The following is a 56045-nucleotide window of genomic DNA, read 5'->3' as shown; positions in this document are numbered from 1 at the left end:
GGGAAGGCGGAAGGCGGAAGGCGGAAGGCGGAAGGCGGAAGGCGGAAGGCAGAAGGCAGAAGGCAGAAGGCAGAAGGCGGAAGGCGGAAGGCAGAAGGCAGAAGGCAGAAGGCAGAAGGCGGAAGGCGGAAGGCAGAAGGCAGAAGGCAGAAGGCAGAAGGCAGAAGGCAGAAGGCAGAAGGCAGAAGGCAGAAGGCATAGCCCCGGGACGGCACGACCCGCCGGCCGTCCCGCTGCCCCGACCGTCAGCGCTTGCCCGCGCTCAGCGCGCCGGGCGCCGATGCCGCGTCGCCCTCGTCGTGCTCGCCGCTCGTGTCGCGCGCGCCCCAGCGCTGCGCGAGCGCCGCGCACGCCATGAGCTGGATCTGGTGGAACAGCATCAGCGGCAGCACGATCGCCCCGACCGCGTTCGCCGAGAAGATCACCTTCGCCATCGGCACGCCGGCCGCGAGGCTCTTCTTCGATCCGCAGAAGATGATCGTGATCTGGTCGGCGCGGTTGAAGCCGAGCCGCTTGCTGACGAACGCGGTCAGCAGGAGCGCGATCGCGAGCAGCACGAGGTTGACGACGAGCAGGCCGCCGAGCGCGCGCGGCGGGATCTGGTGCCAGAGGCCTTCGTTGACGGCCTCGCTGAACGCGACGTAGACGACCAGCAGGATCGAGCCCTGGTCGACGAAGCGCAGCACGCCGCGATTGCGGTCGATCCAGCCGCCGATCACGGGCCGCAGCAACTGGCCGGCGATGAACGGCACGAGCAGCTGCATCACGATGCTGCCGACGGTGCTCCACGGCGACGCGGCGGCGGCCGATTGCGACGTGATCATCAGCCCGACGAGCGCCGGCGTGACGAAGATCCCGAGCAGGCTCGACGCGGATGCCGCGCACACGGCGGCAGGCACGTTGCCCTTCGCAATCGACGTGAACGCGATCGACGACTGGACCGTCGACGGCAGCGTGCACAGGAACAGCACGCCCGCATACAGCGTCGGCGTGACGAGCGGCTGCAGCACCGGCTTCAGCGCGAGGCCGAGCAGTGGGAACAGCGCGAACGTGCTGAGCAGCACGACCGCGTGCAGCCGCCAGTGCGTCGCGCCCGCGACGACGGCTTCGCGCGACAGCTTCGCGCCGTGCAGGAAGAACAGCAGGCCGACGGCGATGTTGGTCGCCCAGTTGAACGCATGGGCGGCCGGACCGCGGCAGGGCAGCAGGCTCGCGAGCACGACGGTGCCGACGAGCGCGAGCGTGAAGTTGTCGGGAAGAAAACGGGGACGGGCCATCGGGAACTCGATTCGGAAACGACGGGGCGCGCGTCGCGCGCGCGGATGGCGCCATTGTCCCGGTTGATGATTCACTACACAAATTCATTGTGAGAATCGATTGATGATTCAATCTCATGCGGTGGCGTTCACGGCACCGGCCCGGCCATGCGCAAAACGGCAGAAGAATGTTCTGTCCCGGTTGCGTGCCGAAGTGAAAAAACCTAGCAGTAACATGGTGTTACACCGATGCCGGCGACATAACACTTTTTGGCTCGACACACTTTCGGCACGCTCATAAATTACTGCTGAAAGCCTTGGGTCGGCCGAAAGGAGCCGGCGGCGGGCATGGACAGGCATTGCACGATGACGGAACGGGTGAAACGGAAGATCGGACGATGGGTGGCGGGCGTGCTCGGCGCGTTGCTGATGCCGTTCGCGCTCGCGCAGCCGCCGCACGGCGGTCATGCGTTCGGCGGCCACGGTTTCGGTGGCGGCGACATGCGCGCGTACGGTCAGCCGGCCGGCGGGGCTCCCGTCTGGCGCCACGTTACGCCCCCCGCCGGTGCACGCGCCGGCGGCGTGAGCGGCTACGGTTCCCGCTGGGGGCTGCGGCCGACGCCGTCGTATGGCCATTACGCCGCGCAAAGCCCGTATCGCCCGATCAGCGCCGACGTGCGCCAGATGCCGCGCCCGCCGGGCGGCGGCAACGTGCCGCTGCGCGCCGGTTCGATCCGCGCCGACGTCGCGCGCTACAACGAGGAGCGCGGCGGCCGTCCGATGCCGCCGCCCCGCTCGCAGGAAGAGCCTGCGCACTCGCCGTATTTCTCCCCGTTCTACCGAAACTGAGCGCCCGCACGCTCGTCCCTCCGGCGGCTGATGCGAATTCGCCACAGTCGCGCACAGATTTCCGCTGATTTTCCCGTCGCATTGCGCTATCTTTCGCGCCCGGCTCGCATGTGCCACGCGGCCGTCCGGCCGTGCGACCGCGTCCACGCCGGGCCGTCGGCGGGTACCCGGCCATGTATCAATTCCGCGAAGTTAATGCTGCCGCTATACCCGCAATAAGTGTGCGCAATTTTGACCGGACGAATGATCCGTAAAGATGGCTGCGCCCCATACGACGCAAGCACTCGGCTCCAAAAAACAACGCTCGCGCCACTTATCGACAATTCGACAAAATCTGGAGATCCAATGAAAGCATTCGCTCGCCGTGCGTCGCGCACGTCCGTCAAGCTGATCGCCGCGGCTGCCTGCGTGGCGGCTACCGCTCCCGTCCATGCACAGTCGAGCGTGTCGCTCTACGGTCAGGTCGACGAATGGGTCGGCGCCACCAAGTTCCCGGGCGGCGACCGCGCGTGGAACGTGAGCGGCGGCGGGATGTCGACGTCGTACTGGGGCATGCACGGCGCCGAGGATCTCGGCAACGGCTACAAGGCGATCTTCACGCTGGAAAGCTTCTTCCGCGCGCAGAACGGCCAGTTCGGCCGCTTCCAGGGCGACACGTTCTTCGCACGCAACGCGTACGTCGGCATCGATTCGCCGTACGGCACGGTGACGGCCGGCCGCCTGACGACGCACCTGTTCCTGTCGACGATCCTGTTCAACCCGTTCTACGACTCGTACACGTTCTCGCCGATGGTGTACCACGTGTTCCTCGGCCTCGGCACGTTCCCGACCTACCCGAGCGACCAGGGTGCCGTCGGCGATTCGGGCTGGAACAACGCGCTGTCGTACACGTCGCCTTCGTTCGGTGGCCTGAATTTCGGCGCGATGTACGCGCTCGGCAACCAGGCCGGCGACAACGGCTCGAAGAAGTGGAGCGCGCAGTTCAACTACGCGAACGGCCCGTTCGCGGCGACCGCGGTCTACCAGTACGTGAACTTCAACAACGGCCCGCGTGACCTGAGCGCGCTGGTGGCCGGCATGAAGAGCCAGGGCATCGCGCAAGTCGGCGCGACCTACGACCTGAAGTACGTGAAGCTGTTCGGCCAGTACATGTATACGAAGAACGACCAGGTCGCGGGCAGCTGGCACGTGAATACCGCGCAGGGCGGCGTGTCGGTGCCGCTCGGCGTGGGCAACGCGATGGCGTCGTACGCATACTCGCGCGACGCGGGCGGCCTCGACCAGACGCGCCAGACCTGGGCCGTCGGCTACGACTATCCGCTGTCCAAGCGCACGGACGTCTACGCTGCTTACATGAACGACCACATCAGCGGCCTGTCGACCGGCAACACGTTCGGCGCCGGCATCCGCGCGAAGTTCTGACGCGCACGCGCGACCGCCGCGCCGGACGCGCGCGAAAAGCGCGTCCAGGCTGCATGTTTTCCCGCCAGAACGGCGTCGCCACTCGCGGCGCCGTTTTGCCTTTCTTGACCTTTCTGTTTCCCCGCCTTTGTTACCCTATCTCGTAATTGGACCATTCCCCCGTCATTACGAGCGAGTTCGATGGATACCCTCGTCAGCATGAATGTGTTTCGCTACGTCGTCGAAGTGGGCAGCTTCGTCGGCGCGGCGGAGCGCATGCAGATGTCGGCTGCGATGGCGAGCAAGCACGTGATGCATCTCGAGCAGCAGCTCGGTGCGCGGCTGCTGCATCGCACGACACGACGCGTCGCGCCTACCGAGGCCGGACGCGAATACTACGAGCGCCTCGTGCAGGCGCTGTCGGAACTCGACGAAGCCGGGCAGGCCGTCGGCGCCGCGAGCGTGGTGCCGCAAGGCAGGCTGCGCGTCACGTCGCTGTCCGCGTTCGGGCTGCGGCACGTGATGCAGGCCGTCACCGATTATGCGGGCCGGTTCCCGGACGTGACCGTCGACATGACGCTGTCCGATCGCGTGGTCGACCTGATCGAGGAAGGCTACGACGTCGCGGTGCGCGCGGCGCCGAACGGATTGAAATCGTCGTCGCTGGTCGCGCGGCAGATCGCGACCGCGCACATCCTGCTGGTCGCGTCGCCCGAGTATCTCGAGAAGCACGGCACGCCCCAGACGATCGCCGATCTCGCGCACCACAACTACCTGCGGCGCGATTCGAATTCGACGATGCTCGACGCGCTGGTGATCGACGCGGCCGCCGCGTCGCGCGTGAACCTGAACGGCAACCTGATCGTGAACCATCTCGAAGGGCTGCGTGCGGCCGTGCTCGCGGGCGCGGGCATCGCGCTGCTCGGCACCGAGGTGGTCGGCGACGACATCGAGTCCGGCCGGCTCGTGCCGGTGCTGATCGATGCGGTGCCGCCGCACGAGGCGCCGATCTATGCGGTCTACGCGAGCCGTCGTCACGTGTCCGCGAAGGTGCGTTCGTTCGTCGATTTCCTGGCGGCGCGTTTCGAAGGGCAGTCGCTGTGCCCGTCGATCGAATCGCGCCTGCGCGTGCTGCCGATCACGCGGATGAAGCGCGCGGTGTGAACCGTGCATCCCGCCGCGGCGGGGCGATGAAAACAAAAGCGCGAGCCGTTGCAGCTCGCGCTTTTTTTGTCTGGTCCGACGGGATGCGCGCCGGCGGCGGCCGTCAGCGCGGGATGCCGAGCCGCGCCTTCGCGTCGTCGTACTCGCGCTTCAGGCGCTCGACGAGCGCGCCCACGCTCGGCAGGTCGTCCATCAGGCCGACGCCCTGGCCGGCGCCCCAGATGTCCTTCCACGCCTTCGTCTTGTCGCTGCCGAAATTCATCTTGGTCTTGTCGGACTCCGGCAGCGCGTCCGGATCTAGGCCCGCCTTCTCGATGCTCTCGCGGATGTAGTTGCCGTGCACGCCCGTGAAGAGGTTCGTGTAGATGATGTCCGACGATTTCGCGTTCAGGATCGCGTGCTTGTAGTCGTCGATCGCGTGCGCTTCCTGCGTCGCGATGAAGCGCGTGCCCATGTACGCGAAATCGGCGCCCATTGCCTGCGCGGCGAGGATCGAGCCGCCATTCGCGATCGAGCCGGACAGCACGATCGGGCCGTCGAAGATCTTGCGGACTTCGCCGACGAGCGCGAACGGCGACGTCGTGCCCGCGTGGCCGCCTGCGCCGGCCGCGACGAGGATCAACCCGTCGACACCGGCCTCGAGCGCCTTCTGCGCGTGACGCAGGTTGATCACGTCGTGCAGCACGATGCCGCCGTAGCTGTGCACCGCGTCGACGATCTCGCGCGCCGGCGCGCGCAGGCTCGTGATGAAGATCGGCACCTTGTGCTCGACGCACACGCGCACGTCGTGCTCGAGCCGCGCATTCGACTGATGGACGATCTGGTTGACCGCGATCGGGCCGATCACTGCGTCGGGGTGCTTCGCCTTGTGGTCGGCGAGCTCGGACTGGATCTGCGTGAGCCACTCGTCGAGCAGTTCGGCCGGACGGGCGTTGAGCGCGGGGAACGAACCGACGATGCCCGCCTTGCATTGCGCGAGCACGAGTTCGGGGTAGCTGACGATGAACATCGGCGACGCGATGACGGGCAGCGTCAGGTTCTGCAGGACGGTGGGCAATGCCATGTAATGTCTCCAGTCTCCAGGGGCGGCCGCGCGGTCGCGCCGCCGCCATGCTTTGCGGTCGAACGGTCGTTCGAGTGTAGCTGCGGAACGACGCTGTAAAAACGAAGCGGTAAAACGAAGCTGCAAAAACGAGGTCGTCCTTATTAATACGAACGATCGTGCGATTCTACGCGAGCTTAACAAATCGCGCGGTGTGGCGGCAATCGAGGGAGTGTTCTCTTTCTAGGGATTCTGGTGTTTACCGCGCTGTGAAGACGCGCCGGCGCTCCTAAAATAACCGCCATAACAAACCAACGAGAAACAAACCATGTCGTTTGAGGCGTTTGCACCGTTTCGCGTGACGGTGCAGGACACCGACATTTTCGGTGTCAAAGGAGGCGCGGGTCCGCCGCTCCTGTTGCTGCACGGACATCCGCAAACCCACATGATCTGGCATCGCGTTGCCGCGACGCTCGCGAATCATTTCACGGTGATCGCCACCGACCTGCGCGGTTACGGCGCGTCGGGCAAGCCGCCGAGCGACGCGCAGCACGCGCCGTATTCGAAACGTGCGATGGCGGCCGACCAGGTCGCCGTGATGCGGCATTTCGGTTTCGAGCAATTCCATGTGTGCGCGCACGATCGCGGCGCGCGGGTCGCGCACCGGCTCGCGCTCGATCATGCGGACGCCGTCGAGCGGATGATGCTGCTCGACATCGCGCCGACGCTCGCGATGTACGAGAAAACCGATCGCGCGTTCGCGACCGCGTATTTCCACTGGTTCTTCCTGATTCAGCCGGAGCCGCTGCCCGAGACGCTGGTCGGCGCGCATACCGATGCCTACATCGAGCGCGTGATGGGCAACCGGTCGGCCGGGCTCGCGCCGTTCGCGCCCGAGGCGCTCGCCGCGTACCGGGCGGCGCTCGCGCAGCCGGGCGCCGTGCATGCGATGTGCGAGGACTACCGTGCGTCCGCGACGATCGACCTCGAGCACGACCGTGCGGATCTCGAGCGCGGCAACAAGGTCGCGTGCCCGCTGCGCGTGCTGTGGGGCGAGCACGGGATCGTCGGCCGCTGCTTCGATCCGCTCGACGAATGGCGCCGCGTCGCACGCGACGTCAGCGGCCGCGCGCTCGACTGCGGGCACTACATTCCGGAAGAGGCGCCCGTCGCGCTGATCGACGAACTGCTCGCGTTCTTCGAGGCGCGCGACGCGGCTGCCTGACGGCACGCGGGCGGCGCGTGCCGGTGCTCAGCGGGGCGCGCCGTCGTCCTCGACGAGCGGCGGCAGCCGGCGCGGCACCGGCGTCGATTTCACGATCGCGGTGCTCGTCTCGGCGCGCTCCGTCACTTTCGACAGGATGTCGTCGAGGTGCGCGATCGTGCGCAGGTAGAGCCGGCAGATGAAGCAGTCGTCGCCGGTGACCTTGTCGCACTCCACGAATTCGGGAATCCGGCGCAGCATCTCTTCGACGAGATGCAACTGGCCGGGCAGCGGCTTCACGCGGACGATCGCCTGCAGCGTGTAGCCGAGCGCGCGCGGGTCGAGCTCGACGGTGAACGCGGCGATCACGCCTTGCGCCTCGAGCCGCCGCACACGATCGGCGGTCGCGGGGGCCGACAGCCCGATCTGCCGGGCGAGCTCACTGGTTGCGATACGCGCGTCGTCGGCCAGCGCCGCGAGGATCGCGCGGTCGGTCGCGTCGAGCGACGCGACGGCGGGCGGGGAAAGGCGTTTCGGCATGATCGCTTTGCTTTCGAAGGTCAATCGGCTGATTCGCTTCAGTTTAGCCGTGGTTGCGGCGAAAGCAAGTTTCTAGAATCGAGGTCATCCACTCTCTTTCAATGGAGTTCATGATGGCCTCGAATGAAATTCGCCGCGGTGCCGCCGAGATGGTCGTCGCGATGCTGATGTCCGGCACGATCGGCTGGCTCGTGATGTCGTCGCAGCAGCCGCTGACGAACGTCGTGTTCTTCCGCTGCCTGTTCGGCGCCGCGACGCTCGCGATCGTCTGCGCGGCATTCGGCTTCCTGCGCCGCGCGCTGTTCTCGCCGCGGATGCTCGCGCTCGCGACGCTCGGCAGCATCGCGATCGTCGCGAACTGGCTGCTGCTGTTCGCTGCCTATTCGCGTGCATCGATCTCGATGGCGACCGCCGTCTACAACACGCAGCCGTTCATGCTCGTCGCGCTCGGCGCGATCGTGTTCCGCGAGCGGATCACCGCGTCGACACTCGCGTGGCTCGCGCTCGCGTTCGTGGGGCTCGTCGCCGTGGTGCGCGTCGAGCCGGCCGTGCTCGCGGTGCCGGGCGAATATCTGGAGGGCGTCGCGCTGTCGCTCGGCGCGGCGTTCCTGTATGCGATCTCGTCGATCGTCACGAAGCACCTGAAGGGGACGCCGCCGCACCTGCTCGCGTTGCTGCAGGCCGGTATCGGCATCGTGCTGCTCGCGCCGTTCGCGCACTTCGGCACGCTGCCCGCGACGACCGGGCAGTGGCTCGACCTGATCGTGCTCGGCGTCGTCAACACGGGCCTGATGTACGTGCTGCTGTACGGCGCGATCCAGAAGCTGCCGACCGCGATGACCGGCGCGCTGTCGTTCGTCTATCCGGTCGTCGCGATCGTCGTCGATCACTTCGCGTTCGGGCAGACGCTCGCGTGGACGCAGGTGCTCGGCGCGCTGCTGATCCTGCTCGCAGCGGCCGGCGTGAATCTCGGCTGGCGCATCGTGCCCGCGCGTCGCGCGGCAGTCGGCAACTGAAACGGTCGTACGATTCGGGGTCGCGGCGGGGGTCACGGCGGCGCGTCGAATGCGGTTTTCGGGAACGGGTCTTGCACGCGGATGGCGTGCTCATGGCGAGCAAAAGCGGGGCGCGCGCACGCGTGGAAGGCGCTGTAAGAAGTTGTAGGGAAACACCCGATGCGAGCGGTGCGCGTCGCTCGTATGATGCGGGCTGTGACGTTGATCACGTTCACAGGATTCCGATCTCGATGCCGTTCGCCCGTCAGGCTGAACGGCTTTTTTTTATGCGCCGCTCCTCGCAATCAGGCGCCGCCGCGCATCGAGCCGCGCGAGCAGCACGCGCCTCGCGTCGTCATCCGACGTGCGCCATCCCTTGATCTCGTCGCGCGTACGCAGGCAACCCGCGCACCAGTCGGTGCGCGGATCGATCCGGCATACGTCGGTGCACGGCGAGGCCACCGTGCCGACCGGTACCACGACGTCGCTCATGCGGATTCCCGCAATGCGACGTCCGCGACCGGCGCGCCCGTCAGCGACACCAGTTCGTTCGGCGACAGGTTGAACACCGCGTGCGGATGGCCGGCGGCCGCCCACAGGCTGTCGAGCTCGAGCAGGTCGGCGTCGATCAGCGTGACGGGTTCGACGAGATGGCCGATCGGGCAGACGCCGCCGATCGCGTAGCCGGTGTTGTCGCGCACGAACTTCGCGTCCGCGCGGCCGACCGCGCCGACCTGCGCGGCGACCTTCTTCTCGTCGACACGATTGACGCCGCTCGCGACCACGAGCACTGGCGCGCCGTCCGACTGGCGGCGAAACAGGATCGACTTCGCGATCTGCGCGACCGAGCAGCCGAGCCCGGCCGCGGCCTCGGCCGACGTCTTGCCGGTTTCGGCGAGCATCACGATGCCTTTCGCATGGCCGCGCTCGCGCAGCAGCAGCGCGACGCGTCGCGCGGAATCGGGGAGGGAATCGAATGAAGCGGGTGTCGTCATGTTGAGGAATCCATCGAATACCGGGGTCATACGCAGTTCGCGGCGTCGGCCGCGCTCTGCGCCTTGGCGAGCAGTGCACGACCGGCGCGCGACACGTTCGCGCGGCCGATCGCGTTCGAGATGAAATCGCCGGCGGCGACAACCTGCGCGAGATCGATGCCGGTGTCGATGCCGAGGCCCTGCATCAGGTACAGCACGTCCTCGGTCGCGACGTTGCCGGTCGCGCCCTTCGCGTACGGGCAGCCGCCGAGGCCCGCGACCGACGCGTGGAAGATCTCGATCCCTTCGAACAGCGCCGCGTAGATGTTCGCGAGTGCCTGGCCGTAGGTGTCATGGAAGTGGCCCGACAGGCGTTCGCGCGGGAACACGCGCGTGACGGCCGACAGCACTTCGCGCGTGCGCTTCGGCGTGCCGACGCCGATCGTGTCGGCGATGTCGATCTCGTCGCAGCCGAGCGCCGCGAAACGCTCGACGACGTCGACGACCGATGCGACCGGCACTTCGCCCTGGTACGGGCAGCCGAGCGTGCACGACACGCTGCCGCGCAGCCGCAGGCCTGCGTCTTTCGCGGCCTTCGCGACGGGCTCGAAGCGCGCGATGCTCTCGGCGATGCTGCAGTTGATGTTCCGCTGCGAGAACGCCTCGCTGGCCGCGCCGAAGATCACGACTTCGTCGGCGCGCGCGGCGAGCGCATTCTCGAAGCCCTTCAGGTTCGGCGTGAGCACCGAGTACACGGTGCCCGGGCGGCGCTCGATGCCGGCCATCACGTCGGCACCGTCGGCCATCTGCGGCACCCATTTCGGCGACACGAACGACGCGGCCTCGACGTTGCGGAAGCCGGCGCGCGACAGCCGGTCGACGAGCGCGATCTTCACGTCGGTCGGCACGAAGGTCTTCTCGTTCTGCAGCCCGTCGCGCGGGCCGACTTCGACGATCTTGACGGCGGTGGGGAACGTCATGGTTGTCTCCAGGTTTGCTTGCAGGTTCAGTAGCCGCGCGTGTAGTCGACGATGCCGCCGATGCGCTCACCGCGCTCGAGCGCGCGGATCTTGCCGGCGATCTGCTCGACGGCCTCCGCGCGCAGCGTCTCGGCCGAGCTGTGCGGTGTGATCGTGATGCGCGGCGCGCGCCAGAACGGGTGATCGTCGGGCAGCGGCTCCTGGTGGAACACGTCGAGCGTCGCGGCGGCGATCCGGCCGCTCGCGAGCGCATCGAGCAGGTCGGCCTCGACGAGATGCGCGCCGCGCGCGACGTTGACGACATACGCACTGGGCGCGAGCCGCGCGAATGTGCGGGACGACAGGATGCCGTCGGTGTCGGGCGTGCTCGGCAGCAGGTTGACGAGCACCTTCGCGCCGTCGATGCACGCATCGAACGCACCGTCGCCGGCGAAAGTCGTGACGCCGGCGAGCTGCTTCGCGCTGCGGCTGTAGCCGCGCACGGGCAGGCCGAGCGCGGCGAGCGCGAGCGCGACTTGCGCACCGAGCACGCCGAGGCCGAGCACGGCGACGGTGAAGCTCGCGCGCGCATGCGGCTCGAGCGGCTGCCAGCGGCGCTCGCGCTGCTGCGCGTCGTATTCGTCGAAGCGGCGCAGGTAGCGCAGCACCGCGTGCGTCACGTATTCGACCATCTGCTGCGCCATGCCCGAATCTTCCAGCCGCACGAGCGGCACGTGCGGCGGCAGCGTGCCCGGTTGCGCGCGGTCGAGCGCGAGCAGCGCGTCGACGCCGGCGCCGAGGTTGAAGATCGCGCGCAGGCCGTCGCGCGGGGTGAAGAATTCGCGCGGCGCGCGCCAGACGAGCGCGTAATCGGCGGCGGCCGTGTCGCCCGGCTGCCACGCGCGCAGTTCGGCTTCCGGCAGCGCATGCGCGATCTCGTCGCGCCACGCGCCTGCTTCCTGGTGCGGGGAATGGAACAGGATCTTCATTGGACGACTGCGCGCGCGCCGGCGAGGCGCGTCACGGGAACGGCGAGCGGAGCCGGGCGCGGCGCGCCGGCGGGCGTAGCGGACATCGGGCGTCTCCTGACGACCGGGCGCCCGGCGCGCATCGGCGCCCGGCCCCGGTTCCGTGTGAAGCTGACGGGAAGCCCACATTCTACGGTTTCGCGGCACATCGCGCGCCGGTGCGCGGGGCGGGCGACCGGCGCGGGTAACCGTCGGCGCGGGCGACTCGCGGAGGGCCGCCCCGCGGATGGCCGCCCCGCGCAAAAGCAAATCACAAAATATTGGTTCGGCCGCCGGGCGCGCCGCGCCACAATCGAATCCCGTCTTCAAGCAAGCGAGGGCAATCATGCGCGCATGCAGCAAATCGGCGTGGCCGCCGCGCCTCGTTACCGTTCCGGGCCTGCACGGCAGCGAAGGCGCGCACTGGCAGACCTGGCTCGAACGGCAGTTCCCGCGCTCGCTGCGCGTCGAGCAGGACGACTGGGACGCGCCCGATCTCGCGCGCTGGGCGCAATCGGTGCGCACCTTGCTCGACCGCGAACGCGGCCCGTTCGTGCTGGCCGCGCACAGCTTCGGCTGCCTCGCGACCGCGCATGCGCTCGCGCAGTGGCCGCGTACGGGCGATGTCGCGGGCGTGCTGCTCGTCGCGCCCGCCAGTCCGAAGAAATTCACGTTTGCCGGGCCGTTCGACGCGCGCCGGCTCGCCGTGCCGTCGATCGTGATCGGCAGCGAGACCGATCCGTGGATGCCGCTTGCCGATGCGCGCACGCTTGCGCAGCACCTGGGCAGCGCGTTCGTGAACCTCGGCGACGCCGGGCACATCAACACCGCGGCCGGCTTCGGGCCGTGGCCGCGCGCGAAGTACTTCATCGACACGCTCGTCCACTGCGCGGCGCCGCTGCGCTTTCGCGACGCGGACGACGGCTTCGAGGCCGCGCTCGTCGATCGCGCGCTCGCGCACGCGATCTGATTCCGCCGGGCCGGGCGGGCGACCCGTGCGGCGCGGCGGGTGCCGCGCCACGCCGTGCCGTCGCGCTTATGCCGCGGACACGGGCCGCACCGCCGCCGGATCCGAATAGCTCGGCCGGCCGTTTTCGACGTGGCCCGCGAAACGGCGCGAGAACGTGCCGGCCGCGCCGTCGCTCACCGTCACGTCATACCATTGGTGGCTCGCCGCGAGCGACCACTGCTCGACGCGTTCGTCACCGCCATGCAGCGTCACCTGCCGCGACGGCGCGCCGTACGCGTTGTCGGTCAGCGTCAGCGTGACGTGTGCCCCGCCGGGGTTGCGCAGCTTCAGGTACAGGTTCCCGTTCGCGACGTCGTAGCCGGCCTTCACTTCCGGCTGCGCCGGATTGCGATGGATGGCTGTGGTCGACACGTTGCCCGAGAACACGCGCACGAAGCCGTTCGGCCCGTACACCGAGAACGTGTACGCACCGTTCGTCGTCGTCAGGTCGAAGTCCGCATGCAGCACGCGGCGTGCGCCGACGGTGTAGCGCCACGGGCCGTCGGTGCGGTTCGTCGCGTACACGTGGAAGTGCGCGCCCTGGTTGCCGCGGTTCGCGAATTCGATGCGCAGCCGCGTTCTGCCGTCAAGGCTGGCGTTCACGTGCAGCTCGTACGGCAGCGCACGCGCCGGCCGCACGCCGGGCTCCTGCGGGTCGACCGGCGACGGCGTCGCGGGCACGGTCGGCGCGGGCTGTGACGTGCACTGCTGGTCGGCGATCGAGCGGTACTGGCTCGTGTCGGGCAGCGGCGGAAACGACGCGTCGGACGAGCGGAAATCGAATGCGGCGGTGAGGTCGCCGCAGACCGTGCGGCGCCACGGTGTGATGTTCGGTTCGTCGACGCCGAAACGCTCGCCGATGAAGCGGATCACCGACGTGTGGTCGAACACCTGCGAGCACACGAAGCCGCCCTTCGTCCACGGCGACACGACCGTCATCGGCACGCGCGGCCCGAGGCCGTACGGCAAGCCGTCGGCCGTGTAGCTGCCGCCGCGGCCGGGGTTCACGACCGTGTGCAGCTCGCCGTCGGTCGTCACGGTCGACGCGCCTTGCGCGGCCGACGTCGGCGGCTGAGGCGGCACGATGTGGTCGAAGAAGCCGTCGTTCTCGTCGTACATGATGAACAGCACCGTCTTGCGCCATACGTCCGGGTTCGACGTGAGCGCGTCGAGAATCTGCGACGTGTAGTTCGCGCCGTACGCGGGCGTGTATTTCGGATGCTCGGAGAATGCCGCCGGCGGGCACAGCCACGACACCTGCGGCAGCCGGTCGTTGATCACGTCGTTCTTCAGGTCGTCGAGCGTGCGCACCGTCTGCGCGCGCTGGTACAGCGACGAACCTGGCTTCGCGTTGATGAAATTCGCGAAGTTCTGCAGCACGTTCGTGCCGTAGTTGCCGTTGTACGGGTCGTTGCCCGTCGTGCCCTGCTGGTAGATCTGCCACGACACGCCGCGCGCTTCCAGGCGTTCGGGAAAGGTCGTCCACGACAGCAGCTGGTAGGCGGGCGGCCCGGCGCCGTCGACATAGTCGCTGTTGTCGAGCAGCGGGCCGCCGAACTTCCCGGTCGGGTCGACGGTGCCCGTCATCAGGTACGCGCGGTTCGGGTGCGTCGGGCCCGGCAGCGAGCAGAAATAGTTGTCGCACACGGTGAATGCATCGGCGAGCGCGTAATGGAACGGGATGTCCTCGCGCACGTGATAGCCCATCGTCATGTCGGTCTTGTTCGCGGGCCACTGGTCGTACCGGCCGCCGTCGATCGCCGCGTGCGTCTTGTACCACGAGTGGTCGAGATCGCCGACGCACTGCGCGCTCGTCGTCGGCGTGTTCAGCCGGAACGGCAGCACCGGCTTGCCCGGGTCGGCCTTCGACGGCTGGTACCACACCGGCTTGCCGTTCGGCAGCGGGATCGGGAAGCGGTCGTTGTAGCCGCGCACACCGCGCAGGTGTCCGAAATAATGATCGAACGAGCGGTTCTCCTGCATGAACACGACGATGTGCTCGACATCGCGGATCGTGCCGGTGCCGTGCGCGGCGGGAATCGCAAGCGCGCGTCGGATCGATTCGGGGAAGGCGTTGAGCGCGACGGCGGCGCCCGCGGATTGTGCGACGGTATGCAGGAAACGGCGGCGGCTCGATGACGTCATGTTATTTCACCTCGGTTCTGCGGTCGGGGGACGGAAGCGGCAGGATCAGCCCGGCGACGACGCGGCGGCACTCGACGCGGCCGCATTCGCCGTGGGTTTCGCGTCGTCGTCGTCATCGGGCGGGTAGTGCACGACGGGCGGCGCGAGCGGCGCGGCATCGGACGCGGCGGCGTTCGCGGTTGCATCGTGGTTGAATGCGCCGGCCTGTTGGGACGCGTCGGTCGTGTGTGCGTCGTGCGGCGCGTCGTCGCTGCAGGCGGCGACGAAAGCGGCGGCACAAAAAACGACGACGGCGGAAACGCGACGCATGACTTCTCTCCTGGCAGGCTGATCGGGAAACGTTTTCGAGTATGCCGGTGCGATGCGACGTTTCGGTGAATCGTTTGCGACCGGCGCGTGATCGCGGAATGCTTTCGATATCCTGACCATCCGCTTGCATGGCGTGGCGGGCGCGCAATATCTCCCGGTGGACGTTGCGAGCCGGGCACTTTTACCCGGGCGCGCGATGCGATGCATGAGCGCGTCCAAGGCAGCTTGACCGTCGACGATGAACGCGAGCAACCGGTCGCGTTGCGTCAGCGCCGCGGCGTGCGGCGCCGCACTTCGCTGCGCAGCCAGTCGAGCCAGGTTCGGATCGCCGATTCGTGCGGATGGCCGGGGCGCCACACGACGTAGTGCGCATACACGTCGGTCACGCGTACCGACGATACGCGCACGAGCGTGCCGTCCGCGAGTTCGGGCTCGATCAGCGAGCGGCGCGCGAGGGCGACGCCGCGCCCTTTCAACGTTGCGTCGATCAGCGCGTTCGCATCGGTGAAACGCGGCGCGCGCGCGGATTCGGTGAGGTCGAGCCGCGCGGCCTGAAGCCACGGTTCCCACGGCTGCGCGGGATGGCGCAGCAGCGTGGCGCGCACGAGATCGGCCGGCGAGCGCGGTGCGACGCCGTCGCGATTGCGGTACGCGGGGCTCGCGACCGGGAAGATCGTCTCGTTCATCAGCTTCTCGGCGACTACGCCCGGCCACGTGCCGGGCCCGTAGCGCAGCGCGACGTCGATGCGGTCGCGCTTGCGCAGCGGCGCGAGCGCCACGTCCGGGTGCAGCGCGATCGCGATGTGCGGATGCGCGGCCGAGAAGCGCGGCAGGCGCGGCGCGAGCCAGCGTTCGGCGACGCTCGGCAGCACGCTGACGTTCAGCGTGACGTCGCAGGTGCGCGGGCGGCTGCGCGCGGCGAGGGCCGGCTCGAACGCGCGCTCGAGCACGCTGAGGCCCTGGCGCACCTGCAGCGCGAGCGCGTGCGCGGCGTGCGTCGGTGTCGCGCCGTTGCGCTCGCGCGTGAAGAGCGGGTAGCCGAGCTGCGCCTCGAGCGCGCGGATGTGCTGGCTGACGGCGCCTTGCGTGAGCGCGAGCGCGTCGGCCGCGCGCGTGAAGCTCTGCAGCCGCACGGCGGTCTCGAACGCGCGCAGCGTCTGCAGCGGAGGAAGGTGGATGCGTTTCATGCGGGTATTAGTAGCACTAATGCCCGAGCACGACAATTCATCGTTTGCGGCGGGCATGCACGCGTTCCTACACTCGGTTCCGTCTTCCACAGTCACGTCGGGCCACGCCACCATGAACGCATATCGTCTCTATCTTTCGCCGGGCGCCTGCTCGCTCGCCGCTCACATCGCGCTGGAGGAAACCGGCGCGCCGTTCGACGTCGAGATCGTCTCCGTGCAGAAGCAGCAGAACCTCGAAGCGCGTTATCTCGCGATCAACGCGAAGGCACGCGTGCCCGTGCTCGAGATTCCGGGCGAGCCGCGCGTGCTGACCGAAACGCCCGCGATCCTCACATATCTCGCGCGCCGTTATCCGGACGCGCAACTGCTGCCGCCCGGCGATCCGCTGCGCGAGGCGCGATGCCACGAATGGCTCGCCTGGCTGGTCGGCTGGGTGCATGGCGTCGGCTACGGTGCGCTGTGGCGGCCGGGCCGCTTCATCGGCGATCCCGCGCTGCACGGGGCAGTCAGCACGCATGGGCGCGGCGTGATCGAGGCCGCGAACGAGACGATCGAAGCCGCGCTCGCCGACGGCCGCACGTGGGCCGAGCCGGGCGCGCATTCGATCGTCGATCCGTTCCTGTTCGTGCTGTATCGCTGGGGTGTCGCGATCGGGCTCGACATGGCGCGGCACCCCGCATGGACCGCGCACGCGCAGCGCGAGGCCGACCGGCCGGCCGTGCGCCGCGCGCTGGCGCGCGAAGCGGCCTGACCGAGGTGCGGGCGCCGTGGCGGGGGCCGCAGCGCCCGCGTGCCGCGCGCGGCCGCTAGCGCGTGGCGAACAGCGGATAGGTCGCGCCGGCAACCAGCGCGGCCGCGAGCCAGACCACGCTCCACGAGCTGACGGCGAGCAGCGGCGGGATCGCGAGCGGCGTTGCGAACAGTCCGAGGTAGACGACCGTGTTCGCCATCCCGAGCGCGGTGCCCGCGTGGTTCGCACCTGCGAGCGTCGCGAGCTCCGTGTACGCGACGCCATGCCACGCCGATACGCACACGCCCGCGAACACGAGAATCGCGACGATCGCGGCGAGCGGCACGTGCGGGCTGCCGGCCGTCGCGGCGGCAAGCAGCGTGAACGAGCCGGCCGCGACGAGCACCGAGCCGCGCAGGTACGCGCGCCGGTTGCCGTGCCGGTCGGTATGGCGGCCGCTCCAGACGCGCATCACCATCGCGCCGAGCTGCAACACGACCATCGCCGCGCTGATGCCGGCGAGGCCGAGCCGGCCGAAGTCGTGCAGGAACACCGTCGCGAACGTGAGCACCGCGAACTGCGGCGCGCACAGCAGGCCGATGCCGAGCACGATGCGCCACACGCGGGCGTTCGCGAGCGGGCCGTGCGCGAGCCGCGCGGGTTGCGTGGGATGCGCGGACTGCGGCCGAGCGGCCGGTCGATGCGCGGCGCCGTGTGCGACAGCCGGTTCGGCGGGCGGTTCATGCAGCCAGCGCCAGGTCAGCACGGCCGACCCGGCGCACAGCAGCATCAGCGCACCGAATACCGCCGCGAAGCCCAGGTGCGATGCGAGCGACGGCAGCAGCGCCGCGCCGACGCCGCCGCCGAGCGGCACGGCCGTCTGGCGGATGCTCATCGCGAGCCCGCGTTCGCGCTCGCCGAACCAGCGCATCACCGCGCGTCCGCTCGATCCGTTCACGCTGCCGCCGAGCAGGCCGACGCAGCACATCGCCACGACGACGCGCGCCAGCGGCGGCACCGCGTGCGCGCTCGGGACGATCGTGCACACCATCAGCGCGAGCATCGCGGCCGTCGCGACGAGCCCGGTCAGCAGCACGCGGCGATCGCCGAAGCGGTCGGCGGCGATCCCCCACGGCAGCTCGGACAGCGCGACGCCGAAGCCGAGCGCGCCGAGCACGAGGCCGAGTGCGCCGTTGTCGAGGTGGTAGGCCGTGCGCATCCACACGGCGGTGGTCGGGATGCCGGCCGCGGCGGCCGAAAAGCTCATGTTCGCGGCCACGCCGGCGGCCAGCACGCGCCAGCGATGGGCCGGGCCGCGCACATCGCGGGCGGGCGAGGAGGGGGAGGCGATGCAGGTGGTATCCATGGCGGCAGGCCCGGTTGGAAATTGACATCCACAGTCTGGCGACCTACATTCATCCTGAAAATCGGAAAGTTCTTGATGAATCGTTCGATAAAACAGGATGGTTGAAATGCCCGGACAAGACACTCCACGCGGCGGCGGCGAGTCGCTCGCGCTGGCCGATGCCGCGCTGGCCCGGCCCAACTTCGACGTGGCGGCGCTGCGCAGCCTCGTCGCGGGCGTGGATCTCGGCAGTTTCGCGAAGGCGGCCGACCGCGTCGCGCGCTCGTCGTCGGCGGTGAGCGCGCAGATCCGCAAGCTCGAGGAGCAGGCCGGCACGCCGTTGTTCGTGAAATCCGGGCGCGGGCTTGCGCTGACCGATGCCGGCGACGCGATGCTGCGTTATGCGCGGCGGATGATCGAGCTGAACGACGAGGCGGCCGCGGCCGTGCGCGGCGTCAATCTCGACGGCTGGGTGCGCGTCGGGTTGCAGGAGGATTTCGGCGAGGCGATTTTGCCCGACGTGCTCGGGCGGTTTGCGCGCGCGCATCCGAAGGTGAGGATCGAGGCGCGCGTGGCGCGCAATGCCGACCTGCTCGACCGGCTCGACGCGAACCAGCTCGATCTCGCGCTGGTGTGGGGCGATCCGGTGTCGGCTGCGCTGCTGTCGCGGCCGGGTATCGACAGCGACGTGATCGCGCAGGTGCCGATGCAGTGGGTCGGGGCGGCGGGGGCGGGCGGGTTCGGCGTGCCGGGTGGGGCCGATGAAGGGGCGCAAATTGGGGCGGAAGTCGGGGCGGCTGCCGTGCACGCCTCGGCGGGCGGCCGTGCCGCGGGCGAGGCGCTGCCGCTCGTCGTGTTCGACCGGCCGTGCCGGTTCTTCGGCGCCGCGACCGATGCGCTCGACCGCGCGGGCGTGCCGTGGCGCGTTGCATTCACGACGCCGAGTCTCGCCGGGTTATGGGCCGCGGCGGCGGCCGGCCTCGGGCTGACGGTGCGTTCGCATTACGGACTGCCCGCGTCGGTGCGCGTGCTCGATGCGGCTTCGCTCGGATTGCCGGCGTTGCCGAGCCTGCCGTTGATCCTGCTGCGGCGCACGTCGTCGGCGACGCCGACCGTCGACCGGCTCGCGTGGATCGTGACGCAGGCGGTGCGGGATGCGACGGAGGGGGCGGTGGCGGCGCTGGCGGCGTGACGAAACGTTCGATTGCCGCCGCGGGTTGCGGTTCGGCAGCCCCTCTGCCGATTGGCCGAATGGATCGATCGGGTGAACCTGACTACAGTGATGATCACTTGAAACGGAGGTCATCATGCAAAACGCGAATACGCCCGGCGCTGGTGCGGTCGATCCGGCCCAACGGGCAGATACCACGATCCTCGATGACGGGGCGTCAGCCGATCGCCCCGCGTCTGCCAATCCGCCCGTTCGGTTCGGTGTCCTGCAAGGGCAGGCCCGGATCGCGGACGATTTCGATGCGCCGCTGCCCGATTACCTGCTGGATGCGTTCGAAGGGTGCTGATGCGGCTGTTGCTCGATACGCACGTCTTTTTGTGGATCGTGACCGATGACCCCAAGCTCAGCGCACGGGCGCGCCGACTGATTTCGGCCGCCGACGAGCGTTTCGTCAGCAGCGCGAGTATCTGGGAGGCCGCCATCAAGGCCGGCTTGGGGAAGCTCGATATCGACGTCGGCAAGCTGATCCGCGCAATCGGCTCGAGCGGGATTCGCGAGCTACCGGTTCGTGCCGTGCATGGTGCGGCAGTGCGTGATTTGCCGCACCACCATCGCGATCCGTTCGATCGCTTGCTGGTCGCGCAGGCACGGCTCGAGCCGCTTCAGCTCGTGACGGCCGATACCCATCTTGCACGGTACGGCCTGTCTCTCGTTCTGACAGTTTGAAGCAATTTGTCGGCACGAAAGCCGTCGGTCGCCGGCGCCTCACGAGGCGTCGCGGGTCATGCCGCTGCGGCGTCCGGTGCGGTTTCGTCCAGTTCCGCGCAGAGCGCGGCCAGCCGCTCCCGCAACCCTTCGCTCGCCGGCACGAACGGCAGCCGCAACCCGTCCTCGCACCACCCTTGCGCGGCCAGCACGGCCTTCACCGGTGCCGGATTCGGCTCCGCGAACAGCGCCGCGACGAGCGGCTGCAACGCGACCGACAGGCGCCGCGCATCGGCGAGCCGGCCGTCGCGCAGCAGCGCATGGATGCGCACATGCCATTCGGGCAGCACGTGCGCGCTGCTCGCGATCGCGCCGTGCGCACCGGCGCACATCGCCGCGAAGTTCTGGTTGTCGTCGCCGGACAGGATCGCGAGCGGCGTGTCGTGCACGAGCCGGTTCATTCGGTCGAGCGTGCCGCCGCATTCCTTGATGCCCGCGACGCGCGGGTCGCGCGCAAGCGCCTGCAGCGTGTCCAGTTCGACGTTCACGCCGGTGCGGTACGGGATGTTGTAGACGAGCACCGGCAGGTCGGCCGCGTCGACGATCGCCTCGACGTGGCGGCGGATGCCGTCCTGCGTCGGCCGCACGTACACGGGCGGCGTGACGAGCAGCCCGTCGGGCCGCAATGTCGCGAGTTCGCGCGCACGCGCGGCCGCGAAATGCGTCGCGCTCGCGGTCAGCCCGACGACGATCGGCAGTCCGGGCGCCGCGTCGCGCAGCGTCGCGAACACGGCGTCCTGTTCGCGTGCGTCGAGCAGCACGCCTTCACCCGTCGTCGCGCCCGCGACGAAGCCCGCGATGCCCGCGCCCGCATAGTGGCGCGCGAGTCGCGCGAGCGCGGCATGGTCGACTTCGCCGTGGTGGAACGGCGTGATGATCGGCAGCCAGATACCTTCGAAACGTGTGTTCATGCAAAGCCTCATGGTGGAAACGGAGTGGGAAGGAACCGTTCCGCCGGCGGAGGGCCGGAGCGAGGCATGCGTGCAAGGAGAATGAAACGACCTGCGGGCATCCCGTCCGGCATTCGCCTGACGGGACGCGACGTCCCCGTCAGTCGAGGAGTCGTTTTTTCAGTTTCAGCCCGGCCGCGCGCGCACCTGCCGCGACGGCGGCGAGGATCGGAAGCGAGCGCAGGGCAGCGGACATGGAGGAACCGTGAATGGGCTGAGCGGCGATCTTAACACCGGAATCGATGCGCACGCGAGTGTCCGCGCCGTTTAGCAGGAATCGAGATTTGCTTTCCACGACTGATTGGAAAGCGCGCCGCGCCCGGCCGCTAGAATGCCCGCTTACGTTTCGATGACAGCGCGTACGCGTGCCGTCACGCACATTCACCACCACTGGAAACGGGGCATATCACGATGGCAAGCATGAAGGGGATCGGCCGCTGGCTGCACACGGGCGCGGCGGCGGCGCTGGTCGTGGCGGCGTCGGCCGCGCACGCGGACACGTCGATCCTGAACGTGTCGTACGACGTGACGCGCGAGCTGTACAAGGACATCAACACGGGCTTTGCCGCCGCGTACAAGCAGAAGACCGGCGAGACGGTCGCGATCAAGCAGTCGCACGGCGCGTCGAGCGCGCAGGCGCTGTCGGTGCTGCAGGGGCTGCAGGCCGACGTCGTGACGATGAACCAGCCGAACGACATCGACCTGCTCGCCGAGCGCGGCCAGTTGCTGCCGAAGGACTGGCGTGCGCGTTTCCCGGACAACAGCTCGCCGTACTCGACCACGATGGTGTTCCTGGTGCGCAAGGGCAACCCGAAGGCGATCAAGGACTGGAGCGATCTCGCGAAGCCGGGTGTTCAGGTGATCATCGCGAACCCGAAGACGTCGGGCAACGGTCGATATGCGTATCTCGCCGCATGGGGCTTCCAGAAGCAGAAGGGCGCGACCGACCAGCAGGCGATCGACTTCGAGAAGGCGATCTTCCGCAACGTGCCGGTGCTCGACTCCGGCGGCCGGGGCGCGACGACGACGTTCACGCAGCGCGGCATCGGCGACGTGCTGGTCACGTTCGAGAACGAAGTCGCGCTGATGGACACCGGTGTGTCGGGCGCGCAGTTCGACGCCGTGTATCCGTCGGCGAGCATCCTCGCGGAGCCGCCCGTCGCCGTCGTCGACAAGGTCGTCGACAAGAAGGGCACGCGCAAGGTCGCGCAGGCGTATCTCGACTACCTGTACACGCCGGAAGCGCAGGAGATCATCGCGCAGCACCATCTGCGCCCGCGCGACGCGAACGTGCTGAAGAAGCATGCTGCCGAGTTCAAGCCGCTGAAGACGTTCAGCGTCGAGCAGGTATTCGGCAGCTGGGCGAACGCGCAGAAGACGCATTTCGCGGACGGCGGCACGTTCGACCAGGTGATCGTCGACCGGAAGTGAGCGCCGCGCACACTGCGCGCCTGTCCGCACGCTGACGACGCAGCCGGCCGCTTCCGCGGCCGGCTTTTTTGTGCCGGGCGGCCGGCGGCGCGGCGGACGTCCATTCCGAACCGGCACGCATACCCGGCCGCGGCGGCGCGTGCTACGCTCATCGCCTTCCTGCTTCCGGCACCGCGCGATGAATGTCGATTCGTCCTCCCCAGCCTCCCGCGGCCGTGGCCGCAAGATCTGGTCGGGCACACGCCCGGTCATCGCGTACGGGATGCCGCCGCTCGGCTGGCGCGACCTCTATCACCGCGCGCTGACGGTGAGCTGGCCCGTTTTCTTCCTGTCGCTCGCCGTGCTGTTCCTGCTGCTCAACGGCGGCTTTGCAACGCTCTACCTGCTCGGCCACGCGTCGATCGCGAACCAGTCGCCGCCCGGGTTCGGCGGCGCATTCTTCTTCAGCGTCGAGACGCTCGCGACCGTCGGCTACGGCGACATGCATCCGCAGACCGTCTATGCGCACCTGGTCGCGACGTTCGAGATCTTCATCGGGATGTCGGGCATCGCGCTGGCCACGGGGCTCGTGTTCGCGCGGTTTTCGCGGCCGCAGGCGAAGATCCTGTTCGCGCGCTACGCGATCGTCCGGCCGCTGAACGGCAGGATGACGCTGATGGTGCGCGCCGCGAACGCGCGCCAGAACGTGATTGCCGAGGCGCAGGCGAAATTGCGGCTGATGCGGATCGAGGGCACGCACGAGGGCTACACGCTGCGCAAGATCCACGACCTGCCGCTCGTGCGCAGCGAGCACCCGATTTTCCTGCTCGGCTGGAACCTGATGCACGTGATCGACGAATCGAGCGCGCTGTTCGGCGAGACGCCCGAATCGCTCGCCGCGCGCGACGCGTCGTTGCTGATCACGATCGAAGGCTCGGACGAGACGACCGCGCAGGTGATGCAGGCGCGTCACACGTGGGTGCATGGCGACATCCGCTGGCGTCACCGCTATGTCGACCTGATGCATGACGAAGACGGCATCACGCACATCGACTACACGCATTTTCATGAAGTCGTGCCGGTCGACACCGATACCGACGAGCGCGGTTCGCCGGGCGCGGTGGTCGATGCCGACACAGCGGCGCCGGGCCCGGCCGCGTAGGTACGCGCGCGGGCGGCTGGCGGCACCGCCCGCGCGCTACGCGTCACGCATGCAGCAGGCGCGCCGCTTCGCGCTGTTCGATCGCGGCCGCGCGGCGGAACGCGTCGCGGTCCTCGGCGCGCGCGACGTAGTCGCCGAGCACGCCTTCGTGCGGCAGCAGATGCGCGTCGAATGCGATCTTCAGCGTGCTGGCGAGCAGCAGGTCGGCCGCGGTGAAGCGGTCGCCGACGAGCCATGGATGATGGGCGAGCGCTTGCGCGAGTGCGCGTTGCACGCGCGTGATGTTGCCCCAGCCGAATGCGACCGGATTGCCCGACGCGCCGGTGAATTTTTCGGCCATCGCCGGTTCGAGGCAGGTCGGCGTGAAGAACATCCATTGGAGAAAGCGGCCGCGCAGCGGATCGTCGGGTGCGATGCCGAGCCCGGCACCCGGGCAGCGGTCGGCAAGATAGAGCAGAACGGCGCCCGATTCGGCGAACGGCACGCTGCCGTCGTCGAGCGCGGGCAGCTTGGCCATCGGGTTGACCTGCACGAACGCGTCGCTGCCCTGTTCGTGCGAGCGCAGGTCGATCGGCACGAGTTCGTACACCACGCCGAGCTCTTCGAGCATCCACAACGCCCGGAATGCCCGGGTCTTCGGCCAGTAGTAGAGCTTCATCGTGCCTCCGTGATTGGGTGCAGCTGTCGGTCCGGTGGATGCTCAAGCGTACCCGAGCGCAAGAGGTTCGGACAGGGGCGACCGGCTAGGGGCGTCCGGTGAGGAGCGCCTAGCGGCAAGTGATGGCCGGACGTGTGACGTTTCAAGTGGAAAACCGGGCAGAGTCCGATGTGACAAGGGGGTGCGTAAATAACTAGTCATATTGATACTAGTTATGAACAAGGTGAAAAACTCCGGCGCAAGCCGGCGTCACTTGCGCGGCATCGCGAGGCCCGCAGTGGCCGCGCGTACGGCAAGACTCGCATCCGGCCGCGTTCGCCGATGCGACACGAAACAGGGAAATCACGGGAGACAAGTCACGCATGGCAAACGACGATCGCACCACGATCATTCCACGCAGAACACCGGAATCGGCGGCCATGGTGGCCGAGGTCAAACGCGCGATGGCGATCACCGCGCGGATCAACCGCCTGACATTCGACGATGCCGCCGAAGTCCGCGCATTATTCGGTGAACTGATCGGCACGCCGGTGGATGACGGCTTCGTGCTGATCCCGCCGTTCCATGCGACGGGCGGCACCGGCATGAAGCTCGGTCGCAACGTGTTCGTCAACCAGAACTGCACGTTCTACGATCTCGGCGGGCTCGCGATCGGCGACGACGTGATGATCGGGCCGAACGTCAGTCTCATCACGTCGGGCCATCCCGTCGAACCTTCGCGGCGGCGCGATTTCGTCGTCGCAAAGCCGATCGTGATCGAACGCAACGTATGGATCGGCGCCGGCGCGACGATCGTCGGCGGTGTGACGGTGGGCGAGAACTCGGTGGTCGCGGCCGGGGCCGTCGTCACGCGGGATGTTGCGCCGAATGTGCTGGTTGGCGGTAATCCGGCAGCGGTCATCCGGTCGATTACCGAATGACGCGGCACGAGGGCGCGCGCCCGTTCGAAGCAGTCTGGCAGGAGCGGATGTGGATAACCAACTCCCGGGGCGACTCGAAACGCTGTGCATTTGAATGGTGAGGGTGTCGTCGAGGCCGCCCGGATGGGGCTTTCCGGTGTCTGCCCGATAGTCGCCGGTGGAGGCTCTGGCCGCGCTTGCCGATGTTTCGACGAAGGTCGCGCAGCGTGATCGGATGTGGATATCCTCGCGCCGAAACGACTCGGCGCCCTGTGCATTTCACAGGTGAGGGCGCCGGATGATGCGAAGGGCATGAAGCGGGTTGTGGACAACTCGCCCACGGAACGAGGCGAAATGCTGTGGAATTCGACGGTGAGGGGCGACGCGCGATCCCGCTGCGCGCCTTTCCCGGCGGGGTTTCCTGACTTTTGTCGAGGTTCGGCGTGCCGCGCATTCTAGCCGAACGCGCGCATCGTGGCCGAACCGCGGATGCGCCGCGACGTGGATATCCCGCTATCGGCTGCCACCCGAAGGGCCGTGCATTCTAACGGTGAGCGCGGTGGAGTGGTCTGCAATGCGCCGATTTTGCCGCGCATCGCCGCATTCGCGAGCGACTCGACGTGCCCGCAAAGGCGCGCATCAACACGCGATAGGCGGTCAGAGCACCAGAATGCGATCATTCGGCCGCCCAAGCCCAAGCCCAAGCCCAAGCCCAAGCCCAAGCCCAAGCCCAAGCCCAAGCCCAAGCCCAAGCCAACACCACCTGAAGCGTCGTGCACGTCCGGTCCGCACGCGAGCATGTGAGCGAAGACAGCAGGGGCTCCGTGTGGATATCCGACAGCCGAAACGACTCGCGGCACTGTGCATTTCCACGGTGAGCCTCAGCGCTCGACCGGCCGATGAGCCGCTTCCGGCACGGAATGCCGGCGCGGTGGCGCTCCCGGGCCCCCACCATTGCTCGGCAGATTCTCGTCCATGTGGATATCTTGCGTCCCGGATCGCTCGAAGTGCTGCGACGGTGAGCATCAGCGCTCGACCGGCCGATGAGTCACTTCCGGCACGGAATGCCGGCGCGGTGGCGCTTCCGGGCCCCCGCCATTGCTCGGCGGATTCTCACCCATGTGGATATCCTGCATCCTGGATCGCTCGAAGCGCTGCGACGGTCAGCATCAGCGCTCAACCGGAGGCCCATGAGGCCCTTCCGGCACGGAATGCCGGCCCGCAGCGCCTTCCTGGGCGCGCATCCGCAGCCGCTCGGCGGATTCTCGCCCATGTGGATATCCTGCTCGCCGGATCACTCGAAGCGCTGTGGTTTTCAACGGTGAGGGTGCCCGCGTGGCTGGGCGGTTCTGCCGGATCTGAAGTGGATAACCGCCATGGCAGCCACTCGAAGCCCTGTGCATCGCAACGGTGAGCGCGAGCCCGCGATTGTGCAGCATGCGGGTTTCGGCCGGCCTGTCCGAGCGAGATACCGGCCGACAAACCCAGTCGCGCCCCTGTGTATTCGATCGGTGAGGGTGAACGCCGGATCGACGCCATGCACCATTTCCAGTGTGGATATCCATCGCCGAAACCCACTCGCCGCGCTGTGAATTTCAATGGTGAGCGCCGGCACTCGAGCGTGGCGCATGCCGATGACGGTGTGGATATCCCGGCCCCTGCGCCACTCGAAACCCTGTGCAATCGAATGGTGAGCACGAGAGCGGGATTGTGGACATCCCGCGCCGCCACCCAATCGGAACGCTGTGCATTTCAACGGTGAGCGTGACCGCCTCCACCCGCCGAAACCCTTGTCACACGGGGCTCGAGCGACAGCCACCGCATACCTGAACCGTCGTCGGGCAACCCCGCGCGTTCCCGGCAAACGGCCCCTCTGCCCCGACACGTCGCCCATCCCGCCCGGCCGCCGCGCGCGAGAACTATCTCAAATTCGGTCAAAAACCTGCGCAGTTTTTCTCGCTACAGCCCCGTCCGAGCAAGATGAGAAAAAACATTCTCGGCTGCGCGCGAAAAAATAGAGCCATTCGCTGCCGTCCCCCACGCGTCGTCCGGCGCCTGCCGCGCAGCCCAGAACAGCACAATCAGGAGACTTCCCCCATGACCGCCCGCTTGCCCGTCGATGGCACGCCCGCCCTGTCCGACTACCGCCTGACCGACAACCTGACCGCGACGCGCGGCCGGATCTTCCTGACCGGCACGCAGGCGCTGGTTCGCCTGCTGCTGATGCAGCGCACCGTCGACGCCGAACAGGGGCTCAACACGGCCGGCTTCGTCAGCGGCTATCGCGGTTCGCCGCTCGGCATGGTCGACCAGCAGCTGTGGAAGGCGAAGAAACTGCTCGACGCCGGCGGCGTGCGCTTCCTGCCCGCGATCAACGAGGAACTCGGCGGCACGGCCGTGCTCGGCACGCAGCGCGTCGAGGCCGATCCCGAGCGCACGGTCGAGGGCGTGTATGCGATGTGGTACGGCAAGGGCCCGGGCGTCGATCGCGCGGGCGACGCGCTGAAGCACGGCAACGCGTACGGCTCGTCGCCGCATGGCGGCGTGCTGGTCGTCGCGGGCGACGACCACGGCTGCGTGTCGTCGTCGATGCCGCACCAGAGCGACTTCGCGATGATCGCGTGGCACATGCCGGTCGTGAACCCGGCGAACATCGCCGACATGCTCGAATTCGGCCTGTACGGCTGGGCGCTGTCGCGCTACTCGGGCGCGTGGGTCGGTTTCAAGGCGATCTCCGAAACGGTCGAGTCGGGCTCGACCGTCGACCTCGACGCGCTGCAGACGCACTGGCCGGCGCCCGAAGGCTTCACGCCGCCGGCGGGCGGCCTGCACAACCGCTGGCCGGACCTGCCGAGCCTGACGATCGAAGCGCGCCTCGCCGCGAAGCTCGACGCGGTGCGCCATTTCGCGCGCACCCACAGCATCGACAAGTGGATCGCGCCGAGCGCGCAGGCGAACGTCGGCATCGTCACGTGCGGCAAGGCGCACCTCGACCTGATGGAAGCACTGCGCCGCCTCGACCTGACGGTGGCCGACCTCGACGCGGCCGGCGTGCGGATCTACAAGGTCGGCCTGTCGTATCCGCTCGAGATGACGCGCATCGAGACCTTCGTCGACGGGCTCGCCGAAGTGCTCGTGATCGAGGAGAAGGGCCCGGTCATCGAGCAGCAGATCAAGGACTACCTGTACAACCGCACCGAGGGCGCGCGCCCGCGCGTGCTCGGCAAGCACGATGCCGAAGGCGCCTGCCTGCTGTCCGGGCTCGGCGAGCTGCGCCCGTCGCGCATCCTGCCCGTGTTCGCCGAATGGCTCGCGCGCCACAAGCCGGCGCTCGACCGCCGCGAGCGCGTCGTCGATCTCGTCGCGCCGCAGATCCTGTCGAACGAGGCGGATGCCGTGAAGCGCACGCCGTACTTCTGCTCGGGCTGCCCGCACAACACGTCGACGAAGGTGCCGGAAGGCTCGATCGCACAGGCCGGCATCGGCTGCCACTTCATGGCGTCGTGGATGGAGCGCGACACGACGGGGCTGATCCAGATGGGCGGCGAGGGCGTCGACTGGGCCGCGCACGCGATGTTCACCAACACGAAGCACGTGTTCCAGAACCTCGGCGACGGCACCTACTTCCATTCGGGCATCCTCGCGATCCGCCAGGCCGTGGCCGCGAAGGCGAACATCACGTACAAGATCCTCTACAACGACGCGGTCGCGATGACGGGCGGCCAGCCGGTCGACGGCAGCATCTCGGTGCCGCAGATCGCGCGGCAGGTCGAGGCGGAAGGCGTGTCGCGCTTCGTCGTCGTGTCCGACGAACCGGAGAAGTACGACGGTCACCACGGGCTGTTCCCGAAAGGCACGACGTTCCATCACCGCAGCGAACTCGACACGGTGCAACGCGAGCTGCGCGAGACGCCGGGCGTCACCGTGCTGATCTACGACCAGACCTGCGCGGCCGAGAAGCGCCGCCGCCGCAAGAAGGGCGAATTCCCCGACCCGGACAAGCGCCTGTTCATCAACGACGCGGTGTGCGAAGGCTGCGGCGACTGCGGCGTGCAGTCGAACTGCCTGTCGGTCGAGCCGCTCGAGACGCCGCTCGGCCGCAAGCGCCGCATCGACCAGTCGTCGTGCAACAAGGACTATTCGTGCGTGAACGGCTTCTGCCCGAGCTTCGTGACGGTCGAAGGCGCGGCGCTGAAGAAGGCCGCCGGTGCCGCATTCGACGAAGTCGCGCTCGCCGCGCGCGTCGATGCGCTGCCGGTGCCCGCGACCCATCTCGACGCGGCGCCGTTCGACATGCTCGTGACGGGCGTGGGCGGCACGGGCGTCGTGACGGTCGGCGCGCTGATCAGCATGGCCGCGCACCTCGAAGGCAAGAGCGCGTCGGTGCTCGACTTCATGGGCTTCGCGCAGAAGGGCGGCTCGGTGCTGTCGTTCGTGCGGATCGCGTCGAACGACCGGTGGCTGAACCAGGTGCGCATCGACACGCAGCAGGCCGACGTGCTGCTCGCGTGCGACATGGTCGTCGGCGCGAGCGCCGAGGCGTTGCAGACGGTGCGTCACGAACGTTCGCGGATCGTCGTCAACACGCACCGGATCCCGAATGCGTCGTTCGTGCAGAACCCCGACGCGAACCTGCATGCGGACGCGCTGCTCGAGAAGATGCGTCACGCGGCCGGCGACGGCTACCTGTCGAGCTGCGACGCGCAGGCGCTCGCCGCGAAGTTCCTCGGCGACTCGATCGGCGCGAACATCCTGATGCTCGGTTATGCATGGCAGCTCGGCCTCGTGCCGGTGTCGCTCGCGGCGATGATGCGCGCGATCGAGCTGAACAACGTCGCGGTGCCGATGAACAAGCTTGCGTTCTCGATCGGCCGGATGGCGGCCGGCGACGCGGCGGGCCTCGATGCGTTGTGGAACGCGCGCCACACGGTGGCCGCGCATGCCGCGCCGGAAACGCTCGCCGAGCTGATCGCCGATCGCGAAGCGCGTCTCGACGCATACGGCGGCGCCCGTTATGTCGAGCGCTACCGTGCGCTCGTGAGCGCGGCGCGTGCGAAGGGCGACGATTCACTCACGCGCGCGGTCGCGACGACGTTCTACCGGCTGCTCGCGGTGAAGGACGAATACGAGGTCGCGCGGCTGTACACGGACGACGCGTTCCGCACGGCGCTCGAAGCGCAGTTCGAAGGCGTGCCGGGGCAGGCCTATCGCGTGAAGTTCAACCTCGCGCCGCCGACGGTCGCGAAGGCCGGCAGCGACGGCAGCGTGCCGAAGAAGCGCGTGTTCGGCCAGTGGATGTGGCCGGTGTTCGGCGTGCTGGCGCGCGTGCGCAGCCTGCGCGGCACGTGGCTCGATCCGTTCGGCCGCACCGTCGAGCGCAGGATGGAACGCGCGCTTGCCGACGACTACGAGACGACGCTCGCACGGGCGCTCGCCGCGATGACGGCCGGCAATGCGGCGCAGGTCGCGCAACTGGCCGACCTGCACGCCCGCGTGCGCGGCTTCGGTCACGTGAAGGTGCGCAACCTGGCCGGCGTGAAGCGCGCGGAGCGCGAGTTCGCGCTGCAGCTCGGCATCGACGCGGCGACGAGTGCGGCCGTGCAGCACGCGCTCGACGAGATGAAGGGCGCGGGCATGCTGAAGGGGATTCCGGTCGTGGTCGCGAAGTAACGCGCACGCGGGCGGAGGTGGGCGGATGTGAAAACGGCGACGCGGGTGCGTCGCCGTTTTTTTCATGAGTGGCGGCTGCGCACCGGCAGCGGCGGCCGTCCGTCAGAGAATGCCTTTCTTGCGCGTCGACAGCGCGGTTTCCGACAGGTCGATCTCGCGCAGCAGTTTCGTCAGCGTCTCGTCTGAAATCTTGCTGTCGCTGCGCAGCCGGTACAGCGCGGTGCGTTCCGCGCGCACGGCCGCGATCCGCATCTGCAGTTCCATCGTTTCGGCCTGCTTCGCTTCGGCGCGCGGCGTGGGGCCGTCCTCGGCGAGCGTCGCGAGGCGGCGGCGGTACTGGTCCATCACGCGTGCGGAGATATCCGCGCAGCGCGCGGCACCCGATTCGTCGAGATCGGCCGAGATCGCGTCGTGCGACGAGTCGATCGCGCGGATCGCGGCCTGCGCGGCGGCCGCGCGCGCGGCGCGTTCCTCGTCGCCGAGCGGGCTGCGCGACGAACGCACGCCGCGCAGCAGCAGCGGCAGGCCGATCACCGCGACGACGAGCGAGCCGAGGATCACCGCCGACGCGACGAAGATCGCGGTATCGCGGCCCGGCAGCGGCACGCCGTCGGACAGCGCGACCGGAATCGACAGCACGCCGGCGAGCGTGACCGCGCCGCGCACGCCGCCGACCGTCATCACCGCGATCGTGCGGATGCCGGCCATCGTGCCGGCGAGGCCCTGCCGCGCGGCGCGACGGCTCGCGAACCAGCGCAGCAGCCAGACCCACAGGAAGCGGATCGCATACAGCGCGAGCATCATCGCGCAGACGTTGAAGATCATCCGGCCGACGAGCGCGTCGCTCGTGTGGTGCGCGTCGACGAGCGTGCGGCCGATGATGTGCGGCAGTTGCAGCCCGAGCATGATGAACACCATGCCGTTGAACACGAACTCGATCATCGCCCACGTGCTTTCGGCGCGCACGCGCGAAGCGACGGTGCTTTTGCGCGAGAAGCTCGTGTAATTCATCATCATCCCGGCCGACACGGCAGCCAGCACGCCCGACAGCTCGAGGTGCTCGGCGAACAGGTAGGCCGCGAACGGCACGAGCAGCGTCATCACGATGCCGGGGGCCGGATCGCCTTCCTGTTCGGCGTTCAGGAAGCGCGTCGACAGCGCGCTGAACACCCACGACACGATCGCGCCCGTCGCAAGGCCGCCGGCCGCGACGATCACGAACGTGACCGACGCGTCGCGCAGCGAGAACATGCCCGTCAGCGCGGCCGCGATCGCGAATTTCAGCGCGACGAGGCCCGACGCGTCGTTCATCAGCGCCTCGCCTTCGAGGATGTGCATCAGCTGGGGCGGAATCCGGCCCTTTCCCGCGATGCCCGACAGCGCGACCGCGTCGGTGGGCGACAGCACGGCCGCGAGCGCGAACGCGATCGGCAGCGGCAACTCGGGTATCAGCCAGTGCGCGAAATAGCCCACTGCGAGTACCGTCATGAACACGAGCCCGAATGCGAGCATCAGGATCGCGCGGCGCTGCAGGTACAGCTCGCGCTTCGGAATCCGCCAGCCGTCCGCGAACAGCAGCGGCGGAATGAACAGCAGCATGAAGATTTCGGGATCGAACGTGACGTGCAGGTTCAGCTTCGGCCAAGCGAGCATCGCGCCGAAGGCGATCTGCATCAGCGGCAACGGCAGCTGGAACGGCAGGATGCGCGTGACGGCGCCGGACAGCGCGACGGTCAGCAGCAGGATCAGGACGGTGAAGACGATTTCCATCGATACGGCGAATACGGGGAATGAAACGATCGTACGGAGTGTAGCGTGACAGCGTGACGGGTGCGTTCGAGCGGCCGGTGCGTGCGCACGAAACTGGTGCGTCGTGCGTGTGCCACGGTGGTGCGGCGGCCCGGTGAGCCCGCGCGGCACATGGGTTCTACGCGCCTTGCACGGAGCTTGCTTGATGCTGGTCAACCGTCCGGCGTCGACCGGGCAACCGAGGGTCCAACCATGACATTGCACGCGCCGTTCGCCTTGCCGGGCGCCGCGTTCGAAGGCATTACCAGGAGGAAGGCATGACGATCGTGCAACAGGAGCGTCCGGCCGCTGCGTCGCCGTACCGGTTCGAGCGGGAGGTGAGTTCCGGCCTCGAACGTCTGGCGACGCAGCACCGCGACCTGACGCTCACGACCGTGTTCCAGCCGATTTTCAGCCTGTCGCACCAGCGTGCGGTGGGCTACGAGGCGTTGCTGCGCGCGCACGATGCGCTCGACCGCGCGGTGTCGCCGCTCGACGTGTTCGGCGAGGCCGCGCGCCAGGGCGAACTGCTGCAGCTCGACCGGCTCGCGCAGGCGCTGCATCTCGAGAACTTCGCGCTGCTCGGCGCCGAGCGCGAGTGGCTGTTCCTCAACGTGCATCCGGGGGTACTCACCGACCCGTTCCAGGCGGCCGCGCTGCTCGCGAACCTGAAGCGGCTCGGCATGCCGCCGCGCCGCATCGTGCTCGAAGTGCTCGAACAGCGCGCGGAGGACGTCGAGCGGCTGGCCGAGGCCGTGCGCGAATTTCGCACGCACGGTTTCCTGATCGCGCTCGACGATTTCGGCGCGGGCCACTCGAATCTCGAGCGGATCTGGCAACTGAACCCGGACATCGTGAAGCTCGACCGGATCATGCTGTCGCACGCGGCGCACCGCACCGGGCTCACCGCGATCCTGCACGGGCTCGTGACGCTGCTGCACGAGGCCGGCAAGCTGGTGCTCGTCGAGGGGATCGAGACCGAGCACGAGGCGCAGATCGCGCTGTCGTGCGAGGCCGATTTCGTGCAGGGCTACTACTTCGGCCGGCCGGCGCCGGGGCTGCCCGACAGCGCGGCCGCGACGGGCTGCATCGGCGAGCTGACCGAGCGTTTCCGCCAGCAGACCGAGGCGCGCGAGCGGCGCGATGCGCAGCGGCTCGCGCCGTACCTGCGCGCATTCGAACGCGCGGCCGAGCGCCTCGCGGCCGGCGAGCCGCTCGACGAGGTGTGCTGGAACTTCCTCGCGCTCGACGCGGCCGCGCGCTGCTTCCTGCTCGACGCGCACGGCCGCCAGTCGGGCCGCAACGTCGTGCTGCGCGCCGACCGCGCGCTCGCCGAGGCACGCTTTTCGCCGCTGGCGGACGCACAGGGCGCGAACTGGCTGCGCCGGCCGTATTTCCGCTCGGCGATCGCCGAGCCGGGGCGGGTGCAGGTCACGCGGCCGTACCTGTCCATCAACGAGGCGCAGCCGTGCGTGACGCTGTCGGTGGCCGTGCGCGTCGGCGATACGCAGCGCGTGCTGTGCGGCGATATCGACTGGATCGACGACGAAGCGGACGCCGGCTAGCGACGCGCGTATCGCAGGCGGCGCGCAGGGTGACCCGGGCCGGTGCGGGCGGCCCGTTGCGCTCGCCCCGCGCTTCCCCGACAATGGCGCGACCGCGGCCATCGTGACCGCGGGCGCGCCGTCCCGGGGGCCACCATGGCGGCGAATAACAAGGAAAACACAATGAAAAGACCGATTTCGCTGACCATTCTCGCGTGGATCATCATCGTGACCAACGCGATCACGTGCATCTATACGCCATTCACGATCGGCATGCCGACCACCCAGGCGCTGCTGTCGCACTACCTGCTGCCCGTCTGGGCGACGCTCGGCATCAGCGTGCTCATCGAAGCCGTGAACGTCGTGATCGGCATCGCGATCCTCAAGGGCCGCGAATGGTCGCGCAAGGCCTACATCGTGACGGCCGTGTTCGGTTTCGCGTTCTCGTTCGTCAACATGCCGGCGTCGATGTTCGCGGTGCTGATCCCCGGCGTCCTGCTGTTCGCCCTGTTCGTCTACCTGCTGTTCCGGCGCCCCGCGACCGCGTATTTCCGTCAGGCGAGCGCATGAGCGTCGTGCGCAACGCGCTCGCGATCGTGCTGTTCACGATCGCGGGCATGTGCGTGATCACCGCGCAGATGATGGCGTTCATGAAGCTCGGCCATACGCGGGCGATGCTCGTGTTCGTCGCCGTGTTGTTCGTGCTGTCGGCCGTGTTCCTGGCCGTGGGCGCGTTCGCCGGCGCGTTCCGGCCGCGCGCGCGTGGCGCGGGCATCGCACTGATCGTCGCGTCCGCGACCACCGCGTTCGGGATGATCGGCTGGGTGACGCTCCTGCTGGCGCCGGGGATCGTCGACGTGATGCAGCAGCAGGGCGTTGACGTGAACGCGCGGATGTTCCGGTTCGCGCCCGGCGCCGTGGCGACCGGCCTGTCCGCGCTCGTCGGCGTGTGGCTCGCGCGGCGCGGCTGACGGCGGAACTCGCGACGGGACTGACGACGGGACTGACCGGGCGCCGCTGACGGCGGGGCGCCCGTCACGCTGGCGCCCGTCGCGCGGCTCGGCTAGGATGCGCGAATTGTCCTGACGATTCGCGGGCCGCCCATGAGCCGAAACGCCGCTTCTTCCATCCTCCTCGAAGTGATCGCCACGACCGTCGGCGACGCGAAGGCCGCCGCCCGCGCGGGCGCCGACCGCCTCGAGCTCGTGACCGCGATCACCGAAGGCGGGTTGACGCCGAGCGTCGGTCTGATCGAAGCCGTCGTGGCCGCCGTGCCGATTCCCGTCAACGTGATCGTGCGGCCGCACAGCCGGTCGTTCGTCTACGACGCCGACGACCTGCGCGTGATCGAGCGCGACGTGCGCGCGGCCGTCGCGGCCGGTGCGAACGGCGTCGTGTTCGGCGCGCTCGACGCGCGCGGCGACGTCGATCTGGGCGCGCTGGCCCGCATCGCGGCCGCGGCGGACGGCCGCGCGCTGACGTTCCACCGCGCGTTCGACGTGTCGCGCGATCTCAACGCCGCGTTCGACGCGCTGCTGCGCGTGCCGGCCGTCACGTCGGTGCTGACGTCGGGCGGCCATCCGTCGGTGCTCGACGCGGTCGCGACGATCACGCGGCTGGTGCGGCAGACCGCAGGCTCGACCTGCACGGTACTGGCCGGCTCGGGGCTCACGGTCGATGCGGTCGGCGATTTCGTCCGCGCGACCGGCGTGCGCGCGGTGCATTTCGGCTCGGGTGTGCGGCCGCGCGGCGAGGTGCTGGCACCGGTCGACGAACTGCTCGTCGCGAAGGTGCGCGCGACCATCGACGGGGCCGCGTCGCACGTATGACGCGCGCGGTGGCCCGCGGCGGCCACGGCGCGGCGAATCACGCCAGCGCGCGGCAGACGGTCGCGCGGCCCGCGGCGGCATGCGTACCCCGTCACGTATTGCGCACGAACCAGGTACGTTTCGCGGTGCCCAGCAGCGCGCGATAGACGACCCACGACACGACGAACGTCGCGGGCGCCGACAGCGACGCGGCGAACCCCGTCGCCTGGTTCAGCGCGAGTCCCGTGAACGCACCGGCGAACCATGCGGTCAGCCCGCCCGGATTGAAGGTCGGCACATGGGCGTCGCGGCATTCGACGTCGTCGCCGACGAGTTGCCCGTACCGGTCGGACAGGATGTGCGCGAGCGCGACGCCGACCCACGCGACGACGAAGATGCCCTGGTACGCGAGCGCCTGCAGGATTCGCGAGAAGATGTCCGCCATCATCAGCGCATAGACGACCGCACCGACCACGAGTGCCCACACGAACTTCGGCGCACGCACGCCGGCCACCTTCAGGAAGAACGCCTGCATGTTGACGGTCGCGAGGTAGTAGTTCGCGGTATTGATGCGGGATTGCGTGACCCACACGAACAGCAATCCCCACACGCCCATCAGCTTCAGCAGCGCGAGCACGACCGATACTTCGGAGAGCGTACCGAGCCCCGGAATCGTGCTGACGAGATAGATGCCGGCCGCGCCGTTGACGAGAAACGTGACGAGGTAAAACGGCATCCCGAAGTTGAAGCGGCCGTGATAACCCACGTCTTCCTTGCGGCCGAAGCGCGCGTAGTCGAACGTGAACATCATCAGCACCCACACGCCCATGTAGTAGACGAAGCAGTGCCACCAGCCGCCGGCCGGCGCGTTGCCGGCCGGCCCGAAATCGAGCCACGCCGCGTTGTAGCCGTATTCGGCCGTCGCGAGCCCGACCGCCGCGAGGAGCCCGAGCAGGTAGAACGGCAGCAGCACGCCGTTGAACTTGTCGAGCCAGTGCTGCACGCTGCCGAACACGAGCGGCACGCTGTAGCAGACGACGAGCAGCGCGGCCCATTTGTAGTCGAGTGCCGGAAACTGGTGGTGCGCAGCAACCGCGATCACCGAGCCCTCGAACACCGCGTAGTAGATCGCGGTCGCGAAGAAGATCAGTGTCGCGAGCGCCGCGCCGGCGCTGCCGAACAGCACGCGCGAGAACAGCGCGACCGAGAGTCCCGTGCGGATCGCATAGCGGCTGATGATCGTGTTGACGAGGCCGTACGACACGACCGACAGCGCCATCCCGATCAGCGCGTTGCGCGCGCCGTAGGTGAGCGCGAGCGTGGCGCCCACGACGATGTAGAACACCGCGCTGCACACGGCCCACCACGCCATCGTCAGCGAGAAGGGCGGCATGCGCGCGTGGTCGGGGACGGCGAGCGTCGACAGGTCGAGATCCTCGTCGGTACGGGCCTGAGCCAGGTTGGCCATGATCGTGCTCCTTGATGCGCAGAAGTTGCGAACGACGTCTCGGCCGCGGCACAGGCGATCCGCAGGGTTGCCCCGACGTCGGGCGGGCAACCGGTTCGGCAGGAACAGCGCGCAGGCGTCCCCGCCGCGCGGCGCCCGGCCGGGCGGGCGGAAGACGGACAGCGAAAAGGGGGCGGCGACGAACGGCGCCCGGCACGCGAACCGGGCGCCCGGTGCTCAGTCCCGCAGCACGGCGCGCAGCAGCGCGAGGCGCCGCTGGTACTCGCGGCGCGCGGCGAGCGCGTCGGCCATCGTCACGCGCACGAACCGCGCGCGGTGGTTGGGCTGCATCTGGCCGATCAGGTCCATGTCGGCGCTGATGACCGTGCCGATCGTCGCGTAGCCGCCGCCCGACACCGCGTCGCGGTGCAGGATGATCGGCTCGAGCCCGGCCGGCACCTGGATCGAGCCGATCGGGTAGCACGCGTCGACGATGTTCGACGGATCGGCGCCCGCGCCGAATGGCTGCTCGCGCGGCCGGAACTGCAGCGCGCGGCCGTTTTTGTAGCGGTAGCCGATGCGATCGGCTTCGGGCGCGACCGTCCATTCGTCGTCGAAGAAGGTGCGCGCCGAATCGTCGGTGAGCCGGTAGTGGTACAGGCCCGTCAGGACCCGCAGCTCGACCTGGTTGTCGAGCGGCCGGCTCACGGCCGCCGGCAGCTCGCGCCCTTCGCGGGGTGTGCCGACCGGGGCGCCGAGCGGCAACCGGTCGCCTTTCTGCAGGCGCCGGCCCGCGTGGCCGCCGATCGCGCCGAGCGCGTAGGTCGAGCGGCTGCCGAGCACGACCGGCACGTCGATACCGCCCGCGACGGCGAGATACGCGCGAGCGCCCGCCTTCACGTAATTGAACGACAGCACGCTGCCTGCGCCGATCCGCAGCGCGACGTTGCAGCGCTGGCCGATGCCGTCGATCTTCGGCGTCATCTCGGCGCCGGTGACGGCGATCAGCGCATCCGTATGGAACAGCAGCTCGGGGCCGAGCAGCGTGCATTCGAGTACGGCGGCTTCTTCGGGATTGCCGACCAGCAGATTCGCCGCGCGCGATGCGTACTGGTCGAGCGAGCCCGACGGCGGGATGCCGACGTGGTAGTAGCCTTGCCGGCCCATGTCCTGGACCGACGTCGCGAGGCCGGGTTTCACGACCTCGATCAGGTTGTGCGCGTCAGCTTGCATGCAGCACCTCGACGAGAGAGCGGTTGTACGCATCGGGATCGCGCAGGAATGCGTCGAGCGAGAATTTCACCGGGCGCACGCGCAGGGAAAAGGTGCCGGCCTCGACGTCGGCCACCGCGGCGTCGTAGGTCGGGCGATCGATCGGCTGGAATTTCACGATGTCGCCGGGCCGGAAGAACACCATGAACTCGCGCAGGTAGTCGAGCCGCTGAGCGGGGTCGAAGATCGGCGCCGGCGTCACGCCGAACATCTGGTAGCCGCCCGCGCCGCGCACCGAGTAGATGCAGCCGAAACAGCCGCCGTGGCCCACGGTGAGCTTCGGCGTGTCGGTGCGCGGCCGCAGGTATTTCGGCACTTCGAGCTGGCGTTCGCGCTCGACCATCTGGTACATGAACGGCAGGCCCGCGACGAAGCCGACCATCGACACGAACCACGGCGACCCCGAGTGCGCGGCGATGAAGGCATCGACGTCGCGCTTGCCGTTGATGCGCGCCGCGTATTCGAGATCGGTCGACGACGGGTCCTGGTGGCGTTCGCGAAACCGCATCAGCGTCTCGTGCGTCCATGGATCGTTGTACAGCACCGGCACCTCGACGATGCGTGTATCGAGTTCGAGTGGCGCGTCGCCGACTTCGGCCTCGATCGTCTTCAACAGCGCGACGAGCGCATCGGGCTCGATCACGTCCGGGTCGTAGCGTACCTGGTAGGACGCATTCGCCGGACAGATCTCGGTGATGCCCGGCACCGCGCGGCGCTGCAGTTCACGCGTGATCGCCGTGCCTTTGAAGAATGCGTCGAGCGACATCGATTCGCTGATTTCGACGAACACGAATTCGTCGCCGCCGAAGGTATAACGGGTCGTCACATCGCCTCCCCGACGCGCACGGCGTCCGCATGTTCGGCTGCGTGTTGCTGCGTGGCGGCTGTTGCGGCCTCACGCCATTGCGGCACCCACGCTTCGAGGAAATTCGTGTGATAGCGCCCGGCGCGCACGTCGTCGTCGGCGAGCAGCGCGACGTGCAGCGGCGCGGTCGTCTTCAGCCCGCCGACGTGCAGCTCGCCCAGCGCGCGGGCCAGGCGCTGCAGCGCGGCCGCACGGCTCTCGTCGTGCACGATCAGCTTCGCGAGCAGCGAATCGTAGAACGGCGGCACGACGTAGCCCGGATAGAGCAGCGAATCGACGCGCACGCCGGGGCCGGTCGGCCACACCAGTGCGTCGATCCGGCCGGGGTTCGGGCGGAAGTCCTGCAATGGATCTTCCGCGTTGATCCGGCATTCGAGCGCCGCGCCGCGCATCGCGATGTCCGGCTGCGCGAAGCGCAGCGGCTCGCCGTCGGCGATGCGCAGCGTCTCGCGCACGAGATCGATGCCGGTGATCGCCTCGGTCACCGGATGCTCGACCTGGATGCGCGTGTTCATCTCGATGAAGTAGAACTCGCCGCGCGCGTCGTCGAACAGGTATTCGAGCGTGCCCGCGCTGCGATAGCCGACCGCTTGCGCGAGCCGCGTGGCCGACGCGCACAGCGCGTCGCGCTGCGCGGGCGTGAGCGAAGGCGACGGCGCTTCCTCGAGGATTTTCTGGCGGCGCCGCTGCAGCGAGCATTCGCGCTCGAACAGGTGGACGACGCGACGGCCGTCGCCGAGTACCTGCACCTCGATGTGGCGCGCCCGCGCGATGAAGCGTTCGAGGTACACGCCGCCGTCGCCGAACGCCGCCTGCGCCTCGCGCTGCGCGAGCGGCAGCTCGGCGTCGAGCTGCGCGGCGTCATGCGCAACGCGGATGCCGCGCCCGCCGCCGCCGGCGGCCGCCTTGATCATGATCGGATAGCCGATGCGCGCGGCGACGTCCCGCGCCTCGTCGAGCGACTGCACGACACCGTCGCTGCCGGGCACGGTCGGCACGTTGGCGCGCCGCGCGGTTTCGCGTGCGCGGGCCTTGTCGCCCATCGTGGCGATCACCTGCGAGTCCGGGCCGACGAAGATCAGGCCGGCCGCCTCGACCTGCGCGGCGAAGGCGGCATTTTCGGACAGGAAGCCGTAGCCGGGATGGATCGCGTCCGCGCCGCACTGCCGCGCGGCGTCGAGGATCGCGGCGGGATTCAGGTAACTCTTCGCCGCGTGCGACGAGCCGATGTGGACGGCTTCGTCGGCCATGCGCGCGGCGAGGCTGTCGCGGTCCGCGTCGCTGACCACGGCGACCGCGCGCATGCCGAGCTCGCGCGCGGCACGGATCACGCGCACCGCGATCTCGCCGCGGTTCGCGACCAGCACGGTGCGGATGCGCGACGGCCGGTAGAACGCGCTGGAGGAGGTTGCCGGATTCATCGCATCACCCCTCGATCCGCATCAGCACCTGGCCTGCGTCGACCGGCTCGCCGTCCTCGACGAGCAGCTCGACCACGCGCCCTGCCGCATCGGTTTCGATCTCGGTGAACTGCTTCATCACCTCGACGAGGCCGACCACCGCGCCGGCGGCGACCGTCGCGTCGACCGCGACGTAGTAGTCCGCATCGGGCGACGGACGCCGGTAGAAGGTGCCCGGCAGCGGGCTGACGATATCGTGCAATGCCATCGTGTGTCTCCTTGAATCAGTGATGGGCGGCGAGCGGTTGCGGCCCGGCGGTCCGGATGCCTTCGCGGATCAGCGCGTGGCGCGTTTCGCGCACGAGGTCGAGCGCGCCCGGCGTGTCGCTGTGGATGCAGACCGAATCGAAATCGATGTCGATGTCGTCGCCGTCGATCGTCCGCACCTTGCCGTCGATGCATGCGCGCAGCACCTTGTCGGCGACCTGGCGCGGATCGAGGCGGCCGACGCGGCGCGTGAACACGATCGAGCCGCTGCGGTCGTAGTCTCGGTCCGCGTAGAACTCGCGAATGACCGGCTGCCCGTACTCGACGGCGACGCGGTATGTGACCGACGCCTCCATGCAGTACAGCCACAGGCCCGGATCGACGCGTTGCAGCGTTTCGACCAGCATCCGCGAGAACGCTTCGTTGCCTGCCGCATGCATGTAGAGCGCGCCGTGCGGCTTCACGTGCTGCAGGCTGACGCCGTTCAGGCGCGCGAACTCGCGCAGTGCGCCGAGCTGGTACAGGATGTCGTTGACGAGCGCCTGCGGCGTTTCGGCGATCGTGCGGCGGCCGAAGCCGACGAGATCGCGAAAGCCCGGGTGCGCGCCGATGCCGACGCCGGCGTCGCGCGCGAGCTGCACCGTGCGCGCCATGATGTTCGGATCGCCGGCGTGAAAACCGGTGGCGATGTTTGCCGAGCTGATCAGCGGCATGATCTGCTCGTCGACGCCGTCGCCGATCGTCCACGGGCCGAAGCCTTCTCCCATGTCGGAGTTCAGGTCGACGCTGTGCTTCCTCATACGATGTGCTCCTCCAGGTTCTCCGGTTCGCGTGCGTCGTGGCGCATGCCGAAACCGTGTTGAACGCAGGTTAGCCGCGTGGGGTGCGTCAAAAAAGTTCTATTTTTATATGCGACCGTATCGATTTTTTCGATACCGCGGAAAACGGCTGCCAGGTGCCGTCGAAGCTGGGGCGGCAGGGTTTCCACGAGGTCGGGTTCATGGGCTCGGCACGGTTGTTATGATGTTTGTCGCGTGCCCATCTGTTTTCTCATCGACCATGGCCCTCACTCTCAGACAGCTCAAGTATTTCGTCGCGACCGCCGAGCTCGGCCAGATCTCGCAGGCCGCGATCCAGCTCACGATTTCGCAGTCGGCCGTGACGAGCGCGATCAGGGAACTGGAGGACAGCCTCGGCACGCAACTGTTCGTGCGCACGCCGTCGGGTGTGACGCTCACCGACACGGGGCGGCGCTTCCTGAATCACGCGTACACGATCCTGTCGTCGGTCGACGAGGCGATGCGGATTCCGAACCTCGAAAGCACGCTGACCGGCACGCTCGCGATCGCCGCGAGCTACACGGTGCTCGGCTATTTCCTGCCGCACCACGTGCTGCGCCTGAACACGCTGTATCCGCGGCTGACGATCCACCTGCACGAGCTGAACCGCGAGTCGATCGAGGAAGGGCTGATCGCGGGCCGCTACGACATGGCCGTGCTGCTCACGTCGAACGTGTCGAATCCGGCGCTCGTGCTGGAGCCGGTGATTCACTCGGTGCGGCGGCTGTGGGTCGGCGCGCATCATCCGCTGCTCAGGCACGAGAGCGTCACGTTCGCGGAGGTCGCGCGCGAGCCGTTCGTGATGCTGACGGTCGACGAGGCGGGGCAGACGGCGCTGCGTTACTGGAACGAGACGCCGTACCGGCCGAACGTGATCCTGCGCACGTCGTCGGTCGAGGCGGTCCGCAGCATGGTCGCGAACGGCAGCGGCGTCGCGATCCTGTCCGACATGGTGTATCGGCCGTGGTCGCTCGAAGGGCGGCGCATCGAGACGATCGTGCTGCGCGATGCGGTGCCGCCGATGAGCGTCGGTCTGGCGTGGCGCAAGGACATCGAGTTGAGCCCCGCGATGCACGCGGTGCGCGATTATTTCCGGCACACGTTCATGGAGCCGCGCGCGCTCGGCGGCGCGGCATGAACGACGGGGCCGGATACGGAAAAGCCGGGGCGTGCCCCGGCTTTTCCGTTTGCAGATCCGGCCCGACGGCCGCTCCGCTTACGCGTTCGCCGACATCGCGTCCGCGTCGCTCGCGCGGATGCCGAGGCGCTCGAACAGCGCGCGATCCTTCTGCGACTGCGGGTTGCTCGTCGTCAGCAGCTGGTCGCCGTAGAACATCGAGTTCGCGCCGGCCAGGAAGCACATCGCCTGCAGCCCGTCGTCGAGCTGTTCGCGTCCGGCCGACAGGCGCACGACGGCCTTCGGCATGGTGATCCGCGCGACCGCGATCGTGCGCACGAATTCGAACGGATCGAGCGGCGCGGTGCCTTCGAGCGGCGTGCCTTCGATCGCGACGAGGTTGTTGATCGGCACCGAATCCGGATACGGGTTCAGGTTCGCGAGCTGCGAGATCAGGCCCGCGCGTTCGCGGCGCGATTCGCCCATCCCGATGATGCCGCCGCAGCACACGTTGATGCCGGCGTCGCGCACGCGGTCGAGCGTGTCGAGGCGATCCTGGTAGGTACGCGTCGAGATCACCTGGCCGTAGAACTCCGGCGACGTGTCGAGGTTGTGGTTGTAGTAGTCGAGGCCCGCATTCGCGAGTTCCTGCGCCTGCTCGTCTTCCAGCATGCCGAGCGTCATGCAGGTCTCGAGGCCGAGTTCCTTCACGCCGCGCACCATCTCGGTCAGCGCCGGCATGTGGCGCTCCTTCGGGTTGCGCCACGCGGCGCCCATGCAGAAGCGGCTCGCGCCGTTCGCCTTCGCCGCGCGTGCGGCATCCAGCACCGCGTCGACGTCCATCAGCTTCTCGGCCTTCAGGCCCGTGTCGTGGTGCGACGACTGCGAGCAGTAGCCGCAATCTTCCTCGCAGCCGCCCGTCTTGATCGACAGCAGCGTCGACAGCTGCACCGCGTTCGCGTCGAAGTGCTCGCGGTGCACCTGCTGCGCGCGGAAGATCAGGTCGTTGAACGGCAGCTCGAACAGCGCGACGACGTCGGCGACGCGCCAGCGTTGCGAGGCCGGAGCGGCCACGGGAATCGCGTCGGGTTGCACGGTGGCGGCGGTCTGGGCTTGGGTCATATCGTTTTCCTGTCCTGGTCGGGGATGAGGGATCGGGGATCTGTTTCTGTCGGGTCAATGCCGCGCGGCGCGCAGCGTATCGACGAGCGCGGCGATGTCGAGCATCGCCGCGGCGGATTCGGGGGCGGCCGGGTTCATGTGCGGAATGCGGCCGAGCAGCGGCGCGCCGTGCTCGCGGGCGAGCCAGTCGCGCATCGTCGCGACGTTCTCGTCGGGGAACGACATCGCCGGGTCGACGTGGTTCGCGACCCAGCCGGCGAGCTTGAGGCCGCGTTGGCGAATCGCGTCGGCGGTGAGCAGCGCATGGCTGATGCAGCCGAGCCGCACGCCGACGACGAGCACGACCGGCACGCCGAGCGCGACCGCGAGATCGGCCATGTCCTGCGTGTCGTTCATCGGCACGCGGAAGCCGCCGGCGCCTTCGACGACGACGATATCCGCGCGCGTCAGCGCTTCGCGATGGCACGCGACGATCGTGTCGATGTCGAGCGTCACGCCTTCCCGCGCGGCGACGATATGCGGCGCGGCCGGTGCCTTCAGCAGGAACGGCGTGCGCAGCTCGGGCGGCAGCACGACGTTCGCGGCCGCGTCGAGCTGGTCGGCGTCCTCGTTGCGCCACACGCCGTCGCGTTCATATGCGCCGGCCGCGACGGGTTTCAGCGCGGCTGCACGCAGGCCGTGCCGCGCGAAGCCGTGCAGCATCGCGGCCGACACGAAGGTCTTGCCGATTTCGGTGTCGGTGCCCGTGACGAAAAGCGAGAGCGGGGCGGTCATGCCGCAGTCTCCCGCCGGGCCGCCCCAAGGGAGGCTGCAGCCCCCTCGGGGGGCAGCTCACGAAGTGAGCGTGGGGGCGGTTCCGTCTCCCGCGGGGCCGCGTCAGCGGAGGCTGCGGCCCCGTCGCTGGCTTCGACCAGCGCGGCTTCGAGTCGCGCGAGATCGTCGAACGAATGCGCGGCCGACAGCGACACGCGCAGCCGCGACGTGCCGACGGGCACCGTCGGCGGCCGGATCGCGGGCACCCACAGGCCGTGCGCGTCGAGCGCGCGCATCGCCGCGAGCGTCGCGTCGTTGCTGCCGATCACGAGCGGCTGTACGGCCGTGTGCGAATCGACCGGCTCCCAGCGCGTATTGCGCAGCAGCGCGCGCGTGCGTTCGATCAGCGCGGCGAGATGCGCGCGCCGCGCATCGCCTTCGTCGCCCGCGATCACCTTCAGGCTTGCCGATACCGCGTGCGCGACGGCCGGCGGCGCGGCCGTCGTGAAGATGTAGCTGCGCGCGCGCTGGATCATCCATTCGATCACGGTCTCGTGCGCGATCACGAATGCGCCCGCGACGCCGGCGGCCTTGCCGAGCGTGCCGACGTACACGAGATGCGGCGACCGCAGCGCGGCGGCCGCGAGCGCGCCGCGGCCCTGCGGGCCGAGCACGCCGAAGCCGTGTGCGTCGTCGACGACGAGCCACGCGCCATGGCGCTCGGCCAGCGCGACGAGTTCGGCGAGCGGCGCGATGTCGCCGTCCATGCTGAACACGGTGTCGCTGACGATCAGCTTCGTTTCGGCATCCGATGCGTCGAGCAGCGCGGCGAGCGCGGCCGTGTCCGCATGCGGATAGACCTGTACGTTCGCGCGCGACAGCCGCATGCCGTCGATCAGCGATGCGTGGTTCAGCGCGTCGGAGAAGAGGGTTGCGCGCTTGCCGGTGAGCGCCGTCATCGCGGCGAGGTTCGCCATGTAGCCGGTGCTGAAGTACAGCGCGCGCGGCGCGTCGGAGAAGCCGCCCGAGAAGGCCGCGAGTTCCTCTTCGAGCGTCGCGTGCGCGCGCGAATGGCCACCGAGCAGGTGCGAGCCGCCGCTGCCGGCGCCGTAGCGCTGCGCGCCTTCGGCGAATGCGGCGACGAGCGCCGGATGCGCGGCGAGGCCGAGATAGTCGTTGCTGGCGAAGCCGACGATCTCGCGGCCGTCGACGGTCATGCGCGCATCGCACGCGGTGTCGGCGGTGCGGCGCACGCGGCGCAGCCCCTGGGTGTCGAGATCGGCGAGGCCGCGTTGCAGCGCGTCGAGCAGCGGGTGTGTCATCGTGCGATCTCCGCGAGCGTGGCGTCGAGCGTATCGCGCGTGCGTTGCGCGAGCCATGTGATGTCGTCGTCGCTCATCACGTACGGCGGCATCAGGTACACGGTCGTGCCGATCGGGCGCAGCAGCAGCTCGCGTTCCAGCGCGCGTTCGAAGAAGCGCCGCGAGAAGCCGCGCGCCGCGTCGCCGTCGAGCGCGACGTCGAACGCGAACAGCGTGCCGCGCTCGCGCAGGTGGCGTACCTGCGGATGTGCGTCGAGCGGCGCGAGCGCGGCACGGAGCGTGGCCGACTTGCGCGCGTTCGCCGCGAGCACGTCGTCGCGTGCGAAGAGGTCGAGCGTCGCGACCGCCGCGCGGCACGCGAGCGGGTTGCCGGTGTACGAATGCGAGTGCAGGAAGCCGCGCGTCGTGTCGTCGTCGTAGAACGCGGCGAACACGTCGTCGCGCGTGAGCACGAGCGACAGCGGCAGGTACCCGCCGCTGATGCCTTTCGACAGGCACAGGAAGTCGGGCCAGACGCCGGCCTGCTCGCACGCGAAGAAGGTGCCCGTGCGGCCGCAGCCGACCGCGATCTCGTCGGCGATCAGGTGCACGCCGAATTCGTCGCACAGCGCGCGCAGCCCGCGCACGTACGACGGATCGTGCATCGCCATGCCGGCCGCGCACTGCACGAGCGGCTCGACGATCAGCGCGGCGATCCGGTCGCCGCGTTCGGCGAACAGGCGCCGCACGTCCGCGAGCGCGCGGCCCGCGACGTCGGCGGCCGTCTCGCCCGGCAGCGCGCCGCGCGCGTCGGGCGACGCGACGACGTGCGCATGGCGGATCAGCGGATCGTACGCGTCCTTGAACAGCGCGACGTCGGTCACGCCGAGCGCGCCGATCGTTTCGCCGTGATAGCTGTTCGCTACGCAGACGAATTCCTGCTTGTTCGCGCGGCCGCGGTTGCGCCACGCGTGGAAGCTCATCTTCAGCGCGATCTCGACGGCCGACGCGCCGTCCGACGCGAAGAACGCATGGCCGAGCGTGCGCGCGGTGAGCGCGTGCAGCCGCTCCGCAAGCTCGATCGCGGGCTCGTGCGTGCAGCCGGCGAGCATCGCGTGCTCGAGCGTGTCGAGCTGGTCCTTCAGCGCCGCGTTGATGTCCGGGTTCGCATGGCCGAACAGGTTGACCCACCACGAGCTGATCGCGTCGAAATAGCGGCGGCCGTCACGGTCGTACAGCCACACGCCCGCGCCACGCGCGACGGGGATGAGCGGCAGGCGCTCGTGGTGCTTCATCTGGGTGCAGGGATGCCAGACCGCGCGCAGGCTGCGCGCGACCCAGTCGTCGGTGGCTGGCGTACTCAAGGCGGCTCCGGGGGGTAAAGCGGCCGCGCGGCATCGATGGGATGCCGCGCGGCGGGACAACGGGACAACGAAACGCGCTGAGATTAGCGTGTTCCGCGACGGGTTGCACTACCGGTTACAAAGGCCGCGAAGCCTTGCTGGACGGGAGTTCGGCGCAGATCGGAGCGGCTCGGGACGGTACGGTTCAGAAGTCCGGAAATGACCGCAGATGACGACGTTCGAGTGAGACCCCCCAACTGAAAAAAATCGGAGGGGGGGCGGTGCGGCAGCGTGAAAAATGGGGGGCGAAGGGGCGAATCGGGCGGGGTGTTGTGGCCCCAACGCGGCCGGAACGTGAATGACTGAAAGCGGTGACGAGGGGCGCGCGAGCATCGCGCGATGAGGCGGCGCGCTCGGGCCGGCACACGATGCGAACGGCGTACGCGGGATCCGATGCAAACGCTGCATGCAGCGCGTGCGCGAAGTGATGAAAAACGGGGGAAGGAAAAACGAAACGGGGCGGCGAAGGCCGCCGCCCGTCAGCGCGAAGCCAGCGCGCGCGTATCGATATCGCGCGTGGTATTGGTGTCGCCGCCGTCGGCCGTCTGCGTGTTCGTGTTCCACACGACCCGGTCGTTGACCGCATACAGCCGGCACGCGCCCGCGCCCTGCTTCGCGCAGTTGTCGAGCGCGAGCGCCATCGGGTCGTCGCCGCCTTCGGCCCACGACCATGCGCCTTCCGACGACACCGCGAACGCGCGGCTCGGATGCTGGTTCAGGAAGCGGCGATAACCTTCACGGCCGGCTTCGTCGACATACGGCACCGCGTTGACCGCGTCGATCGACGCGTAGCCGGTGGCTTTCGGCTCGTGCGGGTTCGCGACCGCGTAGCGCACCGAGGTCGGCAGGTTCAGCTGCGCGAGGAACGCGTTGACGGCTGGCCACCACACGGGCACGCCGTCGCGATCGACGATCAGCCGGTGCGCGTCGTCCTTGTAGCGGCCGAAATCGATGAACTGGGCCTGCGTGCCGTGCGATACGTACGCGTCGTGCATCTGCGCGACGAGCCCGGGCGTCCACACCGAATCGTTGTCGCCGTACAGCCACAGCGACCGCACGGCCGTATGCGCGCCGTACTGGTCGAACGCGTCGACGAGGTTGCGCTGCCAGCCGTCGCAGAGGTCCTGGCGCAGCCCGCCGGAGAAGTTGATGATGCCGCGCACGCCCGGTGCGGCTTCGGTGCCGTACGCGACCGATACGAGGCCGCCGTGCGACGTGCCGGCGACGACGATGCGCGACGCATCGACATACGGCTGGCGCGACATGTAGCGCAGCGTCGCGTCGACGTCGGCCGCTTGCGCGAGGCCGTTCTTGCCGACGTTGCAGCCTTCCTGCTGGTACGTGCCGTCCGAGCCCGCGAAGCCCTGGCGGTTCGGCGCGATCACCGCATAACCGCGGCGCACGAATTCGCGCGCGAACGCGAGCGGCCGGCTGCGCGGCTGCAGATGGAGATCGCCGGTGTTCTTGCCGTGGTTGAAGACGACGAGCGGGAACGGGCCGGGGCCGTTCGGCTTGAAGAGCGTCGCCTCGAGCGTGACGGTGCCCGATGCGTCGGCCGGAATGCGGAGGATCTGTTCGTTCAGGTCGGCGGCGACCTGCGGCAGGTTCGAATCGCCGTAGTCGAAGCGTTCGGCATGGGCGAGCGACCCGCTGGCGCCGGCGCCCGTCCCCGTATTGGCGTTCGACAGCGTACCGGCCTGAGCGGCCGACAGCGCGCAGGCCGCCATCCATCCCACCAATACCTTGCTGAACGCCATTCGTAAGCCCTGCCATGCAACATGACTGATCTGAGGGCCATCCTAGCCCGACAAATTCAGGTTGTGCAATGCGGGAATTACCCGGCGTCTGACACAGCAACTATTTGTCAACGTTCACTTACTTCGCCGTCGACGTAACGCCAGAAACCGTGCTCGTCGCGCTCGAAACGGCTCGTCTCGTGGAGCCGGTAAGCGCGTCCGCCGATCTTGTAGCGGGCCACGAACTCGACCTCCGCGTGCCGTTCGTCGAGGGGCGCGTGGCGTTTGACCGTGAGGCCGAGCCAGCTCGGCGCGTCGGGTGCCTCGGGGTCGGTGTCGAGATCGGGCGGGCAGGTGCGCGCGGCCCACGTCGCGCGCAGGTAGCCGGTCGCGCCGAGCACGTACGCGCTGTACCGCGAACGCATCAACTCGAGTGCGTTCGGCGCGGCTTCGCCGCCGTCGATGAAGCGGCCGCAGCAGGCCGCGTAGCGGGGCGCCGGCGCTTTGCCGGCGGGAGCGGGGGACGCGCCGCCGCACGGGCACGCGTCAGGTCGGTTCAAAATCATGCGAAACGGGAATTAACGACGTCTGGTTGTCGGCTGACTACCGGTTGACCACCGGCTGACTACCAGCTCAGCTCGATGCCGTCGTACTGGAAGAAACGGCCGTTTGCCTGCGACACGTCCGCGCCGGATTCGGCGATCACGCGGCGCATGCCGGTCACGCTGGTTTCCGGATCGATCGCGGCCTGCGCGCCGCCCATGTCGGTGCGCACCCAGCCGGGATGGAGCGAGATGCACGCGGCGTGGCGCGTCTGCAGCGACGCGATGCGCAGCACGTCGTTCAGCGCGGCCTTGCTCGCGCGGTACAGCCAGCCGGTCGTGCCGGTCGCCTCGGCGATGCTGCCCATCCGGCTCGACACGACGGCGAGCACGCCGCGTGCGTCCTCGACGAGCGGCAGCAGGATCGGCAGCAGCTGCATCGGCCCGCGCACGTTCGTATGCATCACCGCATCGAAATCCTCGGCGGTGATCGTCTCGACGCCCTCGGTGCGCGGCCCGTAGACGCCCGACACCATCACGGCCGCATCGAGCCGCTCGCCGTCGAGCTTCCAGCCGAGCGCCGCGATCTGCTCGGGCTGCGTGATGTCGAGCGCATGTGCTTGCGCGCCGAGCGCGCGCAGCGCGTCGAGCGAGGCGTCGTCGCGCGCGGTGGCGATCACGTTCCAGCCGTCGCGCCGGTATTGCCGGACGAATTCGCGGCCGAGGCCGCGCGATGCACCGACGATCAATGCGGTTTTCATGCCCGTCGCTCCTTTGCTTGGCGCCGCCCTGGCGGTACCGGTGTCAGATCCGTTCGATGCGCATCGCGGCCGCGCGGCGTCGGCCGCCCGGCGGCTTGCGCGTTACTTCGCGTCGTCGCACGGCTTCAGCGTGTCGGCCACCGCCTGCGCGACGCCTTCGAGCCGCCGCGCGGCGTCCGCCGCGATCATGTCGTTGTCCGGCGCATGGTTGCCGCCGGCGGTGAGCGCGGCCACGCAGCGCTTGTAGGTCTCGTCGAGCGCGTCGAAGTTCGACACGGCCATCCCGAGGTTGCGCATCCGGCCGTCGTGCACGCCGTACACGAGCCCGTGCACGGTGAGCGACTGGCCGCGGGCCCACGCGTCGTTGACGATCGTCGTGCGGCAGACGTTGACGACCTGCTCGATCGCGTTCAGCTCGATCAGGCGGCGATAGCGCGCTTCGCCGACCGGCCAGTCCTCGAGCAGCGCCGCGTGGCGCTCGCGCACGTCCTGCACGTGATGCAGCCAGTTGTCGGCGAGGCCGACGCGGCGGTTGAGCAGCGCGGCATTCACGCCCGAGCAGCCGTAGTGGCCGACGACCATGATGTGCTTCACGCGCAGGATGTCGACCGCGAACTGGATCACCGACAGGCAGTTCAGGTCGCTGTGCACGACCACGTTCGCGATGTTGCGATGGACGAACACTTCGCCCGGCGGCAGGCCGATGATCTGGTTCGCGGGCACGCGCGAATCCGAGCAGCCGATCCACAGGTATTCCGGCGCCTGCTGGTCGGCGAGACGCGCGAAGAACTGCGGATCGTCCTCGAGCTTGCGTTTGACCCACGCATCGTTGTTGTCGAACAGGTGGGAAAGCGGATTGTCTTGGGTGTTCATCGGTGTGGCTTCCGTTGACGGAAATCGGGTCGGTACGGTATCGGGTTCGGTGCAACCGGCGTCAGGCGGCGCGCTGCGCGTCGCCTTCGCCGTCGTTCTGGTCCGTCGCGCCGAAGCGGTCGGGGTAGCGCACGCTGAAGCGCAGCGATGCGTCGTAGGGATAAAAATCGGGCAATTCACCCTGCAGCAGCTTGTCCTTGCTGGCCTGCCACAGCGCGGGATCGAAAAAGTCCGCGTGATGCTTCATGAAGACGTCGCGCACGCGCGGGTCGCCGAGCAGGAACGGCCCGTAGGTCTCCGGGAAGATGTCGTGCGGGCCGACGGTATACCACGGTTCGCCGGACAGCTCGTCTTCCTCGTTGCGCGGCGGCGGCACGCGGCGCACGTTGCAGTCGGTCAGATACTCGATCTCGTCGTAGTCGTAGAACACGACGCGGCCATGGCGCGTGACGCCGAAGTTCTTGTACAGCATGTCGCCGGGGAAGATGTTCGCCTTCATCAGCTCCTTCACCGCGTTGCCGTACTCCTTCACGCCGTGCTCGACGTCGGTATCGGTGCCGTTCTGCAGGTACAGGTTCAGCGGCGTCATCCGGCGCTCGATGTACAGGTGCTTGATCACGAGATTGTCGTCCTCGTATTCGAGCAGCGACGGCACTTCCTTTTCCAGCTCGCGCACGAGCGCGTGGTCGAGCCGCGCGAGCGGCAGCGCGACGCTCGAATACTCGAGCGTATCGGCCATCCGCCCGAGGCGGTCGTGGCGCTTCACGAGCTGGTACTTCTCCATGATCTGCGCACGCGTCGTTTCCTTCGGCGGGGGGAAGTGATCCTTGATGATCTTGAACACGTACGGGAACGACGGCAGCGTGAACACGAGCATCACGAGGCCCTTGATCCCGGGCGCGATGATGAAGCGGTCGCTCGAATGCGACAGATGGTGCAGCAGGTCGCGATAGAACAGGTTCTTGCCCTGCTTCTGCAGGCCGACCGACGTGTAGATCTCGGCCTTCGGCTTGCCGGGCATGATCGTGCACAGGAAGTCGACGTACGCGGACGGCACGCCCATGTCGACGAGGAAATACGAGTGCGAGAAGCCGAAGATGATCATCAGCTGGTCGCGGCGCAGCAGCACGGTGTCGAGCGAGAGCACGCCCGGACGCACGTGGCGGATCGGCACCGCGAACGGCAGCACGCGGTCGGCGTTGATGATGCGGCCGACGATGTACGCGCTCTTGTTGCGGAAGAACAGCGACGACAGCACGTGGATCTGGAAATTCGGCGCTTCGTCGAAGTGGCCGAATTCGTCGTGGATCGCCTGCATCACGCAGCCGATGTCGCGCGGGAGATCGTCGAACGCCGGCTCGAGCTGGAAGTTCGTGACGATGCGCTCGAGGGTGGCCTCGAGCCCGTCGGTGCCCGGATAGTACGCGCGGTAGGTCGGCTTCGCGGCCGGCTCGTCGTTCTCGAGATACTCGGTCGAGATCGCCGGGCGCACGAAGATGAAATCGTTGCTGAAGTACGAGCGGTGCAGGATCTTGCAGCACACCGAATTGAAAAACGTCTCCGCGCACTCGGGCTGGCGGTGCGACGTGAGCAGGCCGATGTAGTGCAGCTTGATCTGCTGCCACACTTCGTCGTCGATGTTTTCCGCGTCGTATTCGTCTTCCAGCACCTCGACGCATTCCTTCACGCGATCGTCGTACGACGTGATCCGCTCCCGCGCGAGCCGCTGCAGCCCGTGCCAGTCGCCTTGCTCGAACAGCGTCTTCGCTTCGACGGCCGCGTCGCGGAAGATCCGGTAGTGGCGGTCGAAGTTTTCGAGCATCGTCTGCGCGACGTCGAAACCGATCTGCGAAGACAGCAGTTTGGGGAAGTGATTCATTGCGTGCAGGCTCGTTCGGGAGGGGCTGTAAGCACTCGCCATTTTAGCGCCCAAGTCGGCGTTTCAATGACTTTCGGGGGGACGCGCCCACGGCCCTCAATCGGCGCGTTGTTCGCCGTTGCGTGCCGTTCGGTGCATCTTCGCGTAAAGATACGGGTACGGAACCGATTCTGGCACGAACTTTTTTTGACCGGCAGGCGGGCCGCCGGGCACGCGTCGAGCGCGACGGCGATAGAATCGACGCGACGCCCGCCGCGGCCTGCCGCCGGCGCGCATTCGCACCGATAACGACGAGACGCCCCACCGATGAACGCACTGGAACACCAACTCGACTACCCCTTCGCCGACACGCTGCCCGCCGCGGGCGACACGTTCGAGGTCGCGCCCGGCGTGCGCTGGCTGCGCATGCCGCTGCCGTTCTCGCTCGATCACATCAACCTCTGGCTGCTGCGCGACGAGATCGACGGGCAGGCCGGCTGGACGATCGTCGATTGCGGGATCTCGTCGGAGGCGATCCGCACGCACTGGGAGCAGATCTTCGACACGCATCTCGACGGCCTGCCCGTGCTGCGGGTGCTCGTCACGCACTGCCACCCCGATCACTTCGGCCTCGCGAACTGGCTGTGCGAAGGCGGCGACAAGGGCCGCTGGAACGTGCGGCTGTGGATGACGCTCGGCGAGTACATGTTCGGCTGCCTGATGGCGGCCGGCAACGGCTCGAACGCGGGTGGCGCGGCGGCCGCCGATCATTTCGCGCGCCACGGGCTCACTGATCCGGCCGCGCTCGACAAGCTGCGCAACCGTCGCCACTACTACTCGGATCTCGTGCCGGCCGTGCCGCCGCGCTACCGGCGCCTGCGTGAAGGCGATGCGGTGACGATCGGCGCGCGCACGTGGCGCGTCGTGACCGGCTTCGGCCATTCGCCTGAACATTGCGCGCTGCATAGCGAAGCGGACGGCGTGCTGATTTCCGGCGACATGGTGCTGCCGCGCATCTCGACGAACGTATCCGTGTTCGACCTCGAACCGGAGGCGAATCCGCTCGCGCTGTACCTGCAGTCGCTCGGCCGTTACGAGACGATGGCGCCCGATACGCTGGTGCTGCCGTCGCACGGCAAGCCGTTCCGCGGCGTGCGCACGCGCATCGCGCAACTGCGCGAACACCATGACGCGCGCCTGGCCGAAGTGCGCGTCGCATGCGCGGAAAAGCCGATGAGCGCGGCCGACATCGTGCCGATCATGTTCCGCCGCCGCGAACTCGACATCCACCAGATGACGTTCGCGCTCGGCGAGGCGCTCGCGCACCTGAACCTGCTGTGGCTCGCGGGCGAGCTCGTGCGCGAGCAGGGGGACGACGGCGTGCTGCGGTTCCGCACCGCCGGCTGACACCGCTTCGTTCTCCTCATGCGACGGGTTCGTAGCGCCACCCGTCGCGATGCCACTGCATCGTGTGCGTCGGGTCGAGCGCCGCGAGAAACGCGGTGTCGTGCGAGGCGACCACGATCGCACCGGGGAAGCCGGCCAGTGCGGCTTCGATCGCACGCACCGATTCGAGATCGAGGTGGTTGGTCGGCTCGTCGAGCAGCAGCAGTTGCGCGGGCGTGCCGCGCCACAACGCGCATGCGAGCGCGGCCTTCAGCCGTTCGCCGCCGCTCAGCTGACGCGCCGGCTGCGTCGCGCGCGCCGCATCGAGCTGCAGCAGCGCGAGCCGGCTGCGCAGTTCGCCCTCGGCGAGCGGCGTATCGAGCAGCCCAAGTTGTTCGACGATCGAGCGTTCCGGATCGAGCAGCGCGAGCCGCTGGTCGAGATACGCGGCGCTCACGTGCGTCGTGCAGGCTCCTGAACGCGGCGTGAGTTCACCCGCGAGCATTCTCAGCAATGTCGATTTGCCGCAGCCGTTCGGGCCCGTCAGCGCGATGCGCACGGGGCCGCTCGCCGACCACGTGATCGCATCGGCGATGCCGGCGATGCCCCACGGCAGTCGCGCGCGTTCGAGCGTGAACAGCTGGCGGCGTGCGCTGACCTCGGTGCCCGGCAGCGACACCAGCACGGGCGCATCGGCTTCGACGCGTGCGGCCGCCTGCTGCACGCGTTCGTCGAGCGTCGCCTTGACGTCGTGCTGGTGGCGCCGCACCTGCCCCATGATGTTGCGCGCCGCGCCCTTGCGGCTTTGTTTCGCTCCCGACGACAGGTTGGCCGTCTTCGCATCGCGCAGCGACGCGGCCGCGTGGCGCTGGATCGTGTCGTGTTCCTGTTCGAGCCTGCGCCTTGCGCGCCCGCGTTCGGCACGCGCGTTGTCGAGCGCCGCTTGCGCGGCATCCTGATCCGCGTCGCGCTGCGCGCGGTAGAACGCGTAGTTGCCGCCGTACGAACGCACGCCTTGTGGCGTCAGCTCGACGATGCGCTGTACGTCGGCGAGCAGCGCACGGTCGTGGCTCACGATGACGAGGCCGCCGCGCCAGCCGTCGAGCGCCGCGCGCAGCCACGCGCGGCCCGGCGCGTCGAGGTGGTTGGTCGGTTCGTCGAG

Annotated in this window: 51 protein-coding genes; 20 read left to right on the top strand and 31 right to left on the bottom strand. The window is 68.5% G+C overall.

What is annotated here, in order from left to right; all coding sequences use genetic code 11:
• Positions 1 to 245 precede the first annotated feature (245 nt).
• Entirely contained in the window at positions 246 to 1277 is a 1032-nt protein-coding gene (locus L810_RS05840) for a bile acid:sodium symporter family protein (RefSeq protein ID WP_042973408.1), read from the bottom strand.
• A 345-nt stretch (positions 1278 to 1622) separates the two neighbouring features.
• Here L810_RS05840 and L810_RS05835 point away from each other — a divergent pair, with 345 nt between their 5' ends.
• The 3 genes from L810_RS05835 to L810_RS05825 all read left to right on the top strand — a co-directional run bounded on the left by L810_RS05835 (position 1623) and on the right by L810_RS05825 (position 4670).
• Positions 1623 to 2105 carry a hypothetical protein gene (locus L810_RS05835; protein ID WP_042973406.1) on the top strand — a complete coding sequence of 161 codons (483 nt, stop codon included), beginning with the start codon at positions 1623 to 1625 and terminating at the stop codon, positions 2103 to 2105.
• Positions 2106 to 2450: 345 nt separating this feature from the next.
• Positions 2451 to 3527 (top strand): porin, encoded by a 1077-nt coding sequence (locus tag L810_RS05830; protein ID WP_021157443.1) that lies wholly within the window; start codon positions 2451 to 2453, stop codon positions 3525 to 3527.
• A 180-nt stretch (positions 3528 to 3707) separates the two neighbouring features.
• Positions 3708 to 4670, top strand: coding sequence for a LysR family transcriptional regulator (locus L810_RS05825; protein ID WP_021157442.1), 963 nt, complete (start codon positions 3708 to 3710; stop codon positions 4668 to 4670).
• A gap of 103 nt (positions 4671 to 4773) precedes the next feature.
• On the opposite strand, the gene L810_RS05820 is transcribed toward L810_RS05825, so the two are convergent.
• Positions 4774 to 5733, bottom strand: coding sequence for an NAD(P)H-dependent flavin oxidoreductase (locus L810_RS05820; protein ID WP_006488640.1), 960 nt, complete (start codon positions 5731 to 5733; stop codon positions 4774 to 4776).
• Positions 5734 to 6040: 307 nt separating this feature from the next.
• On the opposite strand from L810_RS05820, the gene L810_RS05815 reads away from it, so the two are divergent.
• A complete protein-coding gene (locus L810_RS05815) occupies positions 6041 to 6937 on the top strand; it encodes an alpha/beta fold hydrolase (RefSeq protein ID WP_021157441.1) in 897 nt (298 codons plus the stop codon).
• A gap of 27 nt (positions 6938 to 6964) precedes the next feature.
• On the opposite strand, the gene L810_RS05810 is transcribed toward L810_RS05815, so the two are convergent.
• Positions 6965 to 7456: an Lrp/AsnC family transcriptional regulator gene (locus tag L810_RS05810; RefSeq protein ID WP_042973418.1), complete on the bottom strand. Its 492-nt coding sequence runs from the start codon at positions 7454 to 7456 to the stop codon at positions 6965 to 6967.
• Between the two features lie 113 nt (positions 7457 to 7569).
• On the opposite strand from L810_RS05810, the gene L810_RS05805 reads away from it, so the two are divergent.
• Positions 7570 to 8472: a DMT family transporter gene (locus tag L810_RS05805; protein WP_021157439.1), complete on the top strand. Its 903-nt coding sequence runs from the start codon at positions 7570 to 7572 to the stop codon at positions 8470 to 8472.
• Positions 8473 to 8736: 264 nt separating this feature from the next.
• On the opposite strand, the gene L810_RS05800 is transcribed toward L810_RS05805, so the two are convergent.
• From L810_RS05800 to L810_RS05785, 4 genes are read right to left on the bottom strand one after another with little or no spacing between them, the layout of a single operon-like run.
• Positions 8737 to 8943 (bottom strand): DUF1289 domain-containing protein, encoded by a 207-nt coding sequence (locus L810_RS05800; RefSeq protein WP_021157438.1) that lies wholly within the window; start codon positions 8941 to 8943, stop codon positions 8737 to 8739.
• Positions 8940 to 9446 (bottom strand): YbaK/EbsC family protein, encoded by a 507-nt coding sequence (locus L810_RS05795; protein ID WP_027788969.1) that lies wholly within the window; start codon positions 9444 to 9446, stop codon positions 8940 to 8942. Before L810_RS05795 ends, L810_RS05800 begins: the two co-directional genes overlap by 4 nt.
• Before the next feature lie 26 nt (positions 9447 to 9472).
• The gene (locus tag L810_RS05790; protein ID WP_042973403.1) at positions 9473 to 10405 is read right to left on the bottom strand and encodes a hydroxymethylglutaryl-CoA lyase; all 933 of its coding nucleotides are present in this window, start codon (positions 10403 to 10405) and stop codon (positions 9473 to 9475) included.
• A gap of 26 nt (positions 10406 to 10431) precedes the next feature.
• The gene (locus L810_RS05785) at positions 10432 to 11373 is read right to left on the bottom strand and encodes a 2-hydroxyacid dehydrogenase (protein WP_042973401.1); all 942 of its coding nucleotides are present in this window, start codon (positions 11371 to 11373) and stop codon (positions 10432 to 10434) included.
• Between the two features lie 364 nt (positions 11374 to 11737).
• On the opposite strand from L810_RS05785, the gene L810_RS05780 reads away from it, so the two are divergent.
• Positions 11738 to 12361 (top strand): RBBP9/YdeN family alpha/beta hydrolase, encoded by a 624-nt coding sequence (locus L810_RS05780; RefSeq protein ID WP_027788972.1) that lies wholly within the window; start codon positions 11738 to 11740, stop codon positions 12359 to 12361.
• 66 nt (positions 12362 to 12427) lie between these two features.
• Here the strand turns inward: L810_RS05780 and L810_RS05775 are convergent, their stop codons facing one another.
• From L810_RS05775 to L810_RS05765, 3 genes are all read right to left on the bottom strand, one after another.
• Positions 12428 to 14545, bottom strand: a complete 2118-nt coding sequence (locus tag L810_RS05775; RefSeq protein ID WP_021157436.1) for a phosphocholine-specific phospholipase C — start codon at positions 14543 to 14545, stop codon at positions 12428 to 12430.
• Positions 14546 to 14590: 45 nt separating this feature from the next.
• Entirely contained in the window at positions 14591 to 14854 is a 264-nt protein-coding gene (locus tag L810_RS05770) for a hypothetical protein (protein WP_042973399.1), read from the bottom strand.
• A 266-nt stretch (positions 14855 to 15120) separates the two neighbouring features.
• A complete protein-coding gene (locus L810_RS05765; RefSeq protein WP_042973397.1) occupies positions 15121 to 16041 on the bottom strand; it encodes a LysR substrate-binding domain-containing protein in 921 nt (306 codons plus the stop codon).
• 112 nt (positions 16042 to 16153) lie between these two features.
• On the opposite strand from L810_RS05765, the gene L810_RS05760 reads away from it, so the two are divergent.
• On the top strand, positions 16154 to 16792 hold the full coding sequence (locus tag L810_RS05760; protein ID WP_021157433.1) for a glutathione S-transferase family protein: 639 nt from the start codon (positions 16154 to 16156) through the stop codon (positions 16790 to 16792).
• A gap of 55 nt (positions 16793 to 16847) precedes the next feature.
• Here L810_RS05760 and L810_RS05755 read toward each other — a convergent pair whose 3' ends face one another.
• Positions 16848 to 18137 (bottom strand): MFS transporter, encoded by a 1290-nt coding sequence (locus L810_RS05755; protein ID WP_042973394.1) that lies wholly within the window; start codon positions 18135 to 18137, stop codon positions 16848 to 16850.
• A gap of 106 nt (positions 18138 to 18243) precedes the next feature.
• Here L810_RS05755 and L810_RS05750 point away from each other — a divergent pair, with 106 nt between their 5' ends.
• From L810_RS05750 to L810_RS05740, 3 genes are all read left to right on the top strand, one after another.
• Positions 18244 to 19308: a LysR substrate-binding domain-containing protein gene (locus L810_RS05750; RefSeq protein WP_021157430.1), complete on the top strand. Its 1065-nt coding sequence runs from the start codon at positions 18244 to 18246 to the stop codon at positions 19306 to 19308.
• A gap of 115 nt (positions 19309 to 19423) precedes the next feature.
• Entirely contained in the window at positions 19424 to 19633 is a 210-nt protein-coding gene (locus L810_RS05745) for a hypothetical protein (RefSeq protein ID WP_021157429.1), read from the top strand.
• A complete protein-coding gene (locus L810_RS05740) occupies positions 19633 to 20013 on the top strand; it encodes a type II toxin-antitoxin system VapC family toxin (protein ID WP_042973416.1) in 381 nt (126 codons plus the stop codon). Before L810_RS05745 ends, L810_RS05740 begins: the two co-directional genes overlap by 1 nt.
• A gap of 56 nt (positions 20014 to 20069) precedes the next feature.
• Here L810_RS05740 and dapA read toward each other — a convergent pair whose 3' ends face one another.
• Positions 20070 to 20963, bottom strand: a complete 894-nt coding sequence (gene dapA / locus L810_RS05735) for a 4-hydroxy-tetrahydrodipicolinate synthase (RefSeq protein WP_021157427.1) — start codon at positions 20961 to 20963, stop codon at positions 20070 to 20072.
• Between the two features lie 139 nt (positions 20964 to 21102).
• The gene (locus L810_RS48675; RefSeq protein ID WP_021157426.1) at positions 21103 to 21252 is read right to left on the bottom strand and encodes a hypothetical protein; all 150 of its coding nucleotides are present in this window, start codon (positions 21250 to 21252) and stop codon (positions 21103 to 21105) included.
• A gap of 161 nt (positions 21253 to 21413) precedes the next feature.
• Here L810_RS48675 and L810_RS05725 point away from each other — a divergent pair, with 161 nt between their 5' ends.
• Together L810_RS05725 and L810_RS05720 are read left to right on the top strand one after the other, a co-directional pair.
• The gene (locus L810_RS05725) at positions 21414 to 22433 is read left to right on the top strand and encodes a sulfate ABC transporter substrate-binding protein (RefSeq protein ID WP_027788981.1); all 1020 of its coding nucleotides are present in this window, start codon (positions 21414 to 21416) and stop codon (positions 22431 to 22433) included.
• A gap of 178 nt (positions 22434 to 22611) precedes the next feature.
• Complete coding sequence (locus tag L810_RS05720; protein WP_021157424.1) at positions 22612 to 23574, top strand: ion channel; 963 nt, start codon at positions 22612 to 22614, stop codon at positions 23572 to 23574.
• A 43-nt stretch (positions 23575 to 23617) separates the two neighbouring features.
• Here the strand turns inward: L810_RS05720 and L810_RS05715 are convergent, their stop codons facing one another.
• Entirely contained in the window at positions 23618 to 24232 is a 615-nt protein-coding gene (locus tag L810_RS05715; protein WP_021157423.1) for a glutathione S-transferase family protein, read from the bottom strand.
• Between the two features lie 362 nt (positions 24233 to 24594).
• Here L810_RS05715 and L810_RS05710 point away from each other — a divergent pair, with 362 nt between their 5' ends.
• Both L810_RS05710 and L810_RS05700 read left to right on the top strand, forming a co-directional pair.
• Complete coding sequence (locus L810_RS05710; protein WP_042973388.1) at positions 24595 to 25152, top strand: sugar O-acetyltransferase; 558 nt, start codon at positions 24595 to 24597, stop codon at positions 25150 to 25152.
• A gap of 2076 nt (positions 25153 to 27228) precedes the next feature.
• Complete coding sequence (locus tag L810_RS05700) at positions 27229 to 30801, top strand: indolepyruvate ferredoxin oxidoreductase family protein (RefSeq protein ID WP_021157419.1); 3573 nt, start codon at positions 27229 to 27231, stop codon at positions 30799 to 30801.
• 102 nt (positions 30802 to 30903) lie between these two features.
• Here L810_RS05700 and L810_RS05695 read toward each other — a convergent pair whose 3' ends face one another.
• Positions 30904 to 32571 carry a Na+/H+ antiporter gene (locus L810_RS05695; protein ID WP_021157418.1) on the bottom strand — a complete coding sequence of 556 codons (1668 nt, stop codon included), beginning with the start codon at positions 32569 to 32571 and terminating at the stop codon, positions 30904 to 30906.
• 296 nt (positions 32572 to 32867) lie between these two features.
• On the opposite strand from L810_RS05695, the gene L810_RS05690 reads away from it, so the two are divergent.
• The 4 genes from L810_RS05690 to L810_RS05675 all read left to right on the top strand — a co-directional run bounded on the left by L810_RS05690 (position 32868) and on the right by L810_RS05675 (position 35962).
• Complete coding sequence (locus L810_RS05690) at positions 32868 to 34154, top strand: sensor domain-containing phosphodiesterase (protein WP_042973380.1); 1287 nt, start codon at positions 32868 to 32870, stop codon at positions 34152 to 34154.
• A 162-nt stretch (positions 34155 to 34316) separates the two neighbouring features.
• The gene (locus L810_RS05685) at positions 34317 to 34703 is read left to right on the top strand and encodes a hypothetical protein (RefSeq protein WP_042973415.1); all 387 of its coding nucleotides are present in this window, start codon (positions 34317 to 34319) and stop codon (positions 34701 to 34703) included.
• Positions 34700 to 35104 carry a hypothetical protein gene (locus L810_RS05680; protein ID WP_021157416.1) on the top strand — a complete coding sequence of 135 codons (405 nt, stop codon included), beginning with the start codon at positions 34700 to 34702 and terminating at the stop codon, positions 35102 to 35104. The genes L810_RS05685 and L810_RS05680 overlap by 4 nt, the downstream gene beginning before the upstream one ends.
• A gap of 132 nt (positions 35105 to 35236) precedes the next feature.
• Positions 35237 to 35962 (top strand): copper homeostasis protein CutC, encoded by a 726-nt coding sequence (locus L810_RS05675; RefSeq protein ID WP_021157415.1) that lies wholly within the window; start codon positions 35237 to 35239, stop codon positions 35960 to 35962.
• Between the two features lie 91 nt (positions 35963 to 36053).
• Here the strand turns inward: L810_RS05675 and L810_RS05670 are convergent, their stop codons facing one another.
• The 6 genes from L810_RS05670 to L810_RS05645 form a co-directional block, all read right to left on the bottom strand.
• Positions 36054 to 37409: a purine-cytosine permease family protein gene (locus L810_RS05670; protein WP_021157414.1), complete on the bottom strand. Its 1356-nt coding sequence runs from the start codon at positions 37407 to 37409 to the stop codon at positions 36054 to 36056.
• A gap of 216 nt (positions 37410 to 37625) precedes the next feature.
• The gene (locus L810_RS05665; RefSeq protein ID WP_021157413.1) at positions 37626 to 38621 is read right to left on the bottom strand and encodes a biotin-dependent carboxyltransferase family protein; all 996 of its coding nucleotides are present in this window, start codon (positions 38619 to 38621) and stop codon (positions 37626 to 37628) included.
• Positions 38611 to 39486, bottom strand: a complete 876-nt coding sequence (locus L810_RS05660) for a 5-oxoprolinase subunit B family protein (protein ID WP_021157412.1) — start codon at positions 39484 to 39486, stop codon at positions 38611 to 38613. The genes L810_RS05665 and L810_RS05660 overlap by 11 nt, the downstream gene beginning before the upstream one ends.
• Entirely contained in the window at positions 39483 to 40946 is a 1464-nt protein-coding gene (locus tag L810_RS05655) for an acetyl-CoA carboxylase biotin carboxylase subunit (protein ID WP_021157411.1), read from the bottom strand. Before L810_RS05655 ends, L810_RS05660 begins: the two co-directional genes overlap by 4 nt.
• A gap of 4 nt (positions 40947 to 40950) precedes the next feature.
• The gene (locus tag L810_RS05650) at positions 40951 to 41193 is read right to left on the bottom strand and encodes an acetyl-CoA carboxylase (RefSeq protein WP_021157410.1); all 243 of its coding nucleotides are present in this window, start codon (positions 41191 to 41193) and stop codon (positions 40951 to 40953) included.
• A gap of 16 nt (positions 41194 to 41209) precedes the next feature.
• Positions 41210 to 41992, bottom strand: a complete 783-nt coding sequence (locus L810_RS05645) for a 5-oxoprolinase subunit PxpA (protein ID WP_021157409.1) — start codon at positions 41990 to 41992, stop codon at positions 41210 to 41212.
• 259 nt (positions 41993 to 42251) lie between these two features.
• Between L810_RS05645 and L810_RS05640 the strand changes: the two genes are divergently transcribed.
• Positions 42252 to 43169, top strand: coding sequence for a LysR family transcriptional regulator (locus tag L810_RS05640; RefSeq protein WP_021157407.1), 918 nt, complete (start codon positions 42252 to 42254; stop codon positions 43167 to 43169).
• A gap of 78 nt (positions 43170 to 43247) precedes the next feature.
• Here L810_RS05640 and bioB read toward each other — a convergent pair whose 3' ends face one another.
• The 9 genes from bioB to aceK all read right to left on the bottom strand — a co-directional run bounded on the left by bioB (position 43248) and on the right by aceK (position 53518).
• Positions 43248 to 44270 (bottom strand): biotin synthase BioB, encoded by a 1023-nt coding sequence (gene bioB / locus L810_RS05635; protein WP_021157406.1) that lies wholly within the window; start codon positions 44268 to 44270, stop codon positions 43248 to 43250.
• A 54-nt stretch (positions 44271 to 44324) separates the two neighbouring features.
• On the bottom strand, positions 44325 to 45044 hold the full coding sequence (gene bioD, locus L810_RS05630) for a dethiobiotin synthase (RefSeq protein ID WP_021157405.1): 720 nt from the start codon (positions 45042 to 45044) through the stop codon (positions 44325 to 44327).
• Positions 45041 to 46345, bottom strand: a complete 1305-nt coding sequence (gene bioF, locus L810_RS05625; protein WP_021157404.1) for an 8-amino-7-oxononanoate synthase — start codon at positions 46343 to 46345, stop codon at positions 45041 to 45043. Before bioF ends, bioD begins: the two co-directional genes overlap by 4 nt.
• Positions 46342 to 47688, bottom strand: coding sequence for an adenosylmethionine--8-amino-7-oxononanoate transaminase (bioA, locus tag L810_RS05620; RefSeq protein ID WP_021157403.1), 1347 nt, complete (start codon positions 47686 to 47688; stop codon positions 46342 to 46344). The genes bioF and bioA overlap by 4 nt, the downstream gene beginning before the upstream one ends.
• Positions 47689 to 48206: 518 nt before the next feature.
• Entirely contained in the window at positions 48207 to 49484 is a 1278-nt protein-coding gene (locus tag L810_RS05615; RefSeq protein ID WP_021157402.1) for a dienelactone hydrolase family protein, read from the bottom strand.
• Positions 49485 to 49591: 107 nt separating this feature from the next.
• Positions 49592 to 50029 carry a YchJ family protein gene (locus L810_RS05610; protein WP_021157401.1) on the bottom strand — a complete coding sequence of 146 codons (438 nt, stop codon included), beginning with the start codon at positions 50027 to 50029 and terminating at the stop codon, positions 49592 to 49594.
• A gap of 59 nt (positions 50030 to 50088) precedes the next feature.
• Positions 50089 to 50766 (bottom strand): SDR family oxidoreductase, encoded by a 678-nt coding sequence (locus tag L810_RS05605; protein WP_021157400.1) that lies wholly within the window; start codon positions 50764 to 50766, stop codon positions 50089 to 50091.
• 102 nt (positions 50767 to 50868) lie between these two features.
• On the bottom strand, positions 50869 to 51639 hold the full coding sequence (can, locus tag L810_RS05600) for a carbonate dehydratase (RefSeq protein ID WP_021157399.1): 771 nt from the start codon (positions 51637 to 51639) through the stop codon (positions 50869 to 50871).
• Between the two features lie 61 nt (positions 51640 to 51700).
• Complete coding sequence (gene aceK / locus L810_RS05595; RefSeq protein ID WP_021157398.1) at positions 51701 to 53518, bottom strand: bifunctional isocitrate dehydrogenase kinase/phosphatase; 1818 nt, start codon at positions 53516 to 53518, stop codon at positions 51701 to 51703.
• A 306-nt stretch (positions 53519 to 53824) separates the two neighbouring features.
• On the opposite strand from aceK, the gene L810_RS05590 reads away from it, so the two are divergent.
• Complete coding sequence (locus L810_RS05590) at positions 53825 to 54904, top strand: MBL fold metallo-hydrolase (RefSeq protein ID WP_021157396.1); 1080 nt, start codon at positions 53825 to 53827, stop codon at positions 54902 to 54904.
• A 16-nt stretch (positions 54905 to 54920) separates the two neighbouring features.
• On the opposite strand, the gene L810_RS05585 is transcribed toward L810_RS05590, so the two are convergent.
• Positions 54921 to 56045: ATP-binding cassette domain-containing protein (locus tag L810_RS05585; protein WP_042973374.1), on the bottom strand; the 1125-nt coding region annotated here is incomplete at its 5' end.

It is taken from the genome of Burkholderia sp. AU4i (genome assembly GCF_000466765.1).
GTDB classification, from domain to species: Bacteria; Pseudomonadota; Gammaproteobacteria; order Burkholderiales; family Burkholderiaceae; genus Burkholderia; species Burkholderia cepacia.
Note: the sequence above shows the minus strand (reverse complement) of the source record. Positions and strands in the feature narration are given on the sequence as shown.

Excerpts from the sequence above, each read along its gene's own strand:
- L810_RS05840 (WP_042973408.1), bottom strand. The coding sequence starts at position 1,277 with ATGGCCCGTCCCCGTTTTCTTCCCGACAACTTCACGCTCGCGCTCGTC.
- L810_RS05835 (WP_042973406.1), top strand. The coding sequence starts at position 1,623 with ATGACGGAACGGGTGAAACGGAAGATCGGACGATGGGTGGCGGGCGTG.
- L810_RS05830 (WP_021157443.1), top strand. The coding sequence starts at position 2,451 with ATGAAAGCATTCGCTCGCCGTGCGTCGCGCACGTCCGTCAAGCTGATC.
- L810_RS05825 (WP_021157442.1), top strand. The coding sequence starts at position 3,708 with ATGGATACCCTCGTCAGCATGAATGTGTTTCGCTACGTCGTCGAAGTG.
- L810_RS05820 (WP_006488640.1), bottom strand. The coding sequence starts at position 5,733 with ATGGCATTGCCCACCGTCCTGCAGAACCTGACGCTGCCCGTCATCGCG.
- L810_RS05815 (WP_021157441.1), top strand. The coding sequence starts at position 6,041 with ATGTCGTTTGAGGCGTTTGCACCGTTTCGCGTGACGGTGCAGGACACC.
- L810_RS05810 (WP_042973418.1), bottom strand. The coding sequence starts at position 7,456 with ATGCCGAAACGCCTTTCCCCGCCCGCCGTCGCGTCGCTCGACGCGACC.
- L810_RS05805 (WP_021157439.1), top strand. The coding sequence starts at position 7,570 with ATGGCCTCGAATGAAATTCGCCGCGGTGCCGCCGAGATGGTCGTCGCG.
- L810_RS05800 (WP_021157438.1), bottom strand. The coding sequence starts at position 8,943 with ATGAGCGACGTCGTGGTACCGGTCGGCACGGTGGCCTCGCCGTGCACC.
- L810_RS05795 (WP_027788969.1), bottom strand. The coding sequence starts at position 9,446 with ATGACGACACCCGCTTCATTCGATTCCCTCCCCGATTCCGCGCGACGC.
- L810_RS05790 (WP_042973403.1), bottom strand. The coding sequence starts at position 10,405 with ATGACGTTCCCCACCGCCGTCAAGATCGTCGAAGTCGGCCCGCGCGAC.
- L810_RS05785 (WP_042973401.1), bottom strand. The coding sequence starts at position 11,373 with ATGAAGATCCTGTTCCATTCCCCGCACCAGGAAGCAGGCGCGTGGCGC.
- L810_RS05780 (WP_027788972.1), top strand. The coding sequence starts at position 11,738 with ATGCGCGCATGCAGCAAATCGGCGTGGCCGCCGCGCCTCGTTACCGTT.
- L810_RS05775 (WP_021157436.1), bottom strand. The coding sequence starts at position 14,545 with ATGACGTCATCGAGCCGCCGCCGTTTCCTGCATACCGTCGCACAATCC.
- L810_RS05770 (WP_042973399.1), bottom strand. The coding sequence starts at position 14,854 with ATGCGTCGCGTTTCCGCCGTCGTCGTTTTTTGTGCCGCCGCTTTCGTC.
- L810_RS05765 (WP_042973397.1), bottom strand. The coding sequence starts at position 16,041 with ATGAAACGCATCCACCTTCCTCCGCTGCAGACGCTGCGCGCGTTCGAG.
- L810_RS05760 (WP_021157433.1), top strand. The coding sequence starts at position 16,154 with ATGAACGCATATCGTCTCTATCTTTCGCCGGGCGCCTGCTCGCTCGCC.
- L810_RS05755 (WP_042973394.1), bottom strand. The coding sequence starts at position 18,137 with ATGGATACCACCTGCATCGCCTCCCCCTCCTCGCCCGCCCGCGATGTG.
- L810_RS05750 (WP_021157430.1), top strand. The coding sequence starts at position 18,244 with ATGCCCGGACAAGACACTCCACGCGGCGGCGGCGAGTCGCTCGCGCTG.
- L810_RS05745 (WP_021157429.1), top strand. The coding sequence starts at position 19,424 with ATGCAAAACGCGAATACGCCCGGCGCTGGTGCGGTCGATCCGGCCCAA.
- L810_RS05740 (WP_042973416.1), top strand. The coding sequence starts at position 19,633 with ATGCGGCTGTTGCTCGATACGCACGTCTTTTTGTGGATCGTGACCGAT.
- dapA (WP_021157427.1), bottom strand. The coding sequence starts at position 20,963 with ATGAACACACGTTTCGAAGGTATCTGGCTGCCGATCATCACGCCGTTC.
- L810_RS05725 (WP_027788981.1), top strand. The coding sequence starts at position 21,414 with ATGGCAAGCATGAAGGGGATCGGCCGCTGGCTGCACACGGGCGCGGCG.
- L810_RS05720 (WP_021157424.1), top strand. The coding sequence starts at position 22,612 with ATGAATGTCGATTCGTCCTCCCCAGCCTCCCGCGGCCGTGGCCGCAAG.
- L810_RS05715 (WP_021157423.1), bottom strand. The coding sequence starts at position 24,232 with ATGAAGCTCTACTACTGGCCGAAGACCCGGGCATTCCGGGCGTTGTGG.
- L810_RS05710 (WP_042973388.1), top strand. The coding sequence starts at position 24,595 with ATGGCAAACGACGATCGCACCACGATCATTCCACGCAGAACACCGGAA.
- L810_RS05700 (WP_021157419.1), top strand. The coding sequence starts at position 27,229 with ATGACCGCCCGCTTGCCCGTCGATGGCACGCCCGCCCTGTCCGACTAC.
- L810_RS05695 (WP_021157418.1), bottom strand. The coding sequence starts at position 32,571 with ATGGAAATCGTCTTCACCGTCCTGATCCTGCTGCTGACCGTCGCGCTG.
- L810_RS05690 (WP_042973380.1), top strand. The coding sequence starts at position 32,868 with ATGACGATCGTGCAACAGGAGCGTCCGGCCGCTGCGTCGCCGTACCGG.
- L810_RS05685 (WP_042973415.1), top strand. The coding sequence starts at position 34,317 with ATGAAAAGACCGATTTCGCTGACCATTCTCGCGTGGATCATCATCGTG.
- L810_RS05680 (WP_021157416.1), top strand. The coding sequence starts at position 34,700 with ATGAGCGTCGTGCGCAACGCGCTCGCGATCGTGCTGTTCACGATCGCG.
- L810_RS05675 (WP_021157415.1), top strand. The coding sequence starts at position 35,237 with ATGAGCCGAAACGCCGCTTCTTCCATCCTCCTCGAAGTGATCGCCACG.
- L810_RS05670 (WP_021157414.1), bottom strand. The coding sequence starts at position 37,409 with ATGGCCAACCTGGCTCAGGCCCGTACCGACGAGGATCTCGACCTGTCG.
- L810_RS05665 (WP_021157413.1), bottom strand. The coding sequence starts at position 38,621 with ATGCAAGCTGACGCGCACAACCTGATCGAGGTCGTGAAACCCGGCCTC.
- L810_RS05655 (WP_021157411.1), bottom strand. The coding sequence starts at position 40,946 with ATGAATCCGGCAACCTCCTCCAGCGCGTTCTACCGGCCGTCGCGCATC.
- L810_RS05650 (WP_021157410.1), bottom strand. The coding sequence starts at position 41,193 with ATGGCATTGCACGATATCGTCAGCCCGCTGCCGGGCACCTTCTACCGG.
- L810_RS05645 (WP_021157409.1), bottom strand. The coding sequence starts at position 41,992 with ATGAGGAAGCACAGCGTCGACCTGAACTCCGACATGGGAGAAGGCTTC.
- L810_RS05640 (WP_021157407.1), top strand. The coding sequence starts at position 42,252 with ATGGCCCTCACTCTCAGACAGCTCAAGTATTTCGTCGCGACCGCCGAG.
- bioB (WP_021157406.1), bottom strand. The coding sequence starts at position 44,270 with ATGACCCAAGCCCAGACCGCCGCCACCGTGCAACCCGACGCGATTCCC.
- bioD (WP_021157405.1), bottom strand. The coding sequence starts at position 45,044 with ATGACCGCCCCGCTCTCGCTTTTCGTCACGGGCACCGACACCGAAATC.
- bioF (WP_021157404.1), bottom strand. The coding sequence starts at position 46,345 with ATGACACACCCGCTGCTCGACGCGCTGCAACGCGGCCTCGCCGATCTC.
- L810_RS05615 (WP_021157402.1), bottom strand. The coding sequence starts at position 49,484 with ATGGCGTTCAGCAAGGTATTGGTGGGATGGATGGCGGCCTGCGCGCTG.
- L810_RS05610 (WP_021157401.1), bottom strand. The coding sequence starts at position 50,029 with ATGATTTTGAACCGACCTGACGCGTGCCCGTGCGGCGGCGCGTCCCCC.
- L810_RS05605 (WP_021157400.1), bottom strand. The coding sequence starts at position 50,766 with ATGAAAACCGCATTGATCGTCGGTGCATCGCGCGGCCTCGGCCGCGAA.
- can (WP_021157399.1), bottom strand. The coding sequence starts at position 51,639 with ATGAACACCCAAGACAATCCGCTTTCCCACCTGTTCGACAACAACGAT.
- aceK (WP_021157398.1), bottom strand. The coding sequence starts at position 53,518 with ATGAATCACTTCCCCAAACTGCTGTCTTCGCAGATCGGTTTCGACGTC.
- L810_RS05590 (WP_021157396.1), top strand. The coding sequence starts at position 53,825 with ATGAACGCACTGGAACACCAACTCGACTACCCCTTCGCCGACACGCTG.